Below are 57671 nucleotides of genomic sequence, written 5' to 3'. Positions count from 1 at the left end.
TCGTCACCCACCAATATGGCACGGAGCGGGGCCGACCCGCCAACCCCTATGGTCGCAAGTTGACGATGAGGGTGACCAACCGCCACCATATCATCGCCTATCATTTAAGTGGCGACGGCGGGCGGACTTGGAGCCGGTTCGACCGGGGGATGGAAGTGTCGGGCTATCACCATAATGTGCGCGGCGGATTTCTGATGCTGCGGCCCGGCCTTTATACGGCGGGTCCGGGCGAGGCGCGGTTTCGGAATTTCCGGTTTCGCGCGCTCTAGCTGGCCGTCAGCGTCGCGCGAATGGCGGCTTTCAATACCTTGCCCGCATCATTTTTGGGCAGGGCATCCCAGAGCAGCACGGTTTCGGGATATTTGAAACGGGCAACGCCGTGGCGACCCAGAAAATCGGCGATGGCGGGGACGTCCGGGGCTGCCTCGCCGCGCGGCACGATGACGGCGACGGCGCGCTCCCCGGTGCGCGCGTCGGGAATGCCGACGATGGCGATTTCGGCGATGTCGGGGTGGCCGACCAGTAAATTCTCAATCTCCTTGGGCGCGATATTTTCGCCGTTGCGGATGATGAGATCCTTGATCCGGCCAGTGACGACGAGATGGTCGCCATCGACCCAGGCGCCCTGATCGCCGCTACGGTAATAGCCGTCGGCGTCGAAGCTGCTTTCCTCATCCTCCGGGTGGAGATAGCCGACCATCATCTGTGGCCCGCGCGCGCGGATTTCGCCGTCCGGGGCAATGCGGATGGTGGCGATGCCGGCGCGGCCATCGGTATCGGCGGCATGATTGCGGTCGGCAGGGTCGATGACGCCGACGGTGGTGACCGGCAGTTCGGTCGATCCATAGACGCGGCTGACGATCGCTTTGTCGAAATAGGCGGCGGCGTCGCGGATCAGGCTGGGCGGGACCGATGCGCCGCCGCAGATGAAGAGTTTAAGGTCAGGCAGACGGGTGCCTGCGGCGCGGGCGGAGGCCAGCAGATGCTGGAGGAAGGGGGTGGCCCCGGCCATATGGGTGCAGCGCTGATCGACCATGATCGCGACGGCCTCATCGGGGTTCCAATGTTCCATCAGGATCGCGGTCGCGCCCAGCAGCAGCGGGGTTTCAAAGGCGTAGATCGACCCGCCAATATGGCTGACCGGAGAGGGAACGAGGAAACGATCGCCCAGTTCGACCAGCCAGTGACGGCCAATCTGGCGGATCAGCGCATTGATGCTGTTATGGCTGTGAAGGACGCCCTTGGGCCGTCCGGTGGTGCCGCTGGTGTACATGACCATGCGGACATCGTCGGGATCGACCGTGGGGAGCGGGGCGTCGCCGCTTTCTGCCAGCAGGTCGGCAAAGGCGATGTGCGGGCCAGCATCGCCGCGCAGGACGATGACGGCGGGCGGGTTTTCAAGCGCTGGCGTGACGCGGGCGAGCATCGCGGCATAATCATGGCCGCGAAAGCTGGCGGGGATGAAGATCATCGCGCTGTCGAGATCGGCCAAAATGAAGCGCAGGTCATGGTCGCGCAGCGAAGGCAGGATGGGGTTGGCGACCATACCCGCCAGCGTTGCGCCCATATAGATGATCGCGGCTTCATGCCAGTTGGGCAGCATGAAGGAGATGGCGCTGCCCGGCGCGAAGCGGGCGAGCATGGCCTGGCCAAGGCGGCTGGCCTGCGCGTGGAGAGCGGCGGCGGTCAGGCTGGCGTCGCCCTCGATCAGCAGGACGCGGTCGGGCGTATCGCGGGCAGCCTGGATCAGAGCGTCGGCGGCGGTCTCTGCCTGCCACCAGCCGTCCTTATAAGCCTGTGCCGCGAGGGCATCGTCACGGCGGACGGACCAGCCGGTGGGCGTCGTGCGCCGGGGTGAAGCTATGTCGGACATGGCGCAGAAATGCGGGAGTATGGCGGCACGGGCAAGCCGGGCGGCAATCCAGCGCTCTGGCGATGGCGAGCGTCAGAGCAGCGCCCGGTATCGCGCCAGCAGATCGTCGATGAAGGCGATGACGGCGCGGGTGCGGGGGGATTTTTGATGTTCGGGGCGCAGGACCAGCCAATAGCTGCGGGTGATTTCGACCTCTTCGGGGAGGATGCGGACAAGGCCCGGTTCGCTATCGGCGGAAAAGCGATGGAGCAGGCCAAGGCCGACGCCTGACGCCACGGCCTTTTGCTGGGCAACGATCGAGCTGGAGCGGAATACCGGGCGCGCTTCGCCGGCGACTTCGGACAAATAGCGCAGGCCGCGCATGTCGATCATCTGGTCGATATAGGCGACGAAGGGCTGGGCGGCGACATCCTGCGCGGTGCGGATCGGCGGGTGGCTGGCGAGATAGTCGGCCGAGGCGTAGAGGCCGAGCTGATAGTCGCACAGTTTGCGCACGACCAGCTTGCCGCGCGGCGGGCGATCGACGGTGATGGCGATGTCGGCTTCGCGATTGGCGAGGCTGACGGCGCGGGACTCCGGCATCAGCTCCAGCAACAGGTCGGGATAGCGGGCGTGGAAATCGGCGATGTTGGGCGCGACGATATAGGTGCCGAACGCTTCGGGCGTGGCGAGGCGGACTTCGCCCGCGATCGCTTCGGCCCGGCCCGATAGCGCGGCGGCGGCGGCGTCAAATTCGCGTTCGGCGCGTTCGGCATGGTCGAGCAGCAGTGCGCCTGCCGCAGTCATCGCCACCCCGCGCGAGGTGCGATCGAACAGGCGCGCGCCGAGCGCCTCCTCCAACGCGGTCAGGCGGCGGGCGACGGTGGTGTGGTTGACGCCCAGCGCCTGCCCCGCGCTGGTAAGGCGTCCGGCGCGCGCGACGGCGAGGAACAGGCGAAGATCATCCCAGTGAAGCATATGCACCCATGCACAACAGATACGCAGATATGATCATTTTTGCGCGTAACGCCATAGGCTATTGGCCGCGTCAGGCATTTAACGCGAGGGCATCATGCGCATCATCGACAATTTCATCGGCGGCCAACATCAGGCATCGACCTCCACCCGGCTGGGCGACGTGTTCGATCCGGCGACGGGCAAGGTGCAGGCGCAGGTCCGCCTGTCCGATACGACCGAGCTGGACGCGGCCGTCGCCAATGCGCAGGCGGCGCAACCCGCGTGGGCGGCGATGAACCCGCAGCGCCGGGCGCGGGTGATGTTCAATCTGAAGGCGCTGATCGAGAGCCACATGGACGAGCTGGCCGAAATGCTGTCGGCCGAACATGGCAAGGTTCATTCGGATTCCAAGGGCGATATCCAGCGCGGGCTGGACGTGGTGGAATTTGCCTGTGGCATCCCGCATCTGCTGAAGGGCGAATATACCGAAGGCGCAGGACCGGGGATCGACGTCTATTCGATGCGTCAGCCGATCGGCATTGCGGCAGGGATCACCCCGTTCAACTTCCCGGCGATGATCCCGATGTGGATGTTCGCGCCCGCGATTGCGTGCGGCAATGCGTTCATTCTCAAGCCGTCGGAGCGGAACCCGTCGGTGCCGGTGCGGCTGGCGGAACTGGCGATGGAGGCGGGGTTGCCTGCGGGCATCCTGAACGTCGTGCATGGCGACAAGCAGGTGGTGGACGCGATCCTCGACAATCCGGCGATCCGGGCGGTCAGCTTTGTCGGATCGTCCGACATTGCCCAATATGTCTATGGCCGCGGTGCTTCGAACGGCAAGCGGATGCAGTGCATGGGCGGGGCCAAGAACCATGGTATCGTCATGCCTGACGCCGACCTGGACCAGGCGGTCGCGGACATTCTTGGCGCGGCCTATGGATCAGCGGGTGAGCGCTGCATGGCGCTGCCGGTGGTGGTGCCGGTGGGCGAAGCGACCGCGGTGGCGCTGCGCGCCAAGCTGGAGAGCGGCATTGCGGGGCTGCGCGTCGGCGTGCCGAGCGACCCCGACGCCCATTATGGTCCGGTAGTCAGTTCGGCGCATAAGGCACGGATTGAAAACTATATTCAGATGGCGGTTGACGAAGGGTCTGAACTCGTCATCGACGGGCGCGGCTTTGCGTTGCAGGGCTATGAGGAGGGTTTCTTCCTGGCTCCGACCTTGCTCGACCATGTGAAGCCGGACATGAAAAGCTATAATGAAGAGATTTTCGGGCCGGTCTTGCAGATGGTGCGGGCAGAGACGTTCGAGGAGGCGCTGAGCTATCCGACCAGGCATCAATATGGCAATGGCGTGGCGATCTTCACCCGCAACGGCGATTATGCCCGGAAATTCTGCGCCAATGTCGAGGTCGGCATGGTCGGCATCAACGTGCCGATCCCGGTGCCGGTCAGCTACCACAGCTTTGGCGGCTGGAAGCGGTCTGGCTTTGGCGACATGAACCAATATGGCATGGACGGCGTGCGTTTCTATACGCGGGTCAAGACGATCACCCAGCGCTGGCCCAACGGCGGCGCGGTGATGGACCAGAGTTTCGTTATCCCGACGATGAGCTGAACATATGTGAGCGTTTTGATAGGGGATGGTATTTAACATAATCCTTGTTATCGAACTTATATCTGTTTCCATGCTTGTAACGAAGGGCCGCGCGATTGTTCGCGCGGCCTTTTTGGTTGGAGACTGGCGACGGCCCTCACGGCGGTAGTTGCCCTGTGGCAACTTCCTGATAAGTGGCGAAGCGAAATGGCGGGTTTTGCGTCAATCCCCGTTCAGATTCGGAATGCCATATGGATGGAATCGGTCACTGAATCTGCATTCAGGACATGGTGAAGGGACAAATTCGAGCATGACGATCGTGCGTAATTTCGCTGGACTGACAATCGCTGTGGTCGCCATGGCCGCTACGCCTGTGCTGGCGCAGGCTGGCGATGCCGCCAAGGGCAAGATTGTCTTTGCGCGCTGCGCGCTGTGTCATGATGTCAAGGCTGGTCCAAAGAAGATGGGGCCGAACCTGGCGGGCCTGTTCGGCCGCACGTCGGGTACGGTGGCGGGTTTCACTTATTCGCCCGCGATGCAGAAGGCGAAGATCCGCTGGGATGCCAAGACGCTCGACGCGTTTTTGACGAAGCCGAGCGGCGTTGTTCCGGGTAACCGCATGGCTTTTGCCGGTGTGCCGCAGGCGGCGGATCGTGCCAATTTGATTGCCTATCTCAAGGCCGAAGCGAAATAGGCGTTATGCCTTCATGTCGATGGTGGCGATCAGGCCGCCATCATCGGCATTGTGTAGCCGCACGGATGCCTCGAAGCTCATGGCAAGCGAGCGGGCGATGGTGAGGCCAATGCCGGTGCCGGTGCGCCCGCCCGGCTGACTGGTCGCGCCGCGCGTGAACGGTTCGAACATCTGGTCGAGCCGGTCGGCGGGGATGCCCGGTCCCCGGTCGCGGATATGGATGAGCACCCGCCCCCCTGCCCGCGCGCAGCTGATGTCGGCGCTGCCGCCATAGCGCACCGCATTGTCGACCAGATTGGCGATGCAGCGGGTCAACGCATTCGGCTTGACCCGGACGGTGCCGCCGCAGCCGGTCAGGAAGCGGACTGGCGCGCCCAGTTCCTCCGCATCCTCGGCCATGCTGGCGAGCAGCGAGTCGATGTCGAGAACCGACCACTCCTCCCGCGCTTCCGTGCTGCTGGCCAGGTCCAGCCCCTCGCGCACCAGCCGCTGCATCGCTTCATGATCGGCCAGCAGGCGCGCGCGTAGCTCCTCATTCTCGACCAGTTCCAGCCGCAGCCGCAACCGGGTGAGCGGTGTCTGGATGTCATGGCTGATCGCGGCGAGCAGTTGGGTCCGCTCGGCAAAGCCCGCCCGCGCGCGCCGCTGCATCAGGTTGAAGGTGGAGAGCGCGGCGCGCACCTCCTCCGGCCCGCGTTCGGGAATTTCCTCCGGGTCGAGCGAGACCGAAAAGGCCTCCGCCGCCTGCTCCAGCCGCCGCAATGGCTTGGACACGAAGCGGGCGACGAATATCGCAAGCCCGGCCGATGCGGCGACGATGACCAGCAAATAGAGCGGATTGAAGATGGTGCTGGGCGGTTTGGCCAGGCGCGGGAAGCTGAGCGCCATTTCGCGGCGTTGCCCGGCATGGTCGGTGAAGCGGACGATCCAGCAGTCGGGACGCGGCGCATCGACCAGGCCTGCCGCCCGTTCCCAGCGACCGGTATAGGTGGCAAAGCAAAGGCCGGTCGGCACCTCCCCGGCTTCGGGCTGCGACCGCGGACCAAAGCGTTCGACAAGCGACTGTTGCAGGGCCGTATCCGGTTCGGTCAGCGAGATGCCGGGCGGCACCGGCGCAGCGCCCATGATGCTGTGATCGGCCATCATCGATTCGATCCGAGCGGGATCGCGCCGCAGACGGTCGGCTATATCGGCAGCGCTGGCCACCACACGCTGCCGCCGCACCCGTTCAAAATCATGACGGCGGGTCTGTTCGGCGACCAATAGCGCAATGATGGCGGCGATCGTCATCCCCAGCGTCAGGATGACGAAAATCTGCCCCGCCATGGAGCGGAAGAAAGTGCGGACCCGGCCGCCCACCCGCCTGATCATGAATAGTCCACTGCGCTCGCCAGCACATAGCCTTCGCCCCGCACGGTCAGGATCAGTTCGCTGCCGCCCGCCACGTCGGCCAGCTTCTGGCGCAGGCGGCTGATCTGAAGGTCGATCGAGCGGTCGAACGCGGCGGTGGCGCGCCGTTCGGGCAGCAATGCCTCCCGACCCAGCACGATATTGGGTTGCTCGATAAAGTGGCACAGCAGCCGATATTCGGCGGAGGATAGCATCACCAGCCGATCGTCGGGCGCGATCAGACGTCGCTGCACCAGGTCGAGCCGCCACGGGCCGAAATGGGCGTAGCGCATCGTGCTTGCCCTGCCCTGCGTTCCGGTGTCGCCCCGGCCCCGGCGCAGCAGGTTGCGGATGCGCACCAGCAATTCGCGCGGCTCGAACGGCTTGGTCAGATAATCATCGGCACCCAGTTCCAGCCCCAGCACCCGATCGATCGCGCTGCCCCGCGCCGTCACCATGATGATCTGCACGTCCGATCCTTCTCCGCGCAATTCGCGGCACAGCGACAGGCCGTCGCCATCGGGCAGGTTGAGGTCAAGGACGATGAGGTCGACCGGGTGATCGCGCAGCATTTGCCGCAATTCGCCAAGGTTCGCCGCCGACAACAGCCGGTAATTTTCCTGCGCCAGTTGGCCCACGATCAATTCCCGAATGTCCGCATCGTCATCGACGACCAGCACGGTAGCAGCACGGGCGGGAACGGTATCAGGCATCCCCCTTCCCTAGCGCGTCGCGTGGCGAAAGTCTGCCCGGCGGCCAGTGATGATACAGGCTGATACAAAGCGATACGCTATGTCGCACAGTGCCACAGATGGAAGCCAAATTCCGCTATGCTGCAGCCGCCGAAATAGCCAAGAGGCTGAGGTCGGCTGCCCCCCTCGCCGACACCATGCGGAGTCCTTGCGATGCCTGTCCGTCCACCGGGACGGACGATCGCCGCGATCGATCCGGCCGTCAGCGTGCGTCCCCCTCCCCCTCGTGCGCCCCGGCAGGTCGAACCCCGCGCGAAAGCGCATCGCAAGGCTCCGCCTGGTCAACAAGGAACCTGCCCGACGATGTTAGCGCCTTTCTCTGCCCGTTCCCTTCCCTTGCTGGCGCTGTGCCTGGCCGTCGCGGCCTGTGGCGACAAGCCGCCGCCGCAAAAGGGGCCGGTCGAGGTGGGCGTGGTCACGCTGACGGCGCGCAATGTCACGGTGGCAAGCGAATTGCCGGGCCGCACCGTGTCCACCATGATGTCGGAAGTCCGGCCGCAAGTGGCGGGCGTCATCCAGAAGCGGCTGTTCACCGAAGGATCGCTGGTGAGCGCGGGCCAGCCCCTTTATGAGATCGACCAGCGGCTCTACCGGGCGTCGCGCGACGAGGCGATGGCCGCGCTGGCCAGTGCGCAGGCGACGGCTGCGGCGGCGCAGGCCAAGGCACGGCGCTACGCTACCTTGTCGGATAATGAAGCAGTCAGCGCGCAGGATCGCGATGATGTGACCGCGACCGCGCGGCAGGCCGCCGCCGCTGTCCAGCAGGCGCGCGCTTCCCTTGCGACCAGCAACGTCAATCTGCAATTCACGCTGGTTCGTGCGCCGATCAGTGGCCGGATAGGGCGCACATTGTTCACGCAGGGCGCGCTGGTGACCGCCAGTCAGGCCGATCCGCTGACGACGATCCAGCAGCTTGACCCCATCTATGTCGATATCACCCAGTCGAGCGCGCAGCTGTTGCAGCTGCGCCGGTCGCTGGCGGCGGGCAAGACGCTGCCGGCCAGCGCGACGATCCGGCTGAAGCTGGACGATGGCAGCGACTATCCGCAGGAAGGCCGCATTGAATTTGCCGAGCCGATCGTGGACGTCAACAGCGGCACGGTGACTTTGCGCGCCCGCTTCCCCAATCCCGACGGGCTGTTGCTGCCCGGCATGTTCGTGCGCGTGGTCGCGCCGCAGGCCGTGGTGCCGAGCGCCATTCTTGCGCCGCAAATGGGTATCAGCCGCGATCCCAAGGGCAATGCGACCGCGCTGGTAGTGACGAAAGATAACAAAGTCGAGCGGCGGATCGTGACAGCCGGTCAGGCGATCGGCGACGCATGGCTGATCACCGACGGGCTGAAGGCGGGCGACCGGCTGATCGTCGAGGGCACCGACAAGGTGAAGCCCGACGACACAGTGAAGCCCGTGACCATCGCGACGAAGAAGTAGGGACCGGATCTTGCTCAGTCGCTTTTTCATCGAAAGGCCGATTTTCGCCTGGGTCATCGCCATCGGCGTGATGATCGCGGGTGCAGGCTCCATGCTGTCGCTGCCGATCGCGCAATATCCCGACATCGCGCCGCCTTCGGTCGGCATCAATGCGACCTATCCGGGCGCGTCGGCGGAGACGGTTGAAACCAGCGTGACGCAGGTTATCGAACAGCAGCTGACCGGCGTCGATGGCCTCATGTATTTCTCGTCATCTTCCTCGGCGACCGGGCGTTCGTCGATCACCGTGACGTTCGAGAAGGGGACCGATCCCGACACCGCGCAGGTGCAGGTGCAGAATAAGGTGCAGCAGGCGCTCAGTCGTCTGCCCAATGCGGTGCAGCAGCAGGGGCTGACCGTCACCAAGTCGCAAACCGACTTTTTGATGCTGGTCGGCATTTATGACGAGACCAACCGGGCGTCGCAGTCCGACATTTCCGACTATCTGGTCAATAATTTCCAGGATTCGATCGCGCGGATCAGCGGCATCGGATCATCGCAGATTTTTGGATCGCAATATGCGATGCGGATCTGGCTGGACCCCTATAAGCTCGCCGCCGTCAAGCTGATGCCGTCCGACGTGCAGAGCGCGATCAGCGCGCAGAATGTCGAAGTGTCCGCCGGTCAGATCGGGGCCGATCCCGCCCCTGCCGGGCAACAGCTCAACGCTACGGTCACGGCGCGCGCGCGGCTCGAAACGCCGGAGCAATTCCGCAACATCATCGTCAAGACGCAGAGCGACGGGTCTATCGTCCATCTGTCCGACGTGGCGCGGGTGGAGCTGGGCAATGAAAGCTATACCACCGCCGCGCGGCTGAACGGCCATCCGGCGTCGGGCATGGCGTTGCAGCTGGCACCGGGGGCCGATGCGCTCAAGACCGCCGAACTGGTCAAGGCGCGGGTGGCGGAGCTTTCGACCAACCTGCCCGACGGCTACAGGATCGTGTTCCCGCGCGACACCACGCCGTTCATCAAATTGTCGGTCGAGGAGGTCATCAAGACGCTGATCGAGGCGGTGCTGCTGGTCGTCGTCGTGATGTTCCTGTTCCTGCAAAGCTGGCGCGCGACACTGATTCCGGCGATCGCGGTGCCGGTGGTGCTGCTGGGGACATTCGGCATATTGGCGCTGTTTGGCTATTCGATCAACACGCTGACCCTGTTCGGGATGGTGCTGTCGATCGGCCTGCTGGTGGACGATGCCATCGTTGTGGTCGAAAATGTCGAGCGCATCATGGAGGAGGAAGGCCTGTCGGCGCGCGAGGCGACGATCAAGTCGATGGAGGAGATTGGCAGCGCGCTGGTCGGCATCGCTCTGGTCCTGTCCGCCGTGCTGTTGCCGATGGCCTTTTTTGGCGGGTCGACCGGGGTGATCTACCGGCAATTTTCGATCACGATCGTGTCGTCGATGCTGCTGTCGGTGCTGGTAGCGCTGATCCTGTCGCCTGCTTTGTGCGCCACGATCCTGAAACCCATTGCGGAGGAACGGCGGACGCAGGGCTGGTCGGGCAAGTTCAACCGCTGGTTTGAACGGCTGACGAACGGCTATGTCCGCCGCACGACGCAGATGCTGGGCAAGCGCGCTTTGTTCTGGGGTGGCTATGGCGTCATCATCGTCCTTCTGGTGCTGCTGTTCGTGCGGCTGCCGTCCAGCTTCCTGCCGGTCGAGGATCAGGGGCAGGTGATGGTGCAGATGACCCTGCCCGCCGGTGCGAAATCCAGCCGGACCGCCCATGCGGTCGAGCAGATGCAAAATTATTTCCTGAGTGACGAGAAGGACAATATTTCCTTCGCTTTCGTGATGACCGGTTTCAGTTTTGCCGGGCAAGGCGAAAATACCGCGCAGGGCTTCATCAATCTGGCACCATGGGGTGATCGACCGGGGGCTGTGAACAGCGCCAATGCGATTGTCGGGCGCGCCAACAAGCAACTGGCCGCCATCCGCGACGCGCGGGTGCTGGCGATGACACCGCCTGCCATTCGCGGGCTGGGCCAGTCGAACGGCTTTACCTTTGAGCTGCTCAACACTGGCGGGCTGTCTCGCGCGCGCTTTCTGGAGCTGCGCAACCAGCTGCTCGCCGCCGCGCAGAAAGACCCGATGCTGGCCGGGGTGCGCGCCGCGACGCTGGAGGATACGCCGCAGCTCAAGGTCGATGTCGATTCCGAGAAGCTGGCCGTGCTGGGGCTGACCCAGGGCGATGTCGACAATGTGCTGACGTCCGCCTGGGGCAGCCGGTACGTCAACGACTTTGTGGATCGCGGGCGGGTGAAGCGGGTCTATATGCAGGCCGACGCGCCCTATCGTGCGCTGCCCACCGATCTCGACAAATGGATGGTGCGGTCGGGCGCAACCGGCGAGATGGTTCCCTTCTCCGCCTTTGCCACGACGCATTGGACGATGGGACCGACGACGGTTGCGCGCTTCAACGGCCAGTCGGCCTATGAGATTCAAGGGCAGGCTGGACCCGGCGCGAGTTCCGGCGAGGCGATGGACCGGATCGTGGCGTTGCAAAAGCAGCTGCCGACCGGGACCAGCTATGCCTGGAGCGGCCTGTCCTATCAGGAGCAATTGTCGGGCGGGCAGGCGCCGTTGCTTTATGCGCTGTCGGTGCTGATCGTGTTTCTGTGCCTGGCCGCGCTGTATGAAAGCTGGTCGATCCCGTTCGCGGTGCTGCTGGTGATCCCGCTGGGGCTGGTCGGCGCGGTGATTGCTGTGTGGGCGCGCGGGCTGGAGAATAATATCTATTTTCAGGTCGGGCTGCTCACCACCATGGGACTGGCGGCGAAAAATGCGATCCTGATCGTGGAATTTGCCGAGCTGGCCCACCGGCAGGGCAAGGATGCACTGTCGTCGGCGCTGGAGGCGGCGCGGCTGCGGTTCCGGCCGATCCTGATGACCAGCCTGGCCTTTATCGCGGGCGTCATTCCGCTCGCCATCGCCACGGGTGCTGGCGCGCAGAGCCGCATCGCGATCGGCACGGCGGTGGTGGGCGGTATGGTGACGGCGACGGTGCTGGCGATTTTCTACGTGCCGCTCTTCTTCGTCACCATCGCCCGACTGTTCGGCAATGACCGGCCCGTGCGGCCAGACCCTGGGCCGGAACCGACACCGCCCGGCGCAGGAGTGCCCGCATGAGCCGCGCCGTCCTTCCGCTGATCCCCGTGCTGCTGCTGGCGGGGTGCAATATGGCCCCGGCCTATGTTCGCCCTGCCCCGGCAGTGCCTGCGACGCTGCCGACGGGTGAGGCCTATGCACCGACGCAGCCTGGCGTGCAGCCGGGGCTGGCCTGGACGCAGTTGGTGAGCGATCCGGCGCTGCGCACGGTGATCGAGCGGGCGCTGGCCAATAATCGCGACCTGCGCGCGGCGCTGGCGAACATCCTGTCTGCGCGCGCGCAATATCGGGTGCAGCGCGCGGCGCAATTGCCGACGCTGAGCGGGGACGCGGGCGCGAATGTGACGCGGCAGAATGAAAGCTATAGCGCGGATATCGGCATCAGCGCGTTCGAGATCGACCTGTTTGGCCGGGTCCGCAACCTCAGCGAGGCCGCGCTGGAAACCTATCTGGCGACGCAGGAGGGTGCACGGGCGACGCGCATCACCCTGATCGCCGAAACCGCGACTGCCTATGCCACGCTGGCGGCGGACCGAGAATTGTTGGCGGTGTCGCGGCAGACTTTGGCCAGTGCGCAGCGCAGCCTGACGCTGACCCAATCGCTCAAGGGCGCGGGGCTGAGCGGCGGACTGGACGTCTATCAGGCGCAAACGACGGTGGAACAGGCTGCGTCCGACGTCGCCGCCAATGTGACGCAGGTGGCGCAGGACCGCAATGCGCTGAACCTGCTGGTCGGCGCGCCGATCGAGGATGCTCTACTCCCCACCTCGCTCGACAGCCTGATCGCCGGGGTTGCCAGAGTGCCTGCCGGTCTGTCATCCGACATGCTGCTCCAGCGTCCCGATGTGTTACAGGCCGAACATCAGCTCAAGGCCGCCAATGCCGATATTGGCGCGGCGCGCGCGGCGATGTTCCCGAAGATCAGCCTGACATCGGCGATCGGCGTCGCGAGTTCCGCCCTGTCATCGCTCTTTACCGGTGACGCCTTCACCTGGTCGGTCAGCCCGTCCGCCAGCCTGCCGATCTTCGGCGGCCCCGCGCGTGGCAATCTGGACTATAGCAAGGCGCAACGCGACCTCGCGCTGGCGCAATATGAGAAGGCGATCCAGACGGCATTTCGCGAAGTTGCCGATGCATTGGCGCGGGATGGCACGATCGATGCGCAGCAGGCGGCGCAACGCCGCCTCGTCACTGCCAGCCAGCGCGCCTATGACCTGTCGGAGCAGCGCTACCGGTCGGGGATCGACACGTTTCTGAACACGCTGGTCAACCAAAGATCGCTTTATTCTGCGCGCCGGTCGGCCATCGCGACCGACCTTGCCCTCGTCAGTAACAGGCTGCTGCTCTACCGGGTGATTGCCGCCGACCAGTAGAGTCGCCGCTGCTCACCCCTTCAAGGCGTGCAGATACTCCGCTGACCGCCCGATTGCTTCCAGGCGCGGTATTGTGAAGGGCGGTTCCTGCTCGACATAGAAATGCCGCACCCCGGCCTTATAGGCAGCGGGCAGAATCTTGCCCCAGTCCAGCACGCCGCTGCCCACTTCGGCAGGCTTCATCGACAGTGCGAAATTCTGGCTATTGCTGGCCGCGACATCCTTGACGTGCATTTGCAGAACGCGGCCCTTGAGCTTTTGCAGGAAGGCGACCGGATCAAGCCCCGCCGTGGCGATCCAGCCTGCGTCAATTTCGAAATGGACCAGGCGTGGATCACATTCGGCCAGCAATATGTCCCAGCCGGTCGTACCGCCGGTGGGCGCGAATTCCAGATTATGATTGTGGTAACCCAGCCGGATTCCAAACGGCTTGAGCGCCGCCGCGCGTTCGTTGAGCATCGCGGCTGTCCGTTTCCACAGGTCCGGCCCCGCCTCCGCCATGCCCCGGCTGATGGCTGACTGGAATGTTTCGCCAGGCTGCGGTTTCATATTGGGCGGGAAGATCATGATCGGCATCACCACCTTGTCCGCGCCCAGTGCCTTGACGCTTTGCGCGATGGTTTCGGCGGGACTGGTCAGCATCAGGCCAGTGGCGGTGCCGAACGAGCTGGCGGAAAGATGCAGGCTGCTGATCGCGACACCTGCGCGATCGGCAGCCGCGCGTATATCGGCAGGCTTGCGGCCATAAAGTCCGGGCAGTTCGATGTCCCGATATCCCAGAGCGGCGACCCGCGCGAAGGTTGCGTCGATGTCCCGCCCTGCTTCATCGCCCAGCGTGTAAAGTTGCAGGCCCATCGGCCGCCCGATCCGCTCGAAGAAGGGCTTCCGGCTGGCGGCGTGCACGCTCGTCTCGATCATCGCTGCGGCGATGATGGCACCAAGGCCGGTGGTGAAAGACCGGCGATTTGATAGCATTTCCATGGACAATCCTCCCCTGCACGCGAACCCGGATCATAGAAACGGGCGGCTTTAATGTAGCGCTACCATTATGCAGCTTGACCTTGGCTTCTACACGGGCATATTCGAACCAACAAGTTCGATAATGGCGCTCGGCGGTTAAGGCTGCGGCGAAAGCGCCGGGAGAGGAAGATGTGCCGTCTATGTCCGAGCCAGACAGTAGCCCTGTCCGTAGATCCTGCGATTGACGCGATGATGAAGCTGCTATTGTTAGCGCAATCGTCGCTGGCGGCACTCGGCATTGGCTGCATTGATGGAGGCCGGGCATGAAAGCTGTCCGGTATGGCATGATCGGCGGCGGGCAAGGCGCGTTCATCGGCGGTGTCCATCGCACGGCTGCGGCGATCGCGGGCAATTGGCAACTGGTCGCCGGTGCCTTTTCATCCACGCCCGAAAAATCGCGCGCATCCGGCGCACAGATCGGGGTAGCGGCAGACCGCACCTATGGTTCATGGGTCGAGATGCTGGAGCGCGAAAAGGCGCTGCCCGACGATCAGCGGATCGAGGTCGTGGCCATCGTTACCCCCAACCATATGCACGCCCCGCCCGCCATTGCCGCGCTGGAGGCCGGTTTCGACGTCATCATCGACAAGCCGCTGGCGGACACGCTGGCCAATGCGCAGGCGATTGCCGACGCCGCCGCGCGCACGGGGCGCAAAATCGCGGTCACGCACACCTATACTGGCTATCCGCTGGTCAAGCAGGCGCGCGCCATGGTGGCGAGCGGCGAATTGGGCGCGATCCGCCGCGTCATGGTCAAATATACCCAGGACTGGCTGTCGCGGCCCGACGACCTGATCGGCAACAAGCAGGCCGAATGGCGGGTCGATCCGGCGCGATCGGGGGAAGCCGGGGCGTTTGGCGATATCGGCACCCATGCCGCCAATCTGGTCGAGTTTATCACCGGCGAGCGCATCACCGCGATCTGCGCTGAACTCGCCATGCTGCCCGGCCGCCGGATCGACGATGATGGCGCGGCTTTGTTTCGCCTGTCGGGCGGCGGCAGAGGGACGCTGACCGCCAGCCAGATTTGCGTGGGCGACGCCAATGACCTGGCCATTTCGGTCTATGGTGAGCAAGCGAGCCTGCACTGGCGGCAGGAACAGCCCAATAGCCTGACCGTCGGGCGGCGCGACCAGCCGACGCAAACCTGGCACGCGGGCGCCAACCGCGCCTATCTGCCCGCTGCCCTCCAGGCGATCCAGCGCACGCCGGGCGGCCACCCGGAAGGTTATCTGGAAGCCTTCGCCAATATTTATGCGGCATTCGGGCGGTCCATTCGCGGCATCGCCAGCGAGGATGGCGAACCGGGCTTTGCCACGATGGCCGATGCGATTGCGGGCATGACCTTCATCCGCGCCAGTCTTGATTCCAGCAGCAAGGGTGCTGTCTGGGTCGATCTTTCCACCATAATCTGAAGGACATAAGAGGATGAAGGGACCGGCTATCTTCCTCGCCCAATTTGCGGGCGATACGGCACCGTTCAACTCGCTTGATGCGATTACCCGCTGGGTGGCCGATCTTGGTTACAAGGGCGTGCAGATCCCGACCTGGGACGCGCGCCTGTTCGATTTGAAACTGGCAGCCGAGAGCCAGGATTATGTCGACGAGATCAAGGGCATCTGCGCCGCCAACGGTGTCGAGATTTCCGAACTGTCCACCCATTTGCAGGGACAACTGGTCGCCACCCACCCAGCCTATGACGCGCAGTTTGACGGCTTTGCGCCCGCTGCGCTGCATGGCGATCCGGTTGCGCGACAGGCCTGGGCGGTCGAGCAGGTGAAGATGGCCGCCCGTGCCAGCCGCCGCTTCGGCCTTTCCAGCCACGCAACCTTTTCCGGCGCGCTGATGTGGCACATGGTCTATCCCTGGCCGCAACGCCCCGCTGGGCTGGTCGAGGCGGGCTTTGCCGAACTGGGTAGGCGCTGGAAGCCGATACTGGACGTGTTCGAGGAGGAAGGCATCGACGCCTGTTTCGAGCTGCATCCGGGTGAGGATCTGCACGATGGCGTGACGTTCGAGCGGTTTCTGGACGCGGTGGACGGCCATGCCCGTGCCAACATTCTCTACGATCCGTCGCACTTCCTGTTGCAGCAACTCGATTATCTGGCGTTCATCGACATTTATCATGAACGCATCAAAGCATTCCATGTGAAGGATGCGGAGTTCCGCCCCAATGGCCGCGCGGGTGTCTATGGTTCCTATTCGGGCTGGGTCGATCGCCCCGGCCGCTTCCGATCGCTGGGCGACGGGCAGATCGATTTTGGCGCGATCTTCTCCAAATTCACCCAATATGGCTATGCCGGATGGGCCGTGCTGGAATGGGAATGTGCGCTCAAACATCCCGAACAGGGGGCGGCCGAAGGCGCGCCCTTCATCGCGCGGCACATGATCCGCAAGGCGGAAAAGGCCTTTGACGATTTTGCAGGCACGGGTGCGGACGAAGCCGTCATCCGCGCCGCTTTGGGCCTGAGCGCCGACTAAAAAAGCAGAATAGGGATTGAGGGACATGGAAGGCGATACGCATAACCGCAGGGCGATATTCTGGATATGCGTATTGGCGCTGTTCACGGCGGCTTTGTCCTTTTCGATCCGCACTGGCGCGTCGGGCGCGATCAAGGCGGCGCTGCTCGATTCAGCGGTGCCGCTCCATTCGGGCGAGATGATTGCCGCGGCGCTGGGCAACAGCTTCCTTGGCTTCGCGCTCAGCCTGCTCGTCATCAGCCCGCTGCTCGACATTTTCGGGGCGAAGCGGGTCATATTGTTCGCGTCGGCCTGCTTCATCGTCGGGCCGCTGCTGATTTTGCTGTCGCCGCGCATGGACGGCATCGACGCCATCTATCGGCTGCTGACCATGGGCATGGTCGTGTGCGGCTTCGGCTGGGGCGCGACCGAAGCGTCGATCAACCCGGTTACGACCGCCCTCTATCCCGATGACAAGACCGGGCGTCTCAATATATTGCACGCTTGGTGGCCTGCGGGAATCGTGGTCGGTGGCCTGACCAGCATCCTGTTCTTCGAGCAGCTGCAGCTGGGCTGGCAGGCGCTGATCGCGCTGATCGCGGTGCCGGGCATCGTCTTTGGGCTTTGGGCGATGACCCAGACCTTCCCCAAGACCGAAAGCACCGCGCTGGGCGTGCCGTTCCGCGACATGCTGGCCGAACCGTTCAAGCGGCCGACCTTCTGGATCTTCCCCGCGATCATGTTCCTGACCGCGTCGGCAGAGCTGGCACCCGGTTCATGGGTCGACATTGCGCTGACGCAAAGCGTGGGGATGCCGGGCATATTGGTGCTGGTCTATGTTTCGGCGATCATGTTCGTCATGCGCCATTTTGCAGGCGCGCTGGAACACCGCTTTTCGGACATGGGCCTGCTGTGCATCTGCACGATACCAGCGGCGGCGGGGCTGTATCTGCTCAGTCTCGCCTCGTCGCCCTTTACCGCGATCGTGGCCGCGACGCTCTGGGCCTTTGGCGTCTGTTTCATGTGGCCAACCATGCTAGCCGCATCAGCACGCCGTTTCCCGCGCGGTGGCCCGTGGAGCATCGGCATTGTCGGTTTTGCCGGGGCGATGGCGATCTATTTCGTGCTGCCCCAAATCGGCAAAATCTATGACGAGGCCAAGCTGGCCAAGGCTGGCGGTCAGGCCGCGTTCGAGGCGTTGCAGCCGGGACCGGAACTGCAACAGGTTCTGGGCTTTGCCGCGCAACAATCCTTTCAGGTGATCGCCCTGGTGCCGATCGCCCTGTTCTTCATCTTTGGCGCGGTCTGGCTGGCCGAACGCAGGCGGAAAGGCTGAACCCCATGAAAGTCGGCATCAACATGCTGCTATGGACCGGCCATGTGACGGACGCGCACATCCCGGTACTCCAGGCGATCAAGGACACCGGCTTTGACGGCGTCGAAATACCGGTGTTCGACGTCAGCGACGCAGCGCATTATCGCTGGCTGGGCGGTGTGCTGGACGACATTGGGCTGGAACGCACCGTCGTCGCCATCATCCCCGATGCGGCGCACAGCCCAATTTCGCCCGATGCAGCGGACCGCGTTCGCGCCGTGGAGCATTTGACGCGGGTCATTGATTGTTCGGCGGCGCTTGGCGGCACAGTGCTGGCCGGGCCGTGGTTCCAGCCACTCGGTGTATTCACCGGAGAACGGCCCAGCGACACTGAACTCAACCATTGCGCCGATGTGCATCGCCAGATCCTGCCGCTGGCGCGCGCTGCGGGGATCACCGGGGCGCTGGAGCCGCTCAACCGGTTCGAGGCGCATCTGCTCAACACATGCGAACAGGCGATCGCCTATGGCGAACGGCTGGCGGAACCCGGCTTTGGCATCCTCTACGACACATTCCACGCCCATATTGAGGAGAAGGCCCCGATCGCGGCGCTGCACGCGGTTCATGCGTCAGGCACGCTGACCCATGTCCACATTTCCGAAAATGACCGGGGTACGCCGGGGCGTGGCCATGCCAAGATCCGCGAGACGATCGCGACGCTCAAGGCGCTGGAATATGACGAATGGCTCACGATCGAAGCCTTTGGCCGGGGCGTGCCCGAACTGGCGGCGGCAACCCGCGTGTGGCGCGATTTCTTCGCCGATCCTAGCGAGGTTTATGTCGAGGGCCATGCCCTGATCCGCGACTGCTGGGCGCAGCCGTCATGATGCGACCATCACATCCCGCCCAAACCCCATCAAACGACGACAAGGAGTGAAGCTGATGAACGATCTATTGTCCCTTGATCGCCGTTCCCTGATCCAGCAGATGCTCGCGCTGGCGGGCGCTGGCGCCGCCGTTGGGTTCAGTCCGGCCGCGCTGGCAAAAGCGGCTGCGCGCGCCAAGCCTTATCTGTCGCCGACGCATTTTGCGCTGGTGACTGCGGTTGCCGATACCATCATCCCGCGCACGGATACGCCCGGTGCGATCGATGCCGGCGTGCCGGCGACATTCGACGCGCTGATCGCCAACTGGGCATCGCCGGACCGGCGCCAACAGCTAAGCCAAGCGCTGAGCGAGATCGACGCACTGGCGCACGAGAAGAAGGGCATGGGCTTCGCGCAATTGTCCGCCACCGAGCGGCTGGCGTTGCTGACCCCCTATGATGTCGAAGCCTTACAGGTCGTGCCGAGTCCGGCGGGTGGCCGCGGCCTTTCCATGATGCGTGGCCCCACATTCGCCAACCCTGGCTATGGCAAGCTCAAGGAGCTGATCGTCATCCTCTATTATATCTCGGAAACCGGGCTGACGCATGAGCTGACCTATGACCATACGCCCGGCGAATGGCTGCCTTCCATTCCTGTGACCCCCGATACGCGCCCTACTGGCGGCGCCGGCCTGTTTTGAACGGAGTGTTCGACAATGTTTGATGCAATCGTAATCGGTTCGGGCATGAGCGGTGCCATCGCCGCCAAGGAATTATGCGAACGCGGCCTCAAGACGCTGGTGATCGAGCGGGGCCGCAAGATCGAGCATGGCGTGTCCTACACCGACTCGCTGCAACCCTGGGAGTTGCCCAATGCGGGCATGGTGCCCGAAGAGGAAGCCCTGCGCGATTATCCGGTGCAGAGCCATTGCTATGCCATGACATCGGCCAACAAGGACTTTTGGGTCAAGGATAGCGAACAGCCCTATTCGACGCCGGCCGACAAGCCCTTTGACTGGATTCGCGGCAATCATCTGGGTGGCCGCTCGCTGATGTGGGGACGGCAATCCTATCGCCTGTCACCCATGGATTTTGAGGCCAATGCCAAGGACGGCCATGGGTCCGACTGGCCGATCCGTTATGATGACCTGGCCCCCTGGTATGACCATATCGAACGCTTCATTGGCGTCGCAGGATCGAAGGAAGGTCTGGCGCAATTGCCCGACGGCGAATTTCTGCCGCCCTTCGCGCTCAACGACGCCGAAGTCCAGTTCAAGCAGGCAGTGGAAAGCAAATTCCCCGGTCGCAACGTCATCCCCGGTCGCGTTGCCAACCTGTCCAAGGCGCAACCCCATCATGAGGAATTGGGCCGCGTCAGTTGCCAGGTGCGGTCGCTGTGCGAACGCGGGTGCAGCTATGGCGCCTATCATTCCAGCCTCAGCTCATCGCTGCCCGCCGCGGAACGTACAGGCAACCTGACGATCGTGACCGACGCCATCGTCCATTCCATCGTGCATGATCCCAAAACCGGCAAGGTCACTGGCGTGCGGGTCATCGATGCCAACACCAAGCAGGGCCAGCTCTACGAGGCGAAGATCATCTTCAGCTGCGCATCGACCATCGGCACGACCCAAATCCTGCTCGGATCGACATCGGAAGCCTTCCCCAACGGCTTGGCCAACAGGTCCGACATGGTCGGGCGCAATCTGATGGACCATCTTTATGGCCTGTCGGTCGTAGGCGTTCTGCCCAAGGGACCGAATACATTTTACAAGGGTCGTCGCCCGACCGGCCTTTACATACCACGCTTCCGCAATGTGTCCGAACCCGGTTCCTTCCTGCGCGGCTATGGCTATCAGGGTGGTGCGTCGCGCATGGGCTGGCGATCGGCGGCACTGGGTAAGCCGGGGCTTGGCGCCGACCTTAAAGAACGCACCCGGAAGTTGGGACCATGGATGCTGTACATTTCCGGCTTTGGCGAAATGCTGCCCAACCCTGACAACCGCGTCACGCTGCACCCCACCCGCACCGACAAATGGGGCATCCCGATCGTCCATGTCGAATGTGCCTTTGGCAGCAACGAGCAGGCGATGACCAAGCAGATCATTGCCGATGGCAAGGCAATGGTCGAGGCCGCTGGAGGCATGGTGGTCAACACAAATACGACGCCCAGCACACCGGGTCTGGGCATCCATGAAATGGGCACCGCCTGCATGGGCAAGGATCCCGCCAAGTCGGTCCTTAATGGCTTCAATCAGGCGCACGACATTCCCAACCTGTTCATCACCGACGGGTCGGCCATGGCGTCGAGCGGATGCCAGAACCCCTCGCTCACCTATATGGCGCTGTCGGCGCGGGCCGCCCATCACGCCACCGAATTTCTGCGCGAAGGCAAGATCTGACATGCGCAATATTCACTCCAAAGGATCAAAGATCATGGCGATAAAACAGGCTATTATGGGCTGTATTGCAGCGCTCGTATCAACAATGGCGGTCCCTGCCATCGCCAAACCCGTGACTGACTGCCCATTGCGAGACATGCCGTTTTCGGCTGCTACGCCGCTGATCGACATATTGCTCAGCCCTGCGGCGCGGGGCGTACTGGACAAGGCGGTCCCCGGCCGGTTTGACAAGCTGCCGCCGCAATTTGCGGGGACGACGCCACCGACTTTTGCCGCCATTCTCGCGCTGCGCGAAGCCGCCGGTTTTCTCCAGATCAAGCCGGACACGCTCGCGACCATTGAGGCCGAACTCAAGGCACTGCCCGTGACCGCCGCAGACAAGGTTGCGCGCTGCGCCCGCTACGACAATGACATGCCCACATTCACGCTGCCCACTGGCCGCCCCCGATTGCTGCTGTTCGAAAAGATCAACGGCTTTCGCGACGTGCCATCGGTCAATGCCGCGCGCGAAGCCTTGCTGGCCATGGCCAAGCGCAAGGGCTGGTCGATGGTCGTCACCGACAAGGGCGGCGCGATCAATCCCGCCACGCTGCGCAAGTTCGACGCGGTCATCTGGAACAATATCAGTGGCGACGTGCTGACCCTGTCACAGCGTCGCGCGCTCCAAGACTATCTGGGGCGGGGCGGCGGCTTTGTAGGGATGCATGGCTCTGCTGGCGATCCGGTCTATTTCTGGGACTGGTACGCCGACACGCTGATCGGCGCGCGGTTCAAGGGACATCCATCCAAGCCGCAATTTCAGGAAGCGCGTATCGCCGTGAACAAGGCGCATCCGTTGGCAACCGCCCTGCCCGCCGAATGGCGGATGACCGACGAATGGTATTCTTTCCGCACCAACCCCCGCACGGCTGGCGCCGATGTGCTACTGACGCTGGATGAAAGCACTTACCAGCCGGACGGGATGATGAACCAGGATTTGCGCATGGGCGACCATCCGCTGGCCTGGACCAACTGCGTGGGCAAGGGCCGGATGTTCTATTCCGCCATCGGCCACGTACCCGAAACCTACAGCCAGCCACAGCATGTCGCCTTGCTGGAATCGGCGATCGGCTGGGCGGCCAATCGTCGCGCGGCGTGCAAGACCAAGGGTTGAGCCGATAAGGCGACCGGGGCATGAAATGGCATGATGCAGCTTAGCAAAACGCCAAACCGTCCCGGTCGCCCCACGGCTGCGCGCGCAGAAACGATCGATGCCACAATCCGTCGGGCGGCACGGCTGCGCTTTCTGGACAAGGGCTTTGGCGCGACGCGGATGGATGACATCGCGATCGCAGCGGGCGTTTCCAAAGGCACTGTCTATACGCGCTATGGCAGCAAGGAAGCGCTATTCCGTATCATCGTTGAAGATGTGCTGGGTGCCATGTCGCGGCGCGCGGCACGGCAGGATCATCTGCTCAGCGACGATCTGGAACAACGTCTGCACCATCACGCGCGGGTTCTGATATCGGTCTATGGCTGGAAAGACTATCGGCTGGCGACGCGGATGATTGCGGACGCATCCCGCACTTTCCCGGAAGTCGCCATCGTCTGGGAAGAATTGGGCACCCGGCGCTATATCGATTTCATGGCGACCGACATGGCCGTTGCCAGTCGCCTGCCACCGGGCACTGGCCCGGACTGGACAATGCTGGCCAACCTGTTTCTGCACGGCATATCGGGCTGGTACAATCATCAAAGCGCGATCGGCAAGGTCAGCGAACAGGAAACCGATGCCTATTGCCGCAAGGTGATCAGCGCGATCGTGACGATCATCGACGCGCAACGGGCGACAGGATAGGCCGGTTTGCCTCTGTCCGATGCGGTCGGCGGGGCGGGCAAGCCTGTCGCCAGCCCCGCCGTTCCAATCACTTGCGTGGCAGCAGGACCTCCGCCTTGGCCGTTGCCAGCACGGTGCCGGACTGATTGGCCATCCGCACGTCCACCTGCACGACTTCGCGGCCTTCATCATCGACGAATTTGTCAACGATCGTGCCGGTCATGATCGTGATGTCGCCGGTGAAAGCGGGACCGCGATAGGAGGCGACCGAATGGGTCACCATGCCCCATTCACCTGCCCAGCCCGACAGATAATCGACCACCCACGCCCCCATCGACGCGCCATAGCCATAGGCGCGCGGCATTCCGATAAAGCGCGCCCAGCGGGGGAAAAGATGCCCGCGCGACGGACCGAAATAGGCGCCGTCTGTCAGCTCTGGATTGATCCGCTCCATCACCGGATCATTTTCATGGCCCGCCATTTCATCGACAAAGCCTAGCGCGGCCAAATCCAGATCGGTACGACGATGCGTGCCGCCCCAGATGGTGAACAGATAGGCGCGCCATTCGGTGGTGAAGCTGGCGATGCTGTGCGGACCGAACACCCGTTCGGGCAGGACGTCGCCCACCGCGACATCCTCCAGATAGCGTTTGCCATGGCCCAGATCGTGCAGCATCTGGACCCAGCGAAACTTGCGTTCCTGAATCTCGACCAGCTCCTGGTCGGTCCAGACCGGATCGTCGGTATTTTCGACAACCTCAGCCGATGTCTTTTCCCGGCCCGCTTCCGCCGAATAGCGGATCGCGGTGGATCGTTGCTTGGCGATCAGTTCGCCATTCTGGTTGTAATAATTATTGTCGCCGCGCTGGAAACAGGTGGGGCCAGCAAATTTCGTATCCTTGACGACATAGTCGAACGGCACCCGCTCATTATGAACCATATCCCCGCCCTGGATGCGGGGGCCATAGAACCACCATTCGTCACCACCGAACAGCAGATGCGAATTGGGGATGCTGCCGACGCAGGCCGGACCGGCGCCATGGCCATCGTCCATCGTCACGGCAAAGCTCTGCGGCGCGACCAGCTTGCCCCAGCGGCTTTCCTCCGCATAGTCGGCATCATAGTGGAGCAGATTGGGATAATGCATCGCCTGCGCCCAGCGGCGAATGTCATTATTGTGGATCGGCTCGCGCATCCGGGCAGGCTGCATCGGCTTGCCGAGATATTGGTCGATGTCCGAACAGTCGAAGATGGTCTCGCTCACAGGTCAGATGCCTCTCTTACGCAATCATGGCGGTCGCCTGCACATTCCGTCATCGGGGCGCATGGCATGGACGCGCATAACAGTCGGGCGCGGCGCATCTGCCAAGAGCGGCGGATCGGGCAAGACCCGTGCCTGGCGTTCCGCAAGGCGATTTTTCGGCGGATTTGCGCGGATTTTCCGGCTTTATCGTCGTGCCGATCTTTGCATCTGAATGGTATCGCGATGGCAAATGCAGCAATCTGACACTGCGCTTGCCCACCAGCACGACCTTCTTGGCTGATGGCACGAATCGCACAGACGCTGTGCGGTCATTGGGGCATTTCGGCCACCACGCCTCTTTGCCCCGAAATGGCGGCAAAGGGTGGCGGCACGTCCAATTGGATGGTAGGAGCGGTGCAAGGCAGATAGTGACATGATATTCTCACCCTCCCGTCCCGGCATCTATGCACGCGGGACCGAAACGGTCGACCAGATCCTGAAAGCCGCGCTGGCGGTGTTGATCGATGAAGGTTCCGATGCCTTCACCTTGCGTCGCATCGCCGCGCGTTGCGACATGAAGGTCGGCAATGTCAGCTATCATTTCCCGCGCAAGGAAATGCTGATCCAGGTGATGCTGGACGAACTGGTCGATTCCTATGGCGCGATGATGGACCAGACGGTTCGCAAGCCCGGCCTGACCGCCGAAGAGCGACTGAAGCGCGTCATCATCTTGTGCCTGGACGATATCCAGACCAAGCGCACCACCCATTTGTTCACTGAATTATGGGCGCTGGCCAATCATAGCGATTTCGTCGCCGATCGGGTCCGCGCCTTTTACGAGCGGGTGCATGGTGCCATAGGCGAATATGTCGCCGAGCTGAATCCGGCGCTGACCGCCGATGAAGTGCATAGCGTCGCCCTGTTCATCAGCGCGTCGATGGAAGGATCGACCCCGTTTCTAGGCCATGGCAAGCCCTGGGCGCACAAGATGCCGGCTTTCACCGCGATTGCCGCTACGTCATTTGTTCATCTTGCCAAAACGGTGACATCGCGCGACCTTGCAGGATTGATGGCACAGGTCGCCTGAGGCCTGCCGATAATCCGGTTTTACGCCGCATTGCTGCAATGCAAAATATATTTGCCTACTGCCCGCCAAAGCGCTTGACCAATACCGGACAGCTGTCCAATCTTTGCGCAGACGCTGATATATGGCCCATTGAGTCCATCTGTCCGTCCGCACGATCAAGGGGGATCACGCCAGATGCCGAGGACCGCCGCCAGGGGATTGTTCGCCGCCGCTGCATGGGGCTGGGCGTTGCTTGCCAGTCCGGTTCAGGCCGCGCCCGCCGATACCGGCGCTGTGCTGGAAATGGAGACGTCCGACGTCCTGACCATTACCCCGCCCAAACCGACCTGGTTCTTTGTCGATGGCGGATGGGATATGCCCGGCACCAGCATCTTCGACGGCGAAACCGGCAAGATGAAGGGCATGGTCGAAACCCGCCGCCTGGCCGATTTCGCGATCGATCCGGCGGGCAAATTTTATTATGTCGCCGAAACTATCTGGTCGAAGGGCGATCGCGGCACGCGGCAGGACATGGTGTCGGTCTATGACAGCCAGACATTGAACCTGATCACCGAAGTCCCCCTGCCCGGCCGCATCTTGATCGGGTCGCGCAAAAATAACTTCATCGTCAGCGACGATGGCAAGACCGCCTATGTCTATGATTTCAGTCCCATATCCGGGGTGAATATCGTCGATCTGGTCAAGCGCAAATTCGTGACTGCGGTGGAACTGCCCGGCTGCGCCAGCCTGATGCCCAATCCCGGCATTGGCTTTTCCGCGCTCTGCTCGGACGGTTCGCTCGCCACGGTAGCGATCAAGGGGACCAAGGCGGATATCAGCCATAGCGCGCCCTTCTTTTCGGCCACCGATGATCCGATCTTCGACAATTTCACCTATGACAGGCGTAAGAAGGAAACGACCTTCCTGACCTATACCGGCCAGATTTATCAGGCCAAGCTGGGTGCGACGCCGACCATATCAACGCCCTTCTCGATCCAGGCAGCAGCGGGCATTCGTCCGGGCGAAACCAAGCCGCTGGAGCTGAACTGGTATCCGGGCGGTCGCCAGCCCATGGCGCTTCACCGTCCGTCCGGCCATCTGTTCGTGCTGATGCATATGGGCGAATATTGGTCGCACAAGGCGTCCGGCACCGAAGTGTGGGAAGTTGACCTGGCCACGCAAAAGGTCGTCAAGCGCCGCGCGCTCAAGGAGCCGATGAACAATATCGAAGTGTCGCAGACCGACAAGCCGCTCTTGTTCATGAATGGCGAAGAGGGCAGCGCCATCGTCATCGACGTCGCGACTGGCGAGGAAAAGCACAAGATCGAAAAGGCCGGGGGCAGCACCATCACGGTTGTGGACCCGTCCTGACCATGGCGCTGGGGCTGGCGATCATGGGATTGGCCGCATCGGTGGGGGTTGGCCTGATCTTGCTGATCGCGGGTTTGGAAAAGCTGCGGCATCGCATATTGCTGCCCGGCGTGATCGCCAATTATCGGCTGCTCCCCGCAGGGTTGGTCGGGCCCGCCGCGAAAATCCTGCCGATCGCTGAAATCGGGATCGGTGGCGCGCTGATCGCGGGTATTGCGCCCTTGCCGGTGATGATGGCTATCCTGCTCCTGATGTTGTTCGGGGTGGCGATAGCGATCAATATCCGGCGCGGTCGCACCCAGATTGATTGCGGCTGTGGCCGGTCGCAACTGCGCCATCCGATCGGCTGGCCGCTGGTTGCCCGCAACATCGTGCTGGCCCTGCTGTTGGTGCCGCGCCTGTGGCCCGCACCGTCGTTTAGTGCGATAGATATCGGCACGGCCATGGTCGGTGGTGTCGCGCTCTATCTGGCCTATCTGCTCTGCAATTCCATCGGCGCGCTGATCGCGTCGCCCGCCGCCTACCGGAGATAAGCATTCATGATGACATCGCTCATTCTCTCGCAAATCCTGTCATGGATCGTGATCCTGGGCCTTGGCGTGGCATTGCTGGCGGTCGCGCGGCAGGTCGGTGTGTTGCACATTCGGGTTGCGCCCGCCGGAGCGCTGACCACCAGCGGTGGCCCGGCGGTCGGCGACGGCACGGTCAACGTGGATGCGCGCCTGCTGGACGGCGCACCGGTGACGATTGGCGGCCATGCGCATGACGTGCCGCTGCGCCTGCTTATGTTCGTGTCGGCACAATGCCCGTTGTGCAAGTCGATCATTCCGATGGCCAAATCCTTCGCCCGCGACGAGCGGGTTGCGCTCAGCTTCGTCGGTGATGATGACGCCGCCGCCCAGCGGGCGATGATCGCGCAGCACGGGCTGGAGGCCTATCCCTTCGTCAATGGTCCCGAAGTCGGCCAGGCCTTTGGCGTCGCCAAGCTGCCCTATGCGGTGTTGCTAGACGCGGAAGGGACGATCCTGTCCAAGGGACTGGTCAACAGCCGCGAACATCTCGAAAGCCTGGTTGTGGCCCATGAAATGGGGATCAAGACCGTGCAGGATTATATCGGATCGTTAAAGGCGCAGGCAGCCTGAACGGCATATAGGGGGTCAGTGACATGAAGAAATTTGACGCCGACGCCATGGGGGAACGCCTGTTGCGCAAGCTGGCGGGCGGCACATCGCGCCGTTCCATGCTCTCGCGGCTGGGGGCGGCGCTAGTGGCGGCGCCCGCCTTCCCGCTCTTGCCGGTCAGCCGCGCCGAAGCGGCGAAGCCCGACCGGTCGCCAGAGGGCAAGACCGGTTTCGCGCGCAACGCCCAGACCAAGGATGACACCAAATGCGATTATTGGCGTTACTGCGCCATTGACGGTGCGCTTTGCACCTGCTGCGGCGGCGGCATCCATAGCTGCCCGCCGGGGGCCGAGCCATCGCCTGTTTCCTGGGTCGGCACCTGCATCAACCCGGACGATGGCAAAGCCTATCTGATCGCCTATCGCGACTGTTGCGGCAAACCGGCCTGCGGCCAATGCGGTTGCGACAATACCGACCGCGAAACCCAGCTCTATATGCCACAGCTCAATAATGATGTGATCTGGTGCTTCGGCACGACCAGCATGGAATATCATTGTTCGACCGCGGTGCTGGTGGGTTCCGCCAGCTAGGGCTTATGCGCAAGCTATTATTCGGCTCCCTGCTCCTGATCGGCGCGGTCGGCATTGGCCGCGCCGCGCTGCCGCCTTTGGGTGTGCTGCCCGCCGCGATCACCGACCCGGATATGGCGCGGACCGACTATGCCGAACATTGCGGCGGCTGCCATGGCATACAGGGTAGCGCCGCGCCCGCGCAATTGCCCGAACTGCGTGGGCGGGTCGGCTGGTTCCTATGTACGCCCCAGTCGCGTGCCTATCTCATCCGCCTGCCCAATATCGCGCACAGCCGGATCAGCGACAATCAACAGCTCGCCGATCTGGTCAATTATATGGTCTTTGGCCTGGGCGGGGCGAGTGTCCCCAAGGGTTCAAAGCCTTTCACGGCCGATGAGGTCGCGCATGAACGGAAATTCGCCCTGACATCGGCTTCGCTCAAGGCTGAACGCGCCCGCTATGTCGATGTCGCGATCCGCCAATGCGGCGCGCCGGTGACCATGCGACTGCTTTATCCGGGGCAGAAATAGACAGCTCTAAAACCAAATGGGTAAAATAATGCCGCCGGATCGCTGACCCGGCGGCATTTTCATGTTGGTGCCTCGCCCGTCAGAATTTCTGGCCGAAGCGGATACCGAAAAATTGCGGCTTAATGGTAAAGGTGCGCGACGAGCCGGAACAGAAGTCGATCGAACAGAAGGTATTTTTGGTCAGCTGACCGCGCTTGTCAAAAGCGTTCTGGATGAACAGCGTGAGGCTCCAATTGTCCTTCTTGACGCCGCCGGAAAAATCGAAGCTGACAAAGCCCTTCGTGTTGCCGAGCAGCGCATTATTATCGACGTTCAGATCCTGCGTCGCCCCGGTCTGGTAGAGTGCTGCGCCCTGCACATAGGCGCTATAGTCACCCAGATAGGTGTCGTAGCGGATTGAGGTCGTGCCCTTGAACTTGGGCTGGCGCGGCAGGCGGGTGCCGTTTGCGGCAGCGACCTGCGGTGTTGGCGGACTGGATTCCGGCACATCCTCACCCAGCGTACAGCTGGACAGTTGGGAAATGGACGAGGTGTCGCGGTCCAACGCGAAGTTACAGAAATTGCCCTTCAACTTGCCGTCATTATAGGCGCCGGAGGTGGAGATCGTCACCTTGCCCAGCTTCAGGTCGGCATCATATTCGATACCCTTGACCACCGCCTTGCCCGCATTGCCGGTCATGCCCGCACCCTGCGCGCCCGACACGACGACACCATATTGGATATTGTTCCATTTCTCATAATAGACCGCCGCATTGAAGCGGAAGATATTGTTCCAGGTCGTTTTGACGCCCAGTTCGAAATTGGTGAGCGTTTCGGACTTGAACGGGGCGACATCGACCGGGCCGAAGTTACGAATGCGCAGTGGACGGTTGAATCCGCCGGGACGGAAGCCGGTGGAATAGTTGAAATAGACCATCTTGTCGGGCTGGAACTGCCAGTCGAGCGCCACCTTATGCGTCTCGCCCTTTTCCTTGTATCGCCCGGTCTGGTCGGGTGCGCGGAAATTGGTGTTGAGGCATTGCAGGCGCTCGGCAGGAAGCGGCGTGGGGCAGCCCATTTCCCCGGTCGGGACAAAGACCGACGTGACCGTATTGGCCGCAGATCCCGCGACACCGGCAAAGCCCTTCACCGCATAATCGGTCCAGAAATAGCGGATGCCGCCGGTGAGCTTCAATGTCGGCGTGATATTATAATGGCCTTCGGCGAAGATCGCCTTGTCATGATAGAGCTGGTTCTGCTCCGTGATATAGAAGCCATCGCCCTTTACCGCCTGTGTCCCCAGCAGCATCGTGCCAAGCGGATTGCCGTTGGGGTTGATGACGTTGCCGGTGTCGAAGAAGGGGTTGCCATCCTCGTCATAATCAATCCCGTACATGGCCGGGACACCGATCAGGCCGCCCGGCACATCGCCGCCGCCAGTCTGGGTATAGCCGGTGATCGTGTCCAGCCCGCGAATGGAATAATAGGTGTTCGTCTTGTTCTTCTGCCGCTGATAAAAGCCGCCGATCGTAACGTCGAACGGCCAGTCCTTGGGCGTCGACAGGCGCAATTCCTGGGTGAATTTGTTGCGGTGCGTGTCGGCATGATAGAATTGTGTCGGGTCGATCAGCGAACATTTCTGCGCAGCGCCTGACCCGGTGCAATTGTCGAAAAATTGCAGATAGCTTTCATAGCCCGGCCCAAAGCCATCATAGGTGACGGTGTAATAAGTATAATCGTTGAGTGTGCGGGTCCGCCGTTTGAAGAAACCGGTGGCGGAAACCAGATCCCAGTCGCCGATATGGCCATGGATGCTAAGCGCCGCCTGATACCAGCGATCATCATTTTTGGTCTGGTCATAATCATGCAATTCCAAATCGCCGACACGGTGATCGAAGCCGAAATAGCCGTTGGCAACCTGCTTTTGCGCGGTGATTTCGGGCGCGACCGACCAGCCATCGACCGGTTCCCACAACAGTTGCACGCGACCGCCAAATTCCTTGATCGTGTTATAATCATCCTTGGCAATATCGGAATTGTCGAGGTTGAAGAAGGTGGCAGGATTATTGTCGCCCAGCGTGTAAACCGCTGGCGCGCCATTGTTGAGCAAGCCGTTATTGGGCGTATTGTCGATATAGCCGCCATCGCGCCGGTAATAGCCCATGGCACGGACCGCCAATGTGTCGCTCAGCGGCACGTTGATGTAGGATTCCAGCTGGCCGCCAAAGTCGCCCTTGCCATATTTATTGGCCTCGACGTCGTAACCGAACTCGAACTTGTCCATATTGGGCTTGTTGGTGATGATGCGGATGGTGCCGGCCAGCGATCCCGCGCCATAAAGCGTGCCTTGCGGCCCGGCCAGCGCCTCGACCCGCTCCAGATCATAAGCGTGGATATCGGGCACTTCGGTGCCGGTGATGGGAATGTCGTTGAGATAATAGCCGACCGAGGCATAGGCGCCGCCCGCAGGCACGATGCCGCGGAAAAAGGCGGTGTTGCGGCCCGGCCCGATCCCCTCGAACGAGACCGACGGCAGCAGCGCGGCAAAATCGCTCAAGCCCTTGACCTGCCGTTCCGCCAGCGTCTCGGCACCCAGCGCCTGCATGGAGATCGGCACCTTCTGGATGCTCTGCGCGCTGCGCGTCGCGGTGACGACGATTTCAGTGAGACCACCGCCCGCCTCTTCGGCTGGTAGGGCCATGGCCGGATCGGCGGTTGGGTCTGCAACGGCATCGGCGGCGCGCGCCATGCCCGTTGCGCCCAGCCCGGCCAATATGGTTGTCACCCCCAATATCTTCACAAACTTCGACCGGCGGCGAGACTGAATCTTCATGGTGTTGGACTCCCCCTTGAAAAGATGCCCTCCACTCTCCCAAATCGCGGTTTCCCCGCGTGATTATGACGCATTGCAGCACATTGTCAGACGACACGTCGCAGCCCGCATTTCGCAAAGGCAAAACAGCCCCGCGACCGGAAACGGCGCACGCCTCCAGACCTGCCGTACAACGGCACGGCATCATAATTTACCTGTATTCCCCTTGGACTTTCGTCATTTCGTACGTTTGTCCAACTTTGATAATGCTGTAACGATTGCAGGAGTCAACAGCCTAATTTTGCTGTTCCTGCGCTCCAATCGCTCCTGTTGTTGCGCAACTGCAATATCCTGTTCATTGTGCAGACGAGAAAGGAAGCAAAACCCGCCATGGAAGCTGCCTCGCGCCCTGCCGTCCCCCCTTCCCTTGCGCTAAGGGAGGCGCTTGGCCATGCTGCCACCCTGCTGGATACGCAGCCGACCGAGGCGCTGGCGCAGGCCGAAGCGATACTGAAACAAGCCCCCGGACTCCCGCCAGCAGAGCTGCTGGCGGCACAGGCGCTGCGTCGGCTGGGTCAGGCCGAAACCGCCCTGTCACGCCTTGCCGCGCTGGCCCGTCGCCAACCGAACGTGCCTGCGTTGTTCTGGGAACTGGCGCAGGCCGCCAACGAAACGGGCGACAGCGCACAGGCCATCGCGGCGCTGGAAAGCCTGACCCGCCAGCAACCCGGCGTGGCAAGCGGCTGGTTTTTGTTGGCAAGTGAATTGCGGAAGGTCGGCCGCACCGACCATGCGTGGCGCGCCGACCTGTCAGGCATCCATGCTTCCTCGCGCGATCGCGACCTGCTCGAAGCGGCGATGGCGATGAATGAGGGTCGTCTGGAGGATGCAGCGACGATCCTTGATACGCGACTCGCCCGGCTGCCCGACGATCCCGCCGCCACCCGGTTGCTGGGCGAAATATACTGGCGGCAGGGAGACATGAGCGCGGCGCTGACGCTGGTCGAACGCGCGGTCGCCACCGCACCCGGTTTCGATCTGGCGCGCGATTTTCTGATCCGCCTTTTGCTCCAGAATAACCGGCTGACCGACGCGCTTGCCCATGCCGAGATATTGGCGCAGTCGCCGCTCGACAATCCGGGCTATGCGCTGCTGCGGGCGTCGGTGCTGGTGCGGCTGGGCGATCAGGCGCAGGCGGCGGCCATTTACGAAGGATTGCTGGCGCAAAAGCCGGACCAGCCGCAACTGTGGCAGAATCTGGGCCATGCGCTCAAGACGCTGGGGCGGCAGGCCGATGCCATCCACGCCTATCGTCAGGCGGTGCATTATCAACCGACCATGGGCGAAGCCTGGTGGAGCCTGGCCAACCTCAAGACGGTGAAGCTCGACGCGCAGGACGTTGCCGCAATGGAGCAGGCGCTGACGACGCTGGCGCCAGACGCAGCGACGAAAGGCGAGGATATTTTCCACCTCCATTTCTCGCTGGGCAAGGCGCTGGAGGATGCGCCCGATTATGCAGCATCCTTTGGCCATTATGATCGCGGCAACCGCATGCGCCGCACTTTGCTATCCTATGACGCCGATGAGTTTGCCGCAGAAGTGAGGGCCGCCGCGGACTGCTTCACCAGCGCCTTTATCACAAATTGCGGGGAGGGCGGCTGCCCTGCGCCCGACCCGATCTTCATCGTCGGACTGCCACGGTCAGGCTCCACATTGGTCGAACAAATCCTCTCCAGCCACAGCAAGGTCGAAGGGACGATGGAATTGCCGGAGATGATGATCATCGCCAGCCGCCTGCAATCGCGCGTCGACGAGGGTGAATTTCCCGATTTCGCCACGATGATCGCGTCGCTCACCCCCGCCGACCGGCAACGGCTGGGCGAGGAATATGTCGATCGCACCCGCGTCCACCGCCAGAGCGACCGGCCCCACTTCATCGACAAAATGCCTAATAATTGGCAGCATGTCGGCCTGATCCGGCTGATCCTGCCCAACGCGAAAATCATCGACGCGCGGCGTCATCCGATGGGCTGCTGTTTTTCGGGCTGGAAACAGCATTTCGCGCGCGGTCAGGCTTTTACCTATGATCTGAACGAAATCGGCCGCTATTATAGCGATTATGTCGCGCTGATGGCGGCGTTCGATGCCGCCGCGCCCGGTCATGCCCACCGCGTCCATTATGAACATATGGTCGCCGACACGCCGGGCGAAGTCGCGCGGCTATTGGAGTATCTCGGCCTGCCGTTCGAGGAAGCCTGCCTTGCCTTCTGGCGGACGGAGCGAGCGGTGCGCACCGCCAGTTCGGAACAGGTGCGCCAGCCGATCTTCACCGACGGCGTCGATCATTGGCGGCATTTTGCGCCATGGCTCGGCCCGCTGGAGCAGGCATTGGGACCGGTGATCGCGGCCTATCCGGCCTGAAGAGACGCTGGCGACAGGTGCCAGCGCCGTTGCCCCATCACCAGCGCGATGCCCAGCACGAGCCAGCCCAGCATCAGCCAGATTTCCAGCGGTATGCCCGTTGCCATGCCAAAGGGCGCGACGACAGCCGCACTTGCCACGATCGTCGCGCCGATCGCGACAGGCAAGAGCAGCGCCTGCCCGCCCGGCAGAATGAAAGCTGGGCGGGTCTCTCCCCCATCGACCGTGCGCAACCGTATCAGCGCAAATAGCGCGACCGCTGCGATCGCCGTGGTGCAAATCGTCCCCATCGCGATGATCGGGCCGATCGCGCCGCGCCCGGCCAGCACGCCAAGGCAGGTCCATCCGCCGACCAGCAACGCCGCGCGCCGAGGTGCGCCGCTCTTGGCATCGACATGGGCAAGCCCCGCAGGCAGGAAACCAGCGCGCGCCTGCGCCAATATCACCCGCGTCGCCGACAGGTGCATCGCGTTCCAGGTTTTGAGCAGGGACGCCATTGCGACCAGCAATATGCCCTTGGTCGCGACACCCCCGGCGAGCGCATGGTCGAACGCAGCCGCAACGGGCAACGCGCCCGATGTCAGGTCACGCCAAGGAATGAGCGAGGCGGAGGCGATGATGATCAGGCTGTAGAAAATTGCGGCGACTACCACCGCCAGCATCATCGCCTTGGCGACCGTATGAAAACTGGTGCCGGGCGCGCGTTCCTCGACGGCCGACGCTGCCGTCTGGAATCCCGAAAGCCACATGCCCGCCACGCCCAGCATCACGAACATGCCGCCAGCGAAGCTGCCGCCATGGGCAGGCTCGAACAGGGGCTGCCAGTTGGCGGGATCGCCCTGAACGAAGCCGATCAGCACCAGCAGGGCGGATGCCGCCAGAAAGGCGAAAGTCACCAGCTTCTGGAAGCCCACCGCGACCTTAGCCCCCGCCGCATTGAGCAGCGTCATCACGACCGCACCGGTCAATCCAATAGCCAGATCCAGCGCGGTGATCGACTTGCCCAGAACGCTGTAGAGCGGCGGCCACCCGGCCATCGCCGACACCAGATTTTCAAGGAACCAGGACAAAGCCAGTCCTTCAAAGGCGCAGATGCCCACAAAATAGAGGGTAAGGAACCAGCCAGTGACAAAGCCCGGCCATGGCCCGAACGCCTTTTCCACAAAGACGAACTCCGCCCCCGCGCGCGGCACTCGCGCGACCAGCTCGGCATAGGCGGCGGCGACCGGCACCATCAGCAGCGTCATGCCCAGAAAGGCCAGCACCGCCCCGCCCGGCCCCGCAGGCGTCACCCACTCGCCCATCAAGACCATCCAAGCCGACCCGACAATGGTGCCGAAGGCGAGGGCAAAGAAGCCGGGACCGGTAACGCCGCGCCGCAGCGCCGGTTCGGGCGGGACGCCGGGGTCGCTCATTGGCGCAGATGGACCAGGCAGAGCAATTGAAACAGCATTTGCGCGGCGGCCTGGGCCGTCACCGTGCCGGGATCATATTCGGGCGCGACCTCCACCACATCGCCGCCGATAATGTCGATACCGGCCAGCCCGCGCAGCAGTTGCAATGCCTCCCGCGTAGATAGCCCGCCGACTTCCGGCGTACCCGTGCCGGGCGCGAACACCGGATCGAGACCATCGACGTCGAAAGTGACATAGGTGGGACCATCGCCGACCACCTCCAGCGCCTTCGCCACCACCGCGTCCATGCCCATGGTCGCGACATCCTCGGCATGGATCACGGTCATGCCGCTGGCATAGGAAAATTCCCACAGATACTCCGCGCCGCCCCTGATGCCGATCTGGATCGAGCGTTTGGCGTCCAATACCCCGGCCAGCACCGCTTCACGGAAGGGCGCGCCATGGTGGAATTTGGAGCCTTCATAAATGCCGCCCGTGTCGCAATGGGCATCGAAATGGACCATGCCCATCGGCCCGCGCGTGGCCGCCAGCCCCTTCATGATCGACCCGGTGATGCTGTGATCGCCACCGACCGACAGCGGGATCGCTTTGGTCGCGCCGATCATCGCATAGCAGGCCTCTATATCGGCATGGCACAGCGCAAGATCATAGCGGCTCTGCATCGCGACATCACCGACATCAGCGACCGCCAGATGGTTCATCGGCGCGACCCGCAGCGCATGTTCATAGGGTCCGATCCGGTCGATCGCGCGGACGGCGCGCGGGCCATAGCGTGCACCGGGTCGATTGGTGACGCCCAGGTCCATCGGCACGCCGATCAGCGCCACGTCCAGTGTATCAAGCGTTTCCGCCGTCAGCCCGCCCGCGATATAGGGTGCGTCCAGCAGCGTCGAAGGCTCGGCAAAGGGCCAGCGCCTTTTGTCCCCGCTCTTGAACTGAAGCCCCGCCACCTCGCGAAAATGCGGGTCATGAATGTCGGCCCCGCCGCCACCGGCATAAAGGCGGCGAAGGTCGTCAAGATCGATCGGTTCATCGGACATGGCGTCCAGTCTGGACGGCGGCGAAAGGGCGGCAATGGGGCAAAGAACGTATGGCTTCGCACGCACGAAGCGTTGCGCCCCGGTGCAAAGCAGGAAAGGGTAGTGTCATGACCCATATGGATTTCGACGCGCTGGTCGCGCTGCTCCGCCGCATCTTCCTGGCCAATGGCACGTCCGACGCGGTGGCCGACATATTGGCCCGCAACTGCGCCAGCGCCGAACGGGACGGCGCGATGAGCCATGGCCTGTTCCGCATGGCAGGCTATGTCTCCACCCTGCGCAGCGGCTGGGTCGATGGGCGGGCGCAACCCCGGCTGGAGGATGGTGGCGCGTCTTTTCTGCGGGTGGATGCCGCCAACGGTTTTGCCCAGCCTGCCCTGGCCGCCGCCACGCGGCTGGCGATCGACAAGGCGCGCGCGACCGGTGCCTGCGTCGTCGCCATCCGGCGATCGCATCATTTCGCCGCGCTGTGGCCCGATGTCGAGCCGTTCGCGCTACAGGGGCTGGTCGCCATCGCGATGGTCAACAGCATGGCCTATGTCGCGCCGCCGGGCGCACGGCACCCGGTCTATGGCACCAACCCGCTGGCCTTCGCCGCGCCGCGCGCGGATGGACGCATTGTCGTGTTCGATCAGGCAGTCAGCGTGCTGGCTCATGGCGATGTGCAGATCGCCGCGCGCGACGGCCATATGTTGCCCGCCGATGCTGGCGTCGATGCAGCGGGGCAGCCCACGCGCGATCCGCAAGCTGTGCTGGACGGCGGCGCGCTCCTGCCCTTTGGCGGGCATAAGGGCGCGGCCATTGCGCTGATGATCGAAATCATGGCCGCCGCGCTGACCGGCGGGTTGTTTTCGTCGGAGGTGGACTGGTCCGCCCATCTCGGCGCGCAGACGCCCTGTACTGGCGAGTGCCTGATCCTGATCGATCCCGGCCGGAGCGGATCGGCGGTGGGTTTTGCCAACCGGGTGGAGCAAATGGTCACGGCACTCCACGATGCCGGGCAGGCGCGTATGCCCGGCGACCGCCGCTTCGCCGTGCGCGAAAAAGCCATGCGTGAGGGCATCCCGGTCAGCGCGGACATGCTGCGCCAGTTGGAGGCGCTGACCACGGCATAGAGAGCGATAAACTCACCTTGGCCCGTTCGTTTCGAGCGAAGGTTGGGAGTTTTACTCTAACCTCATCTCGCCCTAAATTTGCACCAGATGCGCGACATCCTTCGCGCTTTCCTCGGCAATCGCGCCTTGCCGGATGATCCGTCCGTTCTGCATCGCGCAATAGCGATCGGCAAAGCGCCAGACGAAATCGAGATATTGTTCGACCACCAGCACTGTCATACCCAGCTGGTCGCGGACATGGACCAAAGCCGCCTCGATCTGCTGCACCACATTGGGCTGGATGCCCTCGGTCGGTTCGTCCAGCAGCAGCAGGCTGGGTTCCCCAGCCAGAGCGCGACCGATCGCCAGTTGCTGCTGCTCGCCACCCGACAGAAATCCCGCCGCGCGGGTGCGAATGTCGTAGAGTTTGGGGAACAGGTCGAAAATATGCGACGGCACCTTGGCTGCACCCCTGCCCCGCCCGGTCAGCGCCGACAGGCCGGTTTCCAGATTTTCCATGACGGTCAGTTGCGGAAACACATGCCGTCCCTGCGGCACGAAGCCGATCCCCGCACGCGACCGTTTGTGCGCAGACAGCGCGGTGATGTCCTGCCCGTCGAAGCGGATCGTCCCGCCCGTCACCGGCCGCGTCCCCATGATCGTGTGCAGCAACGTCGTCTTGCCCACGCCGTTGCGGCCGATCAGCGCCATCACCTGCCCCCGCGCCAGCGTCAGCTCCACGTCCCACAAGACCTCGCTCTGGCCATAGGCGCTTGACAGGCCGTCCAGTTCCAGCAGCGCGCTCATGCGGTGTGGCCCAGATAGACGGCGGCGACTTCCGGGTCGGCGCGCACTTCGGCGACGCTACCCTGTTTCAGGAATTTGCCCTGATGCATCACCGTGACGGGCGCGGCCAATTGTTCGACAAAGCTCATATCATGGTCGATCACCAGCACGGTGCGTGTGTCGCCCAGTCCCAATATCAGCTCAGCCGTGCGGCTGGTTTCCGCCGGCCCCATGCCAGCGGTCGGCTCGTCCAGCAGCAGCAGTTCCGCGCCCGTCGCCATCACCATCGCGATTTCCAGCCATTGCTTCTCGCCATGCGCCAGCGTCCCTGCCTCCACCGTGGCGCGATGGGTCAGGCCGACGCTCTCCAGCGCCTCGTCCACCGCTGCGCGCTCGTCCGCCGGGATGCCGCTGCCAAGGCTCTTCCACCAGCGCCGGTCGCGGCGGGCGGCGAGCGCCAGATTGTCGCGCACGCTCAATGTCGGCAGTACGCCGGGCGCCTGAAATTTGCGGCATATGCCCCGCGCCACGATCGCCTGTTCGGGCAAGCGGTGGATTTCCTCGCCCTTGAAGATCACCCGGCCCGTGCTGGGCCGCACCCGGCCGATGATCGTGTCGCACAGGGTCGATTTGCCCGCGCCATTGGGACCGATGACGACGCGGGTTTCACCCCGGTTGAGCGTCATCGAAAATCCGTCCAGCGCCTTGAACCCGCTATAGTCGATGGTCACGCCATCGACGCTCAGAATCAGGTCGGATATCGCCGACCCGCTCATGCTGCCTTGCCTTTGGCGATGCCAGCCAGCCCGCGTGGCAGCAGGGTGACGACGAAGATGAACAGCGCGCCCATCAGATAGAGCCACAATTCGGGGAAGGCGCTCGACACCGCATCGCGCGCCAGATTGACGAGCAAAGCACCGACGATCGCACCCGCCAGACTGTAGCGCCCGCCAATCGCGACCCACACGACCATCTCGATCGAGGGGACGACGCCGATCAGCGCAGGTGACACCACGCCTGCGTGCAGCGTAAAAAGCGCGCCGCCAATCCCCGCCAGCATCGCCGCGATGGCAAAGGCCGCGACCTTGAAGGGCGTTGGGTTATAGCCCAGGAACCGCACGCGATTTTCGCCGTCGCGTGCTGCCCGCAGCAATATGCCAAAGCGCGACGCCAGCAGCCAACGCAGCGCAACGAACGCCACGCACAATATGGTCAGCGTGATCCAGTAGAGCATCGACCCGGTGCCGGGGCTGGCCAGCCCCACGCCAAAGATGGAGTAGAAATCAGTGAGGCCGTTAAAGCCCCCGGTCACGTCCTGCCGGCTGATGATGAGCGTGGCGAAGGCAAGGCTCAATGCCTGCGTGATCAGCGCAAAATAGGTGCCGCCCACCCGCCGGTGGAACACGGCCCATGCGAACAACGCGCCTGCCAGTGTGGGCAAAAGGATGATCGCCGCCAGCGTGAAGGCCGGACTGGCGAAGGGTGTCCACCAGAAGGGCAGGCTCTCGCGCCCGCTCCACACCATGAAGTCGGGCAATTCGCCCGCAGGCAGATCGGCCAGCTTCATGTGCAGCGCGATGGCATAGCCGCCAAGGCCAAAAAACACCCCCTGCCCCAGGCTCAATATGCCACCATGGCCCCAAATGAGGACAAGGCCGAGGGCCAGGATGCCCATCGCCATGAAGCGGGCGAGCAGGTTGAGATCATAGCTGGACAGCGCGAAGGGCGCGGCGACACCCAGCGCCAGCAAAGCCCAGGGCAGCACCGGCTTGAGCGGCGAAAGGCGGGAGAGATCAGGCATCGAGCTGGCGGGTCTTTACGGCGACGACGCCTTGCGGGCGCACCTGGATGAAGAGAATGACGAACACCAGCAGCAGCATCTGCGCGACGCTGACATCGACGAAAATCTGCGCGAGCGCGGCAAACAGCCCCAATATGATCGCCGATGCGGTCGTGCCGATGATGCTGCCAAGCCCGCCCATCACCACGACCAGGAAGGCGGGGATGATATAGCTCTGCCCGACATTGGGCGTCACCGGACCCAGCAGCGCCAACATGACGCCCGCCAGTCCCGCGACCCCGGAGCCAAGGCAGAAGATGGTGAAATCGACGCGCTTGACGTCGATGCCGCTGGCCGACGCCATCATCCGGTCCTGATTGACGGCCCGTACGAGCAGGCCGATCCGCGTCTTGAGCAGCAGCAATGCCAGCCCGCCCAGCACCAGTGCCGCAATCGCGATGATGAACAGCCGCGCCGACGGCAGCGTGACGCCGAACGCGACAAAGCTGCCCGTCAGCCATTCGGGCGCGCGCACCTCCACCCCGATCGCGCCGAACAGGTCGCGCGCGCCCTGTTGCAGGATCAGGCTGACGCCCCATGTCGCCAGCAACGTGTCGAGCGGGCGCGCGGACAGGTGGCGGATGAGGGTCGACTGGATGAACCCGCCCATCGCCGCTGCGCCGATGAACGCGACGGGGATGGCGAGCAAAATCCCCAGCGCGCCCGGCACCACCAGCAATGTCATCCAGGCGAGATAGCCGCCCAGCATCAGCATTTCGCCATGCGCCATGTTGATGACGCGCATCAGCCCGAAGGATAGGGCCAAGCCAAGCGCGGCCAACAGATAGAGCGAGGCGAGCGACGCGCCATTGAACAGCTGGTTTAGGAAAAGGGCGTCCATTATCCAACATCCGTTCGGGCTGAGCTTGTCGAAGCCTTCCACTGAACGGAGTGAAGTGCCTTCGGTTCGCTCAGGCGAACCCTTCGACTTCGCTCAGGGCGAACGGCGTTGTGAAACTCCCTCAAAGCTTGCAAGTCTTGCCGGGGAAGGCCAGCGCGTCATAGGGTTCGGGCACGATGTCATTGCCGCTGTCGGCGATGATCTCGAACTGGCCGTCGGCCTTCAGCTTGCCGATATAGGCTTTCTGCACCAGGCTTTGGTTGGCCGCAAAGCTGACCGTCCCCATTGGCGTCGCGAAACCGCCCAGCGCAGCCGCCGCCTTGCGCACCGCGTCGGGGTCAAAGCTCTTGGCCTTCTCCACCGCCGCCTTCCACGCATAGACATCCAGATAGCCATGGACCATCGGGTCGGTGATCGCCGCATCCTTGCCAAACTTGGCCTTGTAGGCGGCGATGAATTTGGCATTGGCGTCGCCGGTCAGGCTCTGAAAATAATTCCAGGCGGCATAGCTGCCCTCGACCAGACCGGCGCCCATCGCCTGCGCTTCCTGTTCGCCGATGGAAAAGGACATGACCGGCATCGTCTTGGGGCTGATCCCGGCGGCCTGCATCTGCTTGAAGAAAGCGACATTGCTGTCGCCATTCAGCGTGTTGATGATGATCGCGGGTTTGGCCTGCGCAATCTTGGCGATGACGCCCGAAAAATCGGTGCCGCCCAGCGGCACATAGGCTTCGCCCAGCACCTGCATCCCGCCCTTTTCGATATGCTTTTTCAGGATCAGGTTGGCGGTGCGGGGATAGACATAGTCGGACCCGACCAGGAAGAAGCTCTTATAGCCCTGTTTCACCGCCCATTCGAGCGCGGGCAGAGCCTGCTGGTTGGGCTGCGCGCCCGAATACATGATATTGGGCGAACATTCATTGCCCTCAAACTGCACCGGATACCAGAGCAGGTTCTTCGTCCGCTCGAACACCGGCAGCATCGCCTTGCGGCTGGCCGACGTCCAGCCGCCGAACACGGTGGCGACCTTGTCGCTCTCGATCAGCTTGGACGCTTTTTGCGCGAAGGTGGAGGGATCGGACGCGCCATCCTCGACCAGCGCGTTGATCTGCTTGCCCAGCACGCCGCCGGTGGCGTTGATCTCCTCAATCGCCAGCATCTCGGCGTTTTTCACCGTGATCTCGCTGATCGCCATCGTGCCGGTCAGCGATTGCAGCACGCCCACCGCCACGCTGTCGCCCGCAGGCGCGCTCGCCTTGTCCCCGCCGGAACAGGAAGCCAGCGCCAGCGCGCAGGCAGAGGTGGCAAGCATGAGCAGCCTGGATCGGATCATGATGTGTAGGTCTCCCCCTGGCAGGCCGGTTGTGGCGCTGCAGCAATCTGGACCGCTTAAGGCTATGGAAAGCCGCCTATCCCCCGTATGCGTCATTTGACGTAGGCACCCGTGCGCAGGCTCACCCTAATATTGCGCCATGGCAGACGGGGCGGGACAGATGGCGACGGACGCGATGGTGGCGAAATCTTCAGTCTCGCCACCCCATATCCTTGCCATGGCGCGCAAGGCCATCCGCGATCCGCTGGTGGCTTTCATGGCTGCCGGGGTGGCGCTGTTCGGCGGCTATTACGCTATCGAACAGGCGCAAAAGCCGCCGGTCGTTTTCACCCCGCAAGTCGAACAGGCGATGGTCGGGGAATATGAAACGCTGGTCGGTCGCCCCGCCACTGCAGCAGACAAGGCGCGGATCAAGCGCGATTATCTGGCAGAGGAGCTGCTGTTTCGCGAGGCGATCGACCGCAACATGCATTTGACCGACGGGGAAACCCGCAAGCGGCTGGTGGACAAGGTCCGCTACCTGATCGCGGGTGCACCGCCCGAACCAAGCGAGGAGCAACTGGTCAATCATTATGCCGACAATCTGGCGCAATATCGCGCAGAACCGCGCACCAGCTTCACCCAGATCTACTTGGCGCAGAAGCCCGCCGACGCCGCATTGTTACTGACGCAGCTCAACGCCGGTGAAACCATAGCCGGCGACGATTTCTGGCTGGGGCGCAGCTTCCCACGCTATGGCGATTCGATGGTGCGCGGCATTTTCGGCCAGCCCTTCGTCGCCACGCTGAAAGCCGCACCGGAAGGCCGCTGGTTCGGCCCGGTCCGATCTCCCCGCGGCTGGCATTTCGTGCGCAAGAGCGAGAGCATCGCCAGCGCCATGATCCCCTTCCCCGCCATCCGCGATCAGGTGCGGCAGGATTATATGATCGCCCACAGCAATGCCGCCATCGACAAGGCGCTGTCAGGCCTCAAGGAGAAATATGATGTGGAAGAATAGTCTGGCCGCGCTCCTGCTGTCGTTCGCCGCGCTGCTGCCGGCGACGGCGATGGCCGACATCTTCCTGTCCGCCGATTTCGCCCTGACGCAGGGTGAGGACGCCAATACATATGAGTTCACCGCCGCCGTGCCGGAAACGGTCGGCCAGCCCGCGCCGGTCGTCTGGCCAGACGGGTGCAGCCAGACCGGCATGACACGCCAGTCCAGCGGCGGGCGGGCGCAATATGCCTTTGAATTTGTCTGCGAACGTCCCTTTGTTGCCGGTGACATGATCCAGACACCCTGGCGCGCCGATGGCGGTCGCTTCGTCACCAATGTCATGGGCAGCCAGGTCGATCGCAGCTTGACCGGGGATACGAACGGTATTGCAATACCCGTTGGTGAAACCGCAGCGGCCCAGCGACCCCTGACCCGGATCGCGCCCGAATTCCTGGCGCAGGGGGTCTGGCATATCTGGCTGGGCTGGGACCATCTCGCCTTCGTGCTGTGCCTTGCCCTGCTTGCGCGGGGCCGGGAATTATTGTGGCTTGTCAGTGCCTTCACTGCCGGTCACTCTGTCTCACTCGCTGTCGCCTTTTTTGAACTGGTGCGCGTCCCCGTCCCCCCGGTCGAGGCCGCTATCGCCCTGTCGATCGCCTTCATGGCCCGCGAGGCGCTGCTGGTCGGGAAGGGAGAACAGGGGTTCGCGTTCCGCCGACAACTGACTGTCGTCTCGCTGTTCGGCCTGCTCCATGGCCTTGGCTTTGCCACCGCGCTCGGCGAACTGGGCGTGCAGGCGGGCGAGAAATTGCCCGCGCTGATCTTCTTCAACATCGGCGTCGAAACCGGGCAATTGCTGTTCGTCGGTGCGATCATCGCGGCACTGGCGGGCCTGCGCGCTATCTCGCTGGCCACGCCGGTGCGGGTCGCCGCGCTCTATGCGGTCGGCGCGATTGGTTGTTTCTGGATGGTCGAGCGGGTCGCGGGGTTCGGCATCGCCTGACGCGCCCGCGCGATGATCCCGCTGACATTGGCGACCGCGAAGCTCACCCCGTAAAGATTGCGCCGCTGTTCGACACCGGGGATTGGGCGGGGGTGGCCAGAGGCATGGATGATTCCGCCCCGCTCAACATAGGTTTCACGGGGACAGTCCCAGTCGAGGCTGACGCCCACTACGCCATCCAGACTGCCCGGAAAGCAAAGCTGCCCGTCCACATCGCGCGCCGCGACGATCAGCACCCCCGCCGCCTCGGCCCGTGCCACTGCCGCCGCAAAGGCTTCGCTATGCGCCGGATTGACGGTGCCAAGGCTGAGGTTGATCATATCGACCCGCGCCTCAACCGCCCGCTCGATCGCGCTGACCAAGGCCCGCGCGCTGGCACGCAGGGCTTCGTGAAAGACCCGGATCGGCAGGCACAGCGTATCGGGTGCCTGCTCCATGATCGCGGCAGTCACCGCCGTGCCATGGCCCAAACTGTCCAGCGTATCGCCTTTGCTTACGCAGCCATCGCGCGCCACGGCACAGCCCGGCAGCAGACGCGCGGCGTCGATATGCGGATGGTCGGGATGTACCCCGCTGTCGATGATGGCGATGCGCAGTGGATCAGGCATGAACCGGCTCGCCCCGCCGCTCTACCTGCGCGCGTCCGTCGGCCAGCGTCACGATCATGTCGGCCATCTGCGCCATGGCGGGCTTGTGGGTGATGATGATGATGGTCGCGTCGGGCAGCGCGCCACGCAGCCGCCCGGCGACCAGTTGCTCTGTCTCTCCGTCGAGCGCCGACGTCGGCTCGTCCAATATCAATATGCTGGGCGAGCGCAGCAGCGCCCGCGCCAGGACGATGCGCTGTCGCTCCCCCGCTGACAGCGCCATGCCTCGCTCCCCGGCTCGGGTCTCATAGCCCAAGGGCAAGCGCGCGAGAAACTCGTCCAGCCCCGCCGCATGGGCTGCTGCCTCGATCTGGGCCTGCCGTACATCGGGCAGGGCAAAGCCGATATTCGCCGCGATTGTATCGTTGAACAAATAGGGCGACTGGTCGACCAGGATGATCTCCCGCCGCACATCGTCAAGGCGGTAGTTGCGCAGGTCCCGGCCATTGACCAGGACCTGCCCGCTATCGGGATCGAGATAGCGGACCATCAGGTCGGCCATGGTCGATTTGCCGACGCCGCTCGGCCCCAAAATCGCACATAGGCTGCCCGCCGGGATCGTCAGGTCCATGTCGCGCAGCACGGCATCGCGATCATAGCGCATCGCCACCCGATCGAACCGCATCACCCCCGCCCGTTCCAGCGGCACGGCATCGGCGCGTTCGATCACTTCCGCCTTGGTATCGAACAGCTCAAATATCCGGCCCAACGATACCCGCGCCGACGCCAGCCCCGACGTCAGCCCCATCAGCGTCTGAATCGGCGAGAGCAGCCGCATATGATAGGTCATGAACGCGACCAGCGTGCCGATGCTCATGCCGTCCTCAATGATGCGCCAGCCGCCATAGAGGATCACCGCGGACGTCGCCGCCGTCATCAGCGTGCCGGGCAGCGCCCCGGTCATATAGGAGGCGACCTGCATCCGCAGCATCGCGCCTACAAAAGCGTCATTCTTCTGCCGGAAGCGCCCGACCTCATGCTCGCCCGCCCGCAGCGAGGCAACGACACGCATCCCCATCACCGTATCGACCAGCAGGCTGCCCAGATCCGCGCCCTTTTCCCGCATGTCGCGGGTCAGCGCAGTCAGCCGCCGCTGATAATAGGCAAAGGTCGCAAGGCTTGCCGGGACCAGCACCACGCTGACCAGAAACAACCGCCAGTCGAGCCACAGCATCATTGCTACACAGCCAACGAAGAATAGCAGGTTGCTGACCACGGACAGCAAAGTATCAGACGCAATCCGTTGCACGTCACTCACATCGCTGTTCATCCGCGAAACGAGATCGCCCAGGCGGAAGCTGCCATAGAAACGCGGCGAGAGCGTCTGGAGATGGCGTAGCAAGGCCGCGCGAATATCGTAGAGCATCGCTGCCGATAGCGAAACATAGCGATAGCTCGCCAGGATATTGACCGCGAACCCGGCGATGGTCACGCCGATCATGATCGCCGCGATCCGCACAAGCGCGCCCATATCCCGGCGCAAGAGTGCCTCGTCGATCATCAGCTTCGACAGATAGGGTTGGGCCAGCCCCAGCGCGGTAGAGATCAGGCTGATCGCCAGCACCATGATGAGCGCGCCGCGATAAGGGCGCAGGAAGGGCGTCAGCCGCTTGTAGGCGCTCCAGTCGGCGACTGGCGCAGGCGTTACACCATTCACGCCGCCTGTCGCCGGGGCCGCAGCCGCACACCGTCCAAGACAAAGGCAGGCTCCGGCATCTTGGCCAGCAGGCAGGTACACCAACGATGCCCGTCCATCAGCGCGTCATGCTGCGCCCGCCACCACTCGCCGATCCCGCCGCTGGCGTAAAATTGCGCGCAGAGCAGCAGATGCCGCCGCATCGCCGCGATCAGCATGGACTGATAATGGGTCAGCAGCGCCGCCGCATCACCGCCCTCCGCTATGCCGATCAAAACGGCGGACGCCAGTATCGCCTCCCGCACCGACTGCGCCGTGCCATCGCCGCAGATCGGATCGAAGCCCAGCGCCGCCGTGCCGCAGGCCAGCCAGTCGTCACCGCACAGGGGCAGATGCAGACGCGGCGCGGCGAGGAACGGCATCGACACCGCCCCCACGGCATCAATGACCGGCGCGATCAGTGAGCTTTCCGCCAGCAGATCGTCGAGCGATCCCCCCACTGCCAGCAACCAGCCTTCCCCCGGACCGGCTGGCACCAGAAACAACCAGCCGTTCGGCACCGCCTCGACCCGGCCTTCTTCGTTGCACGCCGGGTCGCGCAGCCGCACCTCCGTCGCCACGGCATTGCGATCGCCAAAAATCCGCATTTCGCCCAGCGGCAGAGGCGGCGCGGCGTTGATCATGAAATCAACCGGCTGATCCCCTGCGACAGGCTGTTCCCCCGCCAAAGCCGCCTGTACCTGATCTTCCGACGCCAGCGCCGCGCCATGCGGCACCACCACCGGCGCGCCACCCCAGGCGACCACACGGCGCTTGATCCGGGGACTGTCGGCAAACAGGTCGGGCCGCCCGAATATGTCGCGCAGTAGCGCCAGGGCCGGATCGCTGAGCATGATCGTCGGCACTGGCGCGCGATGGGCGGCTTCGCTTGCGACCCGAAGGCCCGCTCCGTTCAGCAGATGTGCGCATGTCGTCGCGGCAATCCCGCTGCCCCTTATGCCGACGATCATGCGCGGTTCGGTCATTCCACCGCGACCATGCCTGCGCCAGTGGTGTCATAGCCCAGGTCCAGCGTCACCTCATGCTTCAATGTCTTGGCGTCATAGACTTCCAGATCATAGCTCGCGCCATAGATGTAGAGCTTCGCCCCATCGGTCGACATGCCCAGACGGAAACGCGATCGGCAGGGAAATTCCGCCTTGTCGACCACGGCGTTGCTGGCCATGTCCATATGCCAGAATTCGCAGCGCTTATTGCCATATTTGCCGTTGGTAACGACGGTATAGGCCTGCTTGCCGTCGGGCGTGACCTGCAACCCGGCCATAGCGTCGGGCGCGGGGCCGATGGGGGTAAAATCAAACTGCCGGGTGGACAGGTCGAAACGCGCCATGCCGAACATCTTGTTATGGACATAGGCGTCAGCGGCATTGAACAGCGACACATATTGGCCCGGCGTGCGGATCGCATCCAACGTGCCGCCAAAGCCGACATTCTCCATGCCGGTGCCTTCAGGCTTGGCGAGGTCTATCCGGTCGGTGACCTTCAATGTCGCAACATCGATAATCGCGACCTTTTCGCCAAAGGCGTAGAGCGTCTTTCCGTCGGGCGACACTTTATAGCCCGCGCGCCAGCCGCCAGAACGCTCATCCTCCTTGTCGATCTCGGCAGTGCGGACGACCTTTTGCAGCTTCAGGTCGATGACGCCATACATGGGCTTGCTGACGGTATAGCGGTCGATCCCCTTCTCGAATTTCGAGATGACGGTGTAGAAATAGCGCCCGGTCGGATCGGGCACGCCGCCCCAGAAACGGTAGCGGGTCGTGCCGTCATTCAGGCTGAACTTGTTGATCACCTTGCGCGTCGCGGTGTCGATCACCTCGATCCCGCTGGTGGTGATGGTCGTCACATAGATGCGCTTGCCATCATCGGACAATTGCATCGATGTCGGCAGGCCGGTGTCCAGCTTGATCGTGCCGGTGACCGCGCCCTTGCTTTCCTCGAACACCAGCAGGCGGTCTGGATAGGAGCCCATGAACAACGTCGCCGCATTCAAGGGCATGGCGCTCAGCATCGCCAGGCCAGCGCCCAGCATCAGACGATATTTCGGCATGGCGGCCCTCATGGGAAAATAAGATCGAGACTGCGCCAGTCCTTGGTCGCGGTGGCGCAGTTGCTGGCCCAGTCGGGCGAATAGTTGACATGATCGGGCACCTGCACCGGCCAGAAACAGGTGACATAGCAGTCGTAAATGTCGCGCTCGACCGGCTGGCACAGCCCCGCCGTGCCGCCGCTCGCATCGACTTCCCAGCCGGGGGAGAAAGAGAGCGAACAGCCCATCGGCACATGCGGGCGCGGGACCTGCTGGAGGGCGACCACATCCTCCTCCATGTCCGCATTCGGCGATGCTGCCGCTTCCATCTGCGTCACGGCTTCGTCGATCCGCTGCGCCTTTTTATTGATGGCACGAAGATGCTTCATGACAGCCCCTTTCTTTCGGCGAAGCGTTCGAGGAAACCGGGATTACGCACCGACAGCACGCCGTAGATACGCAGGCAGGTGTCGGTCCACTGGCGTATCCAGTCGCAATAATGGAGGTTGGCGTGGCCGGTGTCGCCATAGCGGACGAACGCCTCATGATGGCATCCGCCTGCGCACAGCGGTCGCGCCCAGCAGCTCTGACAGTCATATTTGGCCTCGACATGCCCCTTGGCCAGGAACTCGCCCTGCTTGGCCCGGTCGATGCCGCTGGAGACATGCCCCATCGTGTGCGTGTCGGCGTCTGTGAAGCGATGGCAGGGCGACAGGTCGCCCGATGGGCTGACCCCCATCAGCCCAAGGCCAGCGCCGCAGGGATGCGATTTGTTTACGCCCGAAATCAGCTCGCTGATCGTTTCGCTGACATTGGTGAAGCCGTGCGACTCCCCGCGCAGCGCATATTCCAGCCATTCGTCCGCTAGGCTGTTGAACTGCGCCAGCACGCTGTCCATGCCATTGCCATCCAGCGAATAGGCGCGTTCTTCGCCCGTAGTCACCGGCGCAAAGCCGACCTCGTGGAAGCCCAGATCATCCTTCAGATGGCGGAAGATACGCACCACATCGGTCACGCCTTCGGTCAGCGTCACGCGCGCGGTGATGGCCCGCGTCTTGTGATGGGCGATCAAGGTCCGCAGCCGCGGCTCGATCACCGCATAGCTGCCCTTGCCATTTTTATAGACGCGATGCTTGTCCTGCAATTCCGGCGGGCCATCCATGGACACGGTCACCCCGACCCGGTTGTCCGACAGGAAGGTGACGATCTCCGGCGTCAGCAGCGTGGCGTTGGTGGTCAGGCTGTAGGTGATCGCCTTGCCCGCCGCCGCGGTCGCATGATTGGCATAGGCCACCACGTCGCGCAGCAGCTTGAAATTCATCAGCGTTTCGCCGCCGAAGAAGGTGATATGCACCGACTTACGGCCGACCGCCTCGGCGATCAGCAGATCGACCGACGCCATCGCCGTGTCGAGCGTCATATATTTGGGCTTGCCCGCCGGCGTCGCGATCTTGTCCGCGCCAAATTCGTAGCAGTAAGTGCAGGCCAGATTGCACTGGTTGGTGACGTTCAGCACCAGCGCCTGCAACGGGAAGTCCGCCGGGGGTGCTTGCGGCACCTGCGCCACCGGCATGGCATGGCCCAGATGGATGAGCCGCGCCTGCCGCAATTCGCGCACCAGGCCATCGGCTTCTTCCGCCGCGCGTCCATCGGCGACCAGTTCACGCACCAGCGCCGCATGGGTCAGTTCCTGCCCGTCGAGCCGGTCCAGAACCGCGCGCACATCGGGGTCGATCTCGAAGATCGCGCCTGCGCTCACCAGATAGACAAAGTCGCTGCCCCCGGCGTCAAAGCCATGATATTCCGCCCGGCGATAGGTGGGTGCCTGCATCACGGTCATTGCGACACCTCCGGTTGATCCCATTTCTGATAGGCAGGTACGGTGACGACCATGTAGGAACGGGCGGTCAGCGGCTTGCCGAACTTGTCCTTCTCGGCCTTGGCCGTGGCGACGACCCAGACATCACCATAATTGTTGCGGCCAAAGCGGCGGGCCGGGTTCGGCCCTTCGCTATTGGGGGTAAAGAGCGCAGCCGGGCTGAGCGCCCCGACATATTTGGCGTCATCATCATAATAGACCGCCAGATATTCCTGCGTCGACCAGGTGACATCGACTGGCCCGACCGCAATGTCATCCGCCGTACCCTGCTTCCCGTCGATGCCATTTTCGAATCCGGTCGCCTCGAACTGCGCATAGCCTTTGGGAAATTTGATCCCGCCCAGCCGCGACACAGCGGTTTCGGGTGTCACCTTGATATAGTCGATCTTGCTATAGACCGGGAAAGCCTGCTCCAGCACTGCGCCGCCGATCGCCACGTTGCGCTGTCCAGATGCCGCCCCGGCGGCGACATCGGCGGTCACCACCAGTTCCTGCGGGCTGGCCGATACGATCTTGGTTGCAGTCACGCCGACACCCAGATCAATGTCTGCGGGAGTGAGCGATGCGGGCAGATTATGCCCCACGATGCGGAATTGCGCGCCCTTTGTCCCCGCCTTGACCGGGCCGGGTATAACGGCCAGCACGGCGGGCGCGGCTGTCGCGCGGATCAGTTTCACGTCCAGCCCGAATTCCTGATAATCGCCCCAATACCAGCGGCCGATCGCGCTCTGCTGGTCGGGAGCGAACCACATCGTCTCTCGCGCAGCGCTTGCCAGATCATCGGGTTTGCCAGCGGCTACCGCCCCCCTCGACGATCCGCGCCAGCTATAGCCGGCATAGACGATGCCAGCGCCGCTGCGGCTTACCGTGCCGCCATTGGTCAACGACCGCAGCGTGCTGCTGGTCACAAATTCGTCCGCCGATTTGCCCGGCTTGACGATGAAATTGCCTACGAACCGCCCCTGCCCCGGCGCGGATGCCACGACCAGCCATTCGCCTGCCAGACGCGGCACACTCTGGCGTGATCGCCATGCCGCCCATTCGGGCGTGTGCAGCGGCGCGGCCTTGGCCATGTAGGTCAGCGCATATTCCCCGCGCAGCATCTTGTCCTTGGGGTCGCGGCCCGCTGGCTGTTCGCTATCCTCGGCTGGACGGCGATATTGCGCGTCCGCCTGCGAATACATGGCGACATGCAGATCCTGCAACTGCTTCCATTCCAGCTTCGACCGACGCCAGGACAAAGGCTGGGCAAAACTGTGGCAGGCCGCGCACGCGCCGCGCATGGTTTCGTTGGGGATATTGGTTTCGTCGATCGTCCGCTTTTCGGCCAGATACATGACCGGCAGCGCCTCTTGCGGGGCCAGGCCATGCGATGCGGACAGCGATTTGACGATAGCCCGCGATTCATCGGGCGTGATCGCCAGGCCATTCAGCCGCACCATCCGCTTGATCGCCTGCGACCAGCCCTCCGGCGTGGTCCGAACCCAGCTGATCCGCGACAAATTCCCCTTGGCATCGGGGGTGTGGCAGGTGCCGCATTTTTCCTTGACCAGCGCGTCGGCAACCGGGATGCCCGGATCGCTTTCCTTCATCGTCGCGCCGTCCGGCCCGCCATCGGCCTGCGCGAACAGGATCGAGGTGGAAAACAGCGCCAGCAACCCGAATTTCGAGAGTGTTACCCGCTTCACCCTGTTTCCCCCTCAAGCACCGTCCGGTGCGCGAAATCCAAGCCTAGGCAGGCGCTCCATCTGCGCCATTGCCCAAATGACGTATGGCCCCGCGACAATCCGCCATAGGCAACTGGACAGGCATCAAGATTTTTTGCGGGCGGACTTAACCGCCCCTTCTTGCTCGGCCGAAATGGGCGTCGCAGCCCCCTTCTTGCGCAGCGCAATGCCGCTCAGGCAGGCGTGCAATATATAGTTGGCGCTCATCCGGCTGACATAGGTGGGGTCCAGGATCGGCGCTGCATCAAGCAGGTCGAAGCCGACCACCTTGGTCTGCGCGCAGAGTTGCCGCACCATCGGGATCGCCTCCCGCATGGTGATGCCGCCGGGCACCGGACGGCCTGACGCTGGCGCATCGCCCGGATCAAGGACGCTCATGTCGAACGAGATAAAGACATTGTCCGGTCCCTGCTTCAGGCCCGCCAATATCTCCTTGGTTACCGCCTGCCAGCCGCGTTCCTGTATCGCGGCCGTGGGCAGGATGCGTGCGCCGCTGTCGGTCAACCGCTTCTGCGTCGCCGGATCAGCGTCGCGCCCGTGCAGGCCGACCAGCGTCACGTCGCTGCCGCGCAACAAATTTTGCTGCATCAATCGGGTCAGAGTCTGCGTGTCGGAGATCAGATGATCGCCGTTCAGCTCCGCCCCGGCATGGGCATCGAACTGGACCAGCGCGACCTTGCCCGCGCCATAGGTATCGACCATCGCCGCGACATCGGCAAACATCACCGCATGATCGCCCCCGACGATGAACGGCACCACGCCGACGCTCGCCATCTCGGCGATCATCATGCGGACATGGGGCAGCCCGCGTTCGGGCGCCATCGGGTCGATCGCCAGATCGCCATAGTCGGCGATCGACAGCAGCAGGCCCGGATCTACCCCGCCATCGGCATCTGCGCCGACCAGCCCGTCCATCCCGCGCAACGCCATCGGTGCATGTTTGGAATCGCGCCAGCCCGACGAGAAATCGAGCGGCACGCCGACAAAGGCGACCTCCACCCTGCCCGCGACCAGATCTTCCTTGCGCAGCGCGACCGGCGCGTCGGCAAAGGTCGGCACCCCGCCGCGCTGGAACAGATAGCGTTTCAGGCTGAACGGGCCATCGTCGCGCTTTCGCTTGTCGAACAGCTTGGGGCGCAACGTCGTGCTGGCGTTCCAGCCGCGCGCCTGCGGGTTGAGCGCAATCTCCGACGGATCGCGACCGGCCATATATTTGCTATCCTCCACCACCGCCATCAACGCGCTGGCATAGGCGTCGACATCGGCGGCGGAGCGCCCCGCCAGCGCTACCTGCAATTTCTCGTCCGTCAGGCCGAAGCGGGCCAGCACTGCCGGGTCGGACAGAAAGGCCTTCTTCTCCGGCGACAGGCTGGCCAGCGGATCGCTGCCCTGCGCCATGGCGGGCGCGGACAGGGCTGCAAGGGCCAGGGCAAGAGCGGCGCCACGCGCCAGCAAAGCGGTGCGCGCCATCAGTTCTTCTTCCCATAATAAGCGTCCAGCCCATGATCGACCGACACCGGGTTGAGATAGCCGGGCTTCAACCCTTTCTTGCGCATGGCGATACCCGCGAGACAGGCGTTCAGCAGGAAATTGCTGTTGAGCGCGGTCTTGTAACTGGTGTCGAGATAGGGCGCGACTTCGACGATATCGATGCCGGCAATGTCATTTTCCGCGCACAGGTTGCGCATGATCGGCTGCGCCTCCCGCATGGTAAGGCCACCGGGAACCGGGGTGCCGGTGCCCGGCATGAAGGCGGGGTCGAGCACATCGACGTCGAAACTGATCCAGAGCTTCTTGGTGCTGGTCCGCGCTTCTTTCAGCGCACGGGCCATAACCTTGTCCCAGCCCCATTTTTCGACCTCGACCATCGTGTGATATTTCATGCCCTTGTTGCGCATCCAGCCGAAGGTTTCGAGATCGGGACCCCGCGCGCGCAGGCCTACCTGGATATAGTCGCTGCCCCGGACATGGCCTTCATTGATGACGCGATAGACCGGCTGGCCATGATCGAGCAGATGCACGCGGCCCCGGCCAATGTCATAATGGCTGTCGAAATGGATGACCCCGACATTGCCCTTGCCATGGACATCGGCGGCGGCGGCGACATTGGGATATTCCAGGCTGTGGTCGCCCCCGATGACGATCGGGATCGCGCCGGTGCGGGCGATTTCCGCCACCATCGCGCGGACATGATCGACGCTGCGTTCGGTCGAATTCTGGTCGATGGCGATGTCGCCATAATCGACGACTTTCAGCGCCGCATTGGGGTTGATCATCGAATACATGTCATTGCCGCCAGCCCCGCCGGTCATCCGCATCGCGCGCGGCCCATCGATTGCGTTGCGCCAGCCTGACCCCATATCGAGCGGCGCGCCGACGATGGCGACATCGACCTTGCCCGCTTTCAGATCCTCCGGCGTCATCGCCAGCGGCGCACCGGCAAAGGTTGCAAAGCCCCCGCCAAAGCCACCAATGTAACGGGTCAACTCCATCGGCCCGGCCTCACGCCGTGGGTCCATCGTCGCGGGGCGTTTCGCCTTCCAGGCGTTGAACCAGGGCGATGATGTGTCGAGCGGGATCGCCGCGACATCGCGCCCGGCCTTGAATTCGACCTGCGCGTGCAGCGCCTGCATCGCGTCGATATAGGCACTGATCTCTTCCGGCTTACTGGTGCGGATACGATCGAACAGCGCGTCCTTCTCAACATAGCGCCCGGTGACGCCGCTCTTGAGAAAGTCGATCTTCGCCTTGTCGATGCCGGCCAGCTTCGCCTCGACATCCTTGGGCAGTTCCAGCGGCTTGGGCTTGCCCATATCATCTTCGGCCGGCATTTGCGGCGCGGGCGTGGCCGCGTTGGGCAGGTCGCCTGCCAGCACGGCCCCGATCGCCGCGATCCCGGCCATGCTCCATCCTGTAACGGCGGTCAAAGAAGGCATCATCGTCTCCGGCCCGCGCGGCGCAGGCAAAGGCTGTGGGCAGGGAAAGGGAACAGCTGCCCCAATCCCGACAAGCTATGCGGCCAGCCCGCCACTCCCCATGGGGCATTTGACGTAGGATGGCGCGCCATAGGAGCAGACGAACAGGCTACGTCAAATGCCCCATGTCTGACTGCCTGCGCAGTCCATAGCCTTCCCAGCATTGCAGAAAAGCACGAGGCGGCATCGCGGTCGCCCGCAGCGCTATGGCCTCCACGAAGAGGCGGCCAGACGCACACCGGGAGGGGCTGATGTCAGGGAGCTATTGGATACAAAAGGGGAATAGCATGTCATATCGCAAGACGCTGAGGCTGGGACTGCTGTCCGCCACGATGATGACCAGTGCGGCCCTTGCCGCACCCGCGCTGGCGCAGGACACACCTGCCGCCGCCGAGGCCGACAGCGACGTCATCGTCGTCACCGGCACCCGCCGCAGCACCACGCTGATGGAAACGCCGATCAATATTGCCGCCATCGGGGCGGAGCAGCTGGCGAACGAACGGATCGACGATATTCGCGACATCGCGGCCTTCACGCCGGGCATCACCATCACCGATACCGGTCCCTATGGCGCGGGAAACATCGTGATGCGCGGTCTGTCGGCCAGCGATACCAGCTCGACTGGCGGTAACAGCGACACCGCAATCGGCATCTATCTGGGCGATGTTCCGCTCTACACCGATTACAAGCTGATCGATCTGGAGCGCGTGGAAACCTTGCTGGGGCCACAGGGCACGCTTTACGGTCTCGGCACGCTGGCCGGTGCGATCCGCTACATGCCCAACCGGCCCGATCCGACCAAATTCAGTGGCGAAGCCTATGGTCGTCTCTATGATGTCGCGCACAGCAAGGGGCTGGGCTATGTGGCCTATGGCGTGCTGAACGTGCCGATTGTCGCGGACTCGATCGCCTTCCGCACCGTCACCGGCTATTATTATGATCCTGGCTTCATAGACTATCCCTTCCTGCTGAAACAGCCCGGCGTATCGCTGCCGCAGCCGGGTCCGGTGTCCAATCCGATGGGCAGCGACGCCGACAAGAGCGCCAATTTCGCGGGCAAGAAGGATCTGAACTTTGAAAAGACCTTCACCAGTCGCAACCAGCTGGGCTATGTCGGCACGGATTTTGAGGCCTATTTCACCTACGCCTTTCAGCAGACCAAGACCAACGGGCGTCAGGCGACGGGCGGCAATGTCGTGGGCGAAGGCAAATACGAAGGCCCATGGCGTTCGGAGGAGCCGTCCAAGCGTACATCGCACCTGATCTCGCTCGAAATGCAGGGTAATGTTGCCGACGTTGCGCAGGTCGTGTTCGTCTCTGCCTATACCAACAAGAAGCGGCGCAGCTCGATCGACGTCACCGATCTTCTGATCGACCTTGATTATGATTATGAACTGTTCCCATCCTTCTCCGGCTACACCAGGTCGCGCGGAACCGACGAGCAATATAATCAGGAAGTCCGCCTGGTTTCCACCCATGGAGGTCCATTCAGCTGGGTAGTGGGCGGCTTCTGGAACAGGCAGAGTAGCGATTCCGATTATCGTGAAATCGTACCGGGCTATCCGGCCTATGCCGGTATCGACCGACCCGACGAAGTCGAATATGCGTCCTATGTGAACACCAAGCTCGACGAAAAGGCGGTCTTTGGCGAAGGCAGCTTCAAGATCACGCCGGAGTGGCAGGTAACAGCCGGCATCCGCTATTTCAAGTATAAGGCCGATGTCATTGGTGGCACGGCGCTGCCGCTGTTCCAGACTTTTCCAGCCATCAATTTCCGTTCGCGCGCAGGCACGACCGGTCAGGATGGCACTGTCTGGAAATTCAACACATCCTACAACATTACGCCGGACCTGATGGTCTGGGGGACTTACTCGAAAGGCTATCGTATTGGCGGCGTAAACCGCGTCGCCCCCTGCGTGCTGCCGCTACCGCCTGGCCAAAATCTCTGTGCGCTGGAAAACGAGTTGTTTTATGGCCCGGACAAGGTGAAAAACGCCGAAATTGGCGTGAGGGCGCAACTGTTCGATCGCAAATTGTCGATGAGCCTCTCAGCGTTCAAGATCAAATGGAACGGCATCCAGTTGGACGGCCAGACCGTCAACGGCGCGATTGGCATCATCACCAACGGCGGCGCGGCGGAATCCAAGGGGATCGATTTCTCCTTCGATGCCCGACCGATCGAGGGGCTGAGCATCCGCGGCAAT

The 57671-nt window shown here is 63.1% G+C and carries 48 protein-coding genes (2 of these 48 cut by a window edge); 25 read left to right on the top strand and 23 right to left on the bottom strand.

What is annotated here, in order from left to right; all coding sequences use genetic code 11:
* Window positions 1-269, top strand: the end of a protein-coding gene (locus Q0D44_RS08575) for a family 43 glycosylhydrolase (RefSeq protein ID WP_294135362.1). The gene continues 1318 nt to the left of window position 1, outside the view; the window shows 269 of its 1587 coding nt (coding positions 1319-1587); its start codon lies off the left edge, out of view; it ends in the stop codon at window positions 267-269.
* Here the strand turns inward: Q0D44_RS08575 and Q0D44_RS08570 are convergent.
* Together Q0D44_RS08570 and Q0D44_RS08565 are read right to left on the bottom strand one after the other, a co-directional pair.
* The gene (locus Q0D44_RS08570) at window positions 266-1873 is read right to left on the bottom strand and encodes an AMP-binding protein (protein WP_294135360.1); all 1608 of its coding nucleotides are present in this window, start codon (window positions 1871-1873) and stop codon (window positions 266-268) included. The genes Q0D44_RS08575 and Q0D44_RS08570 overlap by 4 nt on opposite strands.
* Before the next feature lie 72 nt (window positions 1874-1945).
* Window positions 1946-2830, bottom strand: a complete 885-nt coding sequence (locus Q0D44_RS08565; protein WP_294135358.1) for a LysR family transcriptional regulator — start codon at window positions 2828-2830, stop codon at window positions 1946-1948.
* Between the two features lie 94 nt (window positions 2831-2924).
* Here Q0D44_RS08565 and Q0D44_RS08560 point away from each other — a divergent pair, with 94 nt between their 5' ends.
* Window positions 2925-4424: a CoA-acylating methylmalonate-semialdehyde dehydrogenase gene (locus Q0D44_RS08560; RefSeq protein WP_294135356.1), complete on the top strand. Its 1500-nt coding sequence runs from the start codon at window positions 2925-2927 to the stop codon at window positions 4422-4424.
* A gap of 289 nt (window positions 4425-4713) precedes the next feature.
* Entirely contained in the window at window positions 4714-5097 is a 384-nt protein-coding gene (locus Q0D44_RS08555) for a cytochrome c family protein (protein ID WP_294135354.1), read from the top strand.
* A gap of 3 nt (window positions 5098-5100) precedes the next feature.
* Here Q0D44_RS08555 and Q0D44_RS08550 read toward each other — a convergent pair whose 3' ends face one another.
* Together Q0D44_RS08550 and Q0D44_RS08545 are read right to left on the bottom strand one after the other, a co-directional pair.
* On the bottom strand, window positions 5101-6468 hold the full coding sequence (locus tag Q0D44_RS08550; protein ID WP_294135352.1) for an ATP-binding protein: 1368 nt from the start codon (window positions 6466-6468) through the stop codon (window positions 5101-5103).
* Window positions 6465-7199: a response regulator transcription factor gene (locus Q0D44_RS08545; RefSeq protein WP_294135351.1), complete on the bottom strand. Its 735-nt coding sequence runs from the start codon at window positions 7197-7199 to the stop codon at window positions 6465-6467. Before Q0D44_RS08545 ends, Q0D44_RS08550 begins: the two co-directional genes overlap by 4 nt.
* 342 nt (window positions 7200-7541) lie before the next feature.
* Here Q0D44_RS08545 and Q0D44_RS08540 point away from each other — a divergent pair, with 342 nt between their 5' ends.
* The 3 genes from Q0D44_RS08540 to Q0D44_RS08530 are packed head-to-tail and all read left to right on the top strand — an operon-like array spanning window position 7542 to window position 13193.
* Window positions 7542-8669: an efflux RND transporter periplasmic adaptor subunit gene (locus Q0D44_RS08540; protein ID WP_294135349.1), complete on the top strand. Its 1128-nt coding sequence runs from the start codon at window positions 7542-7544 to the stop codon at window positions 8667-8669.
* A gap of 10 nt (window positions 8670-8679) precedes the next feature.
* Window positions 8680-11841 carry an efflux RND transporter permease subunit gene (locus tag Q0D44_RS08535; protein WP_294135348.1) on the top strand — a complete coding sequence of 1054 codons (3162 nt, stop codon included), beginning with the start codon at window positions 8680-8682 and terminating at the stop codon, window positions 11839-11841.
* On the top strand, window positions 11838-13193 hold the full coding sequence (locus Q0D44_RS08530; RefSeq protein ID WP_294135346.1) for an efflux transporter outer membrane subunit: 1356 nt from the start codon (window positions 11838-11840) through the stop codon (window positions 13191-13193). The genes Q0D44_RS08535 and Q0D44_RS08530 overlap by 4 nt, the downstream gene beginning before the upstream one ends.
* Window positions 13194-13205: 12 nt before the next feature.
* Here Q0D44_RS08530 and Q0D44_RS08525 read toward each other — a convergent pair whose 3' ends face one another.
* Window positions 13206-14174 carry a sugar phosphate isomerase/epimerase gene (locus tag Q0D44_RS08525; RefSeq protein WP_294135345.1) on the bottom strand — a complete coding sequence of 323 codons (969 nt, stop codon included), beginning with the start codon at window positions 14172-14174 and terminating at the stop codon, window positions 13206-13208.
* Window positions 14175-14476: 302 nt separating this feature from the next.
* On the opposite strand from Q0D44_RS08525, the gene Q0D44_RS08520 reads away from it, so the two are divergent.
* From Q0D44_RS08520 to Q0D44_RS08485, 8 genes are all read left to right on the top strand, one after another.
* The gene (locus Q0D44_RS08520; protein ID WP_294135343.1) at window positions 14477-15628 is read left to right on the top strand and encodes a Gfo/Idh/MocA family oxidoreductase; all 1152 of its coding nucleotides are present in this window, start codon (window positions 14477-14479) and stop codon (window positions 15626-15628) included.
* A 13-nt stretch (window positions 15629-15641) separates the two neighbouring features.
* A complete protein-coding gene (locus Q0D44_RS08515) occupies window positions 15642-16694 on the top strand; it encodes a sugar phosphate isomerase/epimerase (protein WP_294135341.1) in 1053 nt (350 codons plus the stop codon).
* Window positions 16695-16719: 25 nt separating this feature from the next.
* The gene (locus Q0D44_RS08510; RefSeq protein ID WP_294135339.1) at window positions 16720-18009 is read left to right on the top strand and encodes an MFS transporter; all 1290 of its coding nucleotides are present in this window, start codon (window positions 16720-16722) and stop codon (window positions 18007-18009) included.
* Window positions 18010-18014: 5 nt separating this feature from the next.
* Window positions 18015-18875: a sugar phosphate isomerase/epimerase family protein gene (locus Q0D44_RS08505; protein WP_294135337.1), complete on the top strand. Its 861-nt coding sequence runs from the start codon at window positions 18015-18017 to the stop codon at window positions 18873-18875.
* A 55-nt stretch (window positions 18876-18930) separates the two neighbouring features.
* Window positions 18931-19554, top strand: coding sequence for a gluconate 2-dehydrogenase subunit 3 family protein (locus tag Q0D44_RS08500; protein ID WP_294135335.1), 624 nt, complete (start codon window positions 18931-18933; stop codon window positions 19552-19554).
* 15 nt (window positions 19555-19569) lie between these two features.
* On the top strand, window positions 19570-21255 hold the full coding sequence (locus Q0D44_RS08495) for a GMC family oxidoreductase (protein ID WP_294135333.1): 1686 nt from the start codon (window positions 19570-19572) through the stop codon (window positions 21253-21255).
* Between the two features lie 136 nt (window positions 21256-21391).
* On the top strand, window positions 21392-22408 hold the full coding sequence (locus Q0D44_RS08490; RefSeq protein WP_294135331.1) for a ThuA domain-containing protein: 1017 nt from the start codon (window positions 21392-21394) through the stop codon (window positions 22406-22408).
* Window positions 22409-22438: 30 nt separating this feature from the next.
* Window positions 22439-23092: a TetR/AcrR family transcriptional regulator gene (locus Q0D44_RS08485; RefSeq protein ID WP_294135329.1), complete on the top strand. Its 654-nt coding sequence runs from the start codon at window positions 22439-22441 to the stop codon at window positions 23090-23092.
* Window positions 23093-23159: 67 nt separating this feature from the next.
* Here the strand turns inward: Q0D44_RS08485 and Q0D44_RS08480 are convergent, their stop codons facing one another.
* Window positions 23160-24335, bottom strand: coding sequence for a MaoC family dehydratase N-terminal domain-containing protein (locus Q0D44_RS08480; protein WP_294135327.1), 1176 nt, complete (start codon window positions 24333-24335; stop codon window positions 23160-23162).
* 412 nt (window positions 24336-24747) lie between these two features.
* On the opposite strand from Q0D44_RS08480, the gene Q0D44_RS08475 reads away from it, so the two are divergent.
* The 6 genes from Q0D44_RS08475 to Q0D44_RS08450 all read left to right on the top strand — a co-directional run bounded on the left by Q0D44_RS08475 (window position 24748) and on the right by Q0D44_RS08450 (window position 28974).
* Entirely contained in the window at window positions 24748-25401 is a 654-nt protein-coding gene (locus Q0D44_RS08475; protein ID WP_294135323.1) for a TetR/AcrR family transcriptional regulator, read from the top strand.
* A 174-nt stretch (window positions 25402-25575) separates the two neighbouring features.
* Entirely contained in the window at window positions 25576-26751 is a 1176-nt protein-coding gene (locus Q0D44_RS08470) for an amine dehydrogenase large subunit (RefSeq protein WP_294135322.1), read from the top strand.
* 2 nt (window positions 26752-26753) lie between these two features.
* Window positions 26754-27284 (top strand): MauE/DoxX family redox-associated membrane protein, encoded by a 531-nt coding sequence (locus tag Q0D44_RS08465; protein WP_294135320.1) that lies wholly within the window; start codon window positions 26754-26756, stop codon window positions 27282-27284.
* A gap of 6 nt (window positions 27285-27290) precedes the next feature.
* Window positions 27291-27893, top strand: coding sequence for a methylamine utilization protein MauD (locus tag Q0D44_RS08460; RefSeq protein WP_294135318.1), 603 nt, complete (start codon window positions 27291-27293; stop codon window positions 27891-27893).
* Between the two features lie 23 nt (window positions 27894-27916).
* Entirely contained in the window at window positions 27917-28462 is a 546-nt protein-coding gene (locus Q0D44_RS08455; RefSeq protein WP_294135315.1) for a methylamine dehydrogenase light chain, read from the top strand.
* 5 nt (window positions 28463-28467) lie between these two features.
* Window positions 28468-28974, top strand: coding sequence for a cytochrome C (locus Q0D44_RS08450; RefSeq protein ID WP_294135313.1), 507 nt, complete (start codon window positions 28468-28470; stop codon window positions 28972-28974).
* Window positions 28975-29053: 79 nt separating this feature from the next.
* Here the strand turns inward: Q0D44_RS08450 and Q0D44_RS08445 are convergent, their stop codons facing one another.
* Window positions 29054-31702 carry a TonB-dependent receptor gene (locus Q0D44_RS08445; protein WP_294135379.1) on the bottom strand — a complete coding sequence of 883 codons (2649 nt, stop codon included), beginning with the start codon at window positions 31700-31702 and terminating at the stop codon, window positions 29054-29056.
* A gap of 453 nt (window positions 31703-32155) precedes the next feature.
* Here Q0D44_RS08445 and Q0D44_RS08440 point away from each other — a divergent pair, with 453 nt between their 5' ends.
* The gene (locus Q0D44_RS08440) at window positions 32156-34186 is read left to right on the top strand and encodes a tetratricopeptide repeat-containing sulfotransferase family protein (RefSeq protein ID WP_294135311.1); all 2031 of its coding nucleotides are present in this window, start codon (window positions 32156-32158) and stop codon (window positions 34184-34186) included.
* Here Q0D44_RS08440 and Q0D44_RS08435 read toward each other — a convergent pair.
* Window positions 34174-35601 (bottom strand): APC family permease, encoded by a 1428-nt coding sequence (locus tag Q0D44_RS08435; RefSeq protein WP_294135309.1) that lies wholly within the window; start codon window positions 35599-35601, stop codon window positions 34174-34176. The genes Q0D44_RS08440 and Q0D44_RS08435 overlap by 13 nt on opposite strands.
* Window positions 35598-36641, bottom strand: a complete 1044-nt coding sequence (speB, locus tag Q0D44_RS08430) for an agmatinase (RefSeq protein WP_294135308.1) — start codon at window positions 36639-36641, stop codon at window positions 35598-35600. The genes Q0D44_RS08435 and speB overlap by 4 nt, the downstream gene beginning before the upstream one ends.
* 107 nt (window positions 36642-36748) lie before the next feature.
* Here speB and Q0D44_RS08425 point away from each other — a divergent pair, with 107 nt between their 5' ends.
* Window positions 36749-37756: an Ldh family oxidoreductase gene (locus Q0D44_RS08425; protein WP_294135306.1), complete on the top strand. Its 1008-nt coding sequence runs from the start codon at window positions 36749-36751 to the stop codon at window positions 37754-37756.
* Between the two features lie 72 nt (window positions 37757-37828).
* On the opposite strand, the gene urtE is transcribed toward Q0D44_RS08425, so the two are convergent.
* The 5 genes from urtE to urtA all read right to left on the bottom strand — a co-directional run bounded on the left by urtE (window position 37829) and on the right by urtA (window position 42535).
* On the bottom strand, window positions 37829-38542 hold the full coding sequence (gene urtE / locus Q0D44_RS08420; protein WP_294135304.1) for an urea ABC transporter ATP-binding subunit UrtE: 714 nt from the start codon (window positions 38540-38542) through the stop codon (window positions 37829-37831).
* Entirely contained in the window at window positions 38539-39297 is a 759-nt protein-coding gene (gene urtD, locus Q0D44_RS08415) for an urea ABC transporter ATP-binding protein UrtD (protein ID WP_294135302.1), read from the bottom strand. Before urtD ends, urtE begins: the two co-directional genes overlap by 4 nt.
* Complete coding sequence (urtC, locus tag Q0D44_RS08410; protein WP_294135300.1) at window positions 39294-40322, bottom strand: urea ABC transporter permease subunit UrtC; 1029 nt, start codon at window positions 40320-40322, stop codon at window positions 39294-39296. Before urtC ends, urtD begins: the two co-directional genes overlap by 4 nt.
* Window positions 40315-41202 (bottom strand): urea ABC transporter permease subunit UrtB, encoded by an 888-nt coding sequence (urtB, locus tag Q0D44_RS08405; RefSeq protein ID WP_294135298.1) that lies wholly within the window; start codon window positions 41200-41202, stop codon window positions 40315-40317. The genes urtC and urtB overlap by 8 nt, the downstream gene beginning before the upstream one ends.
* A 121-nt stretch (window positions 41203-41323) precedes the next feature.
* Window positions 41324-42535, bottom strand: a complete 1212-nt coding sequence (gene urtA, locus Q0D44_RS08400) for an urea ABC transporter substrate-binding protein (RefSeq protein ID WP_294135296.1) — start codon at window positions 42533-42535, stop codon at window positions 41324-41326.
* A gap of 139 nt (window positions 42536-42674) precedes the next feature.
* Between urtA and Q0D44_RS08395 the strand changes: the two genes are divergently transcribed.
* Together Q0D44_RS08395 and Q0D44_RS08390 are read left to right on the top strand one after the other, a co-directional pair.
* Window positions 42675-43532 (top strand): peptidylprolyl isomerase, encoded by an 858-nt coding sequence (locus tag Q0D44_RS08395; protein ID WP_294135294.1) that lies wholly within the window; start codon window positions 42675-42677, stop codon window positions 43530-43532.
* A complete protein-coding gene (locus Q0D44_RS08390) occupies window positions 43516-44514 on the top strand; it encodes a HupE/UreJ family protein (protein WP_294135293.1) in 999 nt (332 codons plus the stop codon). The genes Q0D44_RS08395 and Q0D44_RS08390 overlap by 17 nt, the downstream gene beginning before the upstream one ends.
* Here Q0D44_RS08390 and Q0D44_RS08385 read toward each other — a convergent pair.
* From Q0D44_RS08385 to Q0D44_RS08345, 9 genes are all read right to left on the bottom strand, one after another.
* Window positions 44448-45122: a S8 family serine peptidase gene (locus Q0D44_RS08385; protein WP_294135291.1), complete on the bottom strand. Its 675-nt coding sequence runs from the start codon at window positions 45120-45122 to the stop codon at window positions 44448-44450. The genes Q0D44_RS08390 and Q0D44_RS08385 overlap by 67 nt on opposite strands.
* Window positions 45115-46818, bottom strand: coding sequence for an ABC transporter ATP-binding protein (locus Q0D44_RS08380; RefSeq protein ID WP_294135289.1), 1704 nt, complete (start codon window positions 46816-46818; stop codon window positions 45115-45117). The genes Q0D44_RS08385 and Q0D44_RS08380 overlap by 8 nt, the downstream gene beginning before the upstream one ends.
* Entirely contained in the window at window positions 46815-47822 is a 1008-nt protein-coding gene (locus tag Q0D44_RS08375; protein ID WP_294135287.1) for a hypothetical protein, read from the bottom strand. The genes Q0D44_RS08380 and Q0D44_RS08375 overlap by 4 nt, the downstream gene beginning before the upstream one ends.
* On the bottom strand, window positions 47819-48907 hold the full coding sequence (locus Q0D44_RS08370; RefSeq protein ID WP_294135285.1) for a hypothetical protein: 1089 nt from the start codon (window positions 48905-48907) through the stop codon (window positions 47819-47821). Before Q0D44_RS08370 ends, Q0D44_RS08375 begins: the two co-directional genes overlap by 4 nt.
* 8 nt (window positions 48908-48915) lie before the next feature.
* A complete protein-coding gene (qhpC, locus tag Q0D44_RS08365) occupies window positions 48916-49275 on the bottom strand; it encodes a quinohemoprotein amine dehydrogenase subunit gamma (protein ID WP_294135283.1) in 360 nt (119 codons plus the stop codon).
* Window positions 49272-50726: a quinohemoprotein amine dehydrogenase maturation protein gene (gene peaB, locus Q0D44_RS08360; RefSeq protein ID WP_294135281.1), complete on the bottom strand. Its 1455-nt coding sequence runs from the start codon at window positions 50724-50726 to the stop codon at window positions 49272-49274. Before peaB ends, qhpC begins: the two co-directional genes overlap by 4 nt.
* Window positions 50723-52453: a quinohemoprotein amine dehydrogenase subunit alpha gene (gene peaA / locus Q0D44_RS08355; protein WP_294135279.1), complete on the bottom strand. Its 1731-nt coding sequence runs from the start codon at window positions 52451-52453 to the stop codon at window positions 50723-50725. Before peaA ends, peaB begins: the two co-directional genes overlap by 4 nt.
* Before the next feature lie 123 nt (window positions 52454-52576).
* Window positions 52577-53962, bottom strand: coding sequence for an agmatinase family protein (locus Q0D44_RS08350; protein ID WP_294135277.1), 1386 nt, complete (start codon window positions 53960-53962; stop codon window positions 52577-52579).
* Window positions 53962-55395, bottom strand: a complete 1434-nt coding sequence (locus Q0D44_RS08345; protein ID WP_294135276.1) for an agmatinase family protein — start codon at window positions 55393-55395, stop codon at window positions 53962-53964. Before Q0D44_RS08345 ends, Q0D44_RS08350 begins: the two co-directional genes overlap by 1 nt.
* Before the next feature lie 359 nt (window positions 55396-55754).
* Between Q0D44_RS08345 and Q0D44_RS08340 the strand changes: the two genes are divergently transcribed.
* Window positions 55755-57671, top strand: the 5' portion of a protein-coding gene (locus Q0D44_RS08340; RefSeq protein WP_294135274.1) for a TonB-dependent receptor. Its footprint extends 459 nt past the window's final position; 1917 of the gene's 2376 nt are visible here — the first part of the coding sequence; its start codon is at window positions 55755-55757; its stop codon lies beyond the right edge, outside the window.

This window comes from Sphingobium sp. (assembly GCA_023266575.1).
Classification (GTDB): domain Bacteria; phylum Pseudomonadota; class Alphaproteobacteria; order Sphingomonadales; family Sphingomonadaceae; genus Sphingobium.
Note: the sequence above shows the minus strand (reverse complement) of the source record. Positions and strands in the feature narration are given on the sequence as shown.

Coding starts and splice junctions, on each gene's coding strand:
- Q0D44_RS08570 (WP_294135360.1), bottom strand. CDS start 1,873: ATGTCCGACATAGCTTCACCCCGGCGCACGACGCCCACCGGCTGGTCC.
- Q0D44_RS08565 (WP_294135358.1), bottom strand. CDS start 2,830: ATGCTTCACTGGGATGATCTTCGCCTGTTCCTCGCCGTCGCGCGCGCC.
- Q0D44_RS08560 (WP_294135356.1), top strand. CDS start 2,925: ATGCGCATCATCGACAATTTCATCGGCGGCCAACATCAGGCATCGACC.
- Q0D44_RS08555 (WP_294135354.1), top strand. CDS start 4,714: ATGACGATCGTGCGTAATTTCGCTGGACTGACAATCGCTGTGGTCGCC.
- Q0D44_RS08550 (WP_294135352.1), bottom strand. CDS start 6,468: ATGATCAGGCGGGTGGGCGGCCGGGTCCGCACTTTCTTCCGCTCCATG.
- Q0D44_RS08545 (WP_294135351.1), bottom strand. CDS start 7,199: ATGCCTGATACCGTTCCCGCCCGTGCTGCTACCGTGCTGGTCGTCGAT.
- Q0D44_RS08540 (WP_294135349.1), top strand. CDS start 7,542: ATGTTAGCGCCTTTCTCTGCCCGTTCCCTTCCCTTGCTGGCGCTGTGC.
- Q0D44_RS08530 (WP_294135346.1), top strand. CDS start 11,838: ATGAGCCGCGCCGTCCTTCCGCTGATCCCCGTGCTGCTGCTGGCGGGG.
- Q0D44_RS08525 (WP_294135345.1), bottom strand. CDS start 14,174: ATGGAAATGCTATCAAATCGCCGGTCTTTCACCACCGGCCTTGGTGCC.
- Q0D44_RS08520 (WP_294135343.1), top strand. CDS start 14,477: ATGAAAGCTGTCCGGTATGGCATGATCGGCGGCGGGCAAGGCGCGTTC.
- Q0D44_RS08515 (WP_294135341.1), top strand. CDS start 15,642: ATGAAGGGACCGGCTATCTTCCTCGCCCAATTTGCGGGCGATACGGCA.
- Q0D44_RS08510 (WP_294135339.1), top strand. CDS start 16,720: ATGGAAGGCGATACGCATAACCGCAGGGCGATATTCTGGATATGCGTA.
- Q0D44_RS08505 (WP_294135337.1), top strand. CDS start 18,015: ATGAAAGTCGGCATCAACATGCTGCTATGGACCGGCCATGTGACGGAC.
- Q0D44_RS08500 (WP_294135335.1), top strand. CDS start 18,931: ATGAACGATCTATTGTCCCTTGATCGCCGTTCCCTGATCCAGCAGATG.
- Q0D44_RS08495 (WP_294135333.1), top strand. CDS start 19,570: ATGTTTGATGCAATCGTAATCGGTTCGGGCATGAGCGGTGCCATCGCC.
- Q0D44_RS08490 (WP_294135331.1), top strand. CDS start 21,392: ATGCCGTTTTCGGCTGCTACGCCGCTGATCGACATATTGCTCAGCCCT.
- Q0D44_RS08485 (WP_294135329.1), top strand. CDS start 22,439: ATGATGCAGCTTAGCAAAACGCCAAACCGTCCCGGTCGCCCCACGGCT.
- Q0D44_RS08475 (WP_294135323.1), top strand. CDS start 24,748: ATGATATTCTCACCCTCCCGTCCCGGCATCTATGCACGCGGGACCGAA.
- Q0D44_RS08470 (WP_294135322.1), top strand. CDS start 25,576: ATGCCGAGGACCGCCGCCAGGGGATTGTTCGCCGCCGCTGCATGGGGC.
- Q0D44_RS08465 (WP_294135320.1), top strand. CDS start 26,754: ATGGCGCTGGGGCTGGCGATCATGGGATTGGCCGCATCGGTGGGGGTT.
- Q0D44_RS08460 (WP_294135318.1), top strand. CDS start 27,291: ATGATGACATCGCTCATTCTCTCGCAAATCCTGTCATGGATCGTGATC.
- Q0D44_RS08455 (WP_294135315.1), top strand. CDS start 27,917: ATGAAGAAATTTGACGCCGACGCCATGGGGGAACGCCTGTTGCGCAAG.
- Q0D44_RS08450 (WP_294135313.1), top strand. CDS start 28,468: ATGCGCAAGCTATTATTCGGCTCCCTGCTCCTGATCGGCGCGGTCGGC.
- Q0D44_RS08445 (WP_294135379.1), bottom strand. CDS start 31,702: ATGGCGCGCGCCGCCGATGCCGTTGCAGACCCAACCGCCGATCCGGCC.
- Q0D44_RS08440 (WP_294135311.1), top strand. CDS start 32,156: ATGGAAGCTGCCTCGCGCCCTGCCGTCCCCCCTTCCCTTGCGCTAAGG.
- Q0D44_RS08435 (WP_294135309.1), bottom strand. CDS start 35,601: ATGAGCGACCCCGGCGTCCCGCCCGAACCGGCGCTGCGGCGCGGCGTT.
- speB (WP_294135308.1), bottom strand. CDS start 36,641: ATGTCCGATGAACCGATCGATCTTGACGACCTTCGCCGCCTTTATGCC.
- Q0D44_RS08425 (WP_294135306.1), top strand. CDS start 36,749: ATGACCCATATGGATTTCGACGCGCTGGTCGCGCTGCTCCGCCGCATC.
- urtE (WP_294135304.1), bottom strand. CDS start 38,542: ATGAGCGCGCTGCTGGAACTGGACGGCCTGTCAAGCGCCTATGGCCAG.
- urtD (WP_294135302.1), bottom strand. CDS start 39,297: ATGAGCGGGTCGGCGATATCCGACCTGATTCTGAGCGTCGATGGCGTG.
- urtC (WP_294135300.1), bottom strand. CDS start 40,322: ATGCCTGATCTCTCCCGCCTTTCGCCGCTCAAGCCGGTGCTGCCCTGG.
- urtB (WP_294135298.1), bottom strand. CDS start 41,202: ATGGACGCCCTTTTCCTAAACCAGCTGTTCAATGGCGCGTCGCTCGCC.
- urtA (WP_294135296.1), bottom strand. CDS start 42,535: ATGATCCGATCCAGGCTGCTCATGCTTGCCACCTCTGCCTGCGCGCTG.
- Q0D44_RS08395 (WP_294135294.1), top strand. CDS start 42,675: ATGGCAGACGGGGCGGGACAGATGGCGACGGACGCGATGGTGGCGAAA.
- Q0D44_RS08390 (WP_294135293.1), top strand. CDS start 43,516: ATGATGTGGAAGAATAGTCTGGCCGCGCTCCTGCTGTCGTTCGCCGCG.
- Q0D44_RS08385 (WP_294135291.1), bottom strand. CDS start 45,122: ATGCCTGATCCACTGCGCATCGCCATCATCGACAGCGGGGTACATCCC.
- Q0D44_RS08375 (WP_294135287.1), bottom strand. CDS start 47,822: ATGACCGAACCGCGCATGATCGTCGGCATAAGGGGCAGCGGGATTGCC.
- Q0D44_RS08370 (WP_294135285.1), bottom strand. CDS start 48,907: ATGCCGAAATATCGTCTGATGCTGGGCGCTGGCCTGGCGATGCTGAGC.
- qhpC (WP_294135283.1), bottom strand. CDS start 49,275: ATGAAGCATCTTCGTGCCATCAATAAAAAGGCGCAGCGGATCGACGAA.
- peaB (WP_294135281.1), bottom strand. CDS start 50,726: ATGACCGTGATGCAGGCACCCACCTATCGCCGGGCGGAATATCATGGC.
- Q0D44_RS08350 (WP_294135277.1), bottom strand. CDS start 53,962: ATGGCGCGCACCGCTTTGCTGGCGCGTGGCGCCGCTCTTGCCCTGGCC.
- Q0D44_RS08345 (WP_294135276.1), bottom strand. CDS start 55,395: ATGGCCGGGATCGCGGCGATCGGGGCCGTGCTGGCAGGCGACCTGCCC.